44 protein-coding genes (1 of these 44 cut by a window edge) are annotated in these 41,817 nt (G+C 53.0%); 14 read left to right on the top strand and 30 right to left on the bottom strand.

What is annotated here, in order from left to right:
- Positions 1-92: 92 nt before the first annotated feature.
- Complete coding sequence (locus ON072_RS10715) at positions 93-740, bottom strand: MBL fold metallo-hydrolase (RefSeq protein ID WP_261752450.1); 648 nt, start codon at positions 738-740, stop codon at positions 93-95.
- Positions 741-933: 193 nt separating this feature from the next.
- Here ON072_RS10715 and ON072_RS10710 point away from each other — a divergent pair, with 193 nt between their 5' ends.
- On the top strand, positions 934-2,220 hold the full coding sequence (locus ON072_RS10710) for an alpha/beta hydrolase (RefSeq protein WP_261752449.1): 1,287 nt from the start codon (positions 934-936) through the stop codon (positions 2,218-2,220).
- Positions 2,221-2,425: 205 nt separating this feature from the next.
- On the opposite strand, the gene ON072_RS10705 is transcribed toward ON072_RS10710, so the two are convergent.
- The 3 genes from ON072_RS10705 to ON072_RS10695 are packed head-to-tail and all read right to left on the bottom strand — an operon-like array spanning position 2,426 to position 6,077.
- Positions 2,426-2,809: a cytochrome c3 family protein gene (locus ON072_RS10705; RefSeq protein ID WP_025010509.1), complete on the bottom strand. Its 384-nt coding sequence runs from the start codon at positions 2,807-2,809 to the stop codon at positions 2,426-2,428.
- 44 nt (positions 2,810-2,853) lie between these two features.
- On the bottom strand, positions 2,854-4,491 hold the full coding sequence (locus ON072_RS10700) for an HAL/PAL/TAL family ammonia-lyase (RefSeq protein ID WP_025010508.1): 1,638 nt from the start codon (positions 4,489-4,491) through the stop codon (positions 2,854-2,856).
- A 26-nt stretch (positions 4,492-4,517) separates the two neighbouring features.
- Positions 4,518-6,077 carry a flavocytochrome c gene (locus ON072_RS10695; protein ID WP_025010507.1) on the bottom strand — a complete coding sequence of 520 codons (1,560 nt, stop codon included), beginning with the start codon at positions 6,075-6,077 and terminating at the stop codon, positions 4,518-4,520.
- A 167-nt stretch (positions 6,078-6,244) separates the two neighbouring features.
- Here ON072_RS10695 and ON072_RS10690 point away from each other — a divergent pair, with 167 nt between their 5' ends.
- Positions 6,245-7,768, top strand: coding sequence for a sigma-54 interaction domain-containing protein (locus ON072_RS10690; protein WP_045283404.1), 1,524 nt, complete (start codon positions 6,245-6,247; stop codon positions 7,766-7,768).
- Positions 7,769-7,929: 161 nt separating this feature from the next.
- Here the strand turns inward: ON072_RS10690 and ON072_RS10685 are convergent, their stop codons facing one another.
- Together ON072_RS10685 and ON072_RS10680 are read right to left on the bottom strand one after the other, a co-directional pair.
- Positions 7,930-8,697: an outer membrane protein OmpK gene (locus ON072_RS10685; RefSeq protein ID WP_045283403.1), complete on the bottom strand. Its 768-nt coding sequence runs from the start codon at positions 8,695-8,697 to the stop codon at positions 7,930-7,932.
- A 144-nt stretch (positions 8,698-8,841) separates the two neighbouring features.
- Entirely contained in the window at positions 8,842-10,014 is a 1,173-nt protein-coding gene (locus ON072_RS10680) for a porin (RefSeq protein WP_025010504.1), read from the bottom strand.
- Between the two features lie 525 nt (positions 10,015-10,539).
- On the opposite strand from ON072_RS10680, the gene ON072_RS10675 reads away from it, so the two are divergent.
- Entirely contained in the window at positions 10,540-10,731 is a 192-nt protein-coding gene (locus ON072_RS10675) for a DUF4250 domain-containing protein (RefSeq protein ID WP_025010503.1), read from the top strand.
- 10 nt (positions 10,732-10,741) lie between these two features.
- Here ON072_RS10675 and ON072_RS10670 read toward each other — a convergent pair whose 3' ends face one another.
- From ON072_RS10670 to ON072_RS10655, 4 genes are all read right to left on the bottom strand, one after another.
- A complete protein-coding gene (locus tag ON072_RS10670) occupies positions 10,742-12,778 on the bottom strand; it encodes a DNA topoisomerase III (RefSeq protein ID WP_190535613.1) in 2,037 nt (678 codons plus the stop codon).
- Between the two features lie 187 nt (positions 12,779-12,965).
- The gene (locus tag ON072_RS10665) at positions 12,966-13,340 is read right to left on the bottom strand and encodes a hypothetical protein (protein ID WP_025010502.1); all 375 of its coding nucleotides are present in this window, start codon (positions 13,338-13,340) and stop codon (positions 12,966-12,968) included.
- Positions 13,341-13,446: 106 nt separating this feature from the next.
- The gene (locus tag ON072_RS10660) at positions 13,447-13,821 is read right to left on the bottom strand and encodes a VOC family protein (protein WP_025889506.1); all 375 of its coding nucleotides are present in this window, start codon (positions 13,819-13,821) and stop codon (positions 13,447-13,449) included.
- A 67-nt stretch (positions 13,822-13,888) separates the two neighbouring features.
- Positions 13,889-14,233: a hypothetical protein gene (locus ON072_RS10655; RefSeq protein ID WP_045283402.1), complete on the bottom strand. Its 345-nt coding sequence runs from the start codon at positions 14,231-14,233 to the stop codon at positions 13,889-13,891.
- 325 nt (positions 14,234-14,558) lie between these two features.
- Here ON072_RS10655 and ON072_RS10650 point away from each other — a divergent pair, with 325 nt between their 5' ends.
- The 3 genes from ON072_RS10650 (at position 14,559) to ON072_RS10640 (ending at position 17,481) form a co-directional block, all read left to right on the top strand.
- Positions 14,559-14,786 carry a hypothetical protein gene (locus ON072_RS10650; protein ID WP_025889504.1) on the top strand — a complete coding sequence of 76 codons (228 nt, stop codon included), beginning with the start codon at positions 14,559-14,561 and terminating at the stop codon, positions 14,784-14,786.
- Positions 14,787-14,812: 26 nt separating this feature from the next.
- Entirely contained in the window at positions 14,813-17,050 is a 2,238-nt protein-coding gene (locus tag ON072_RS10645; protein ID WP_190535611.1) for a TonB-dependent receptor, read from the top strand.
- A gap of 107 nt (positions 17,051-17,157) precedes the next feature.
- Positions 17,158-17,481 carry a hypothetical protein gene (locus ON072_RS10640; protein ID WP_052657999.1) on the top strand — a complete coding sequence of 108 codons (324 nt, stop codon included), beginning with the start codon at positions 17,158-17,160 and terminating at the stop codon, positions 17,479-17,481.
- Between the two features lie 80 nt (positions 17,482-17,561).
- Here the strand turns inward: ON072_RS10640 and ON072_RS10635 are convergent, their stop codons facing one another.
- The 3 genes from ON072_RS10635 to ON072_RS10625 all read right to left on the bottom strand — a co-directional run bounded on the left by ON072_RS10635 (position 17,562) and on the right by ON072_RS10625 (position 20,565).
- On the bottom strand, positions 17,562-18,113 hold the full coding sequence (locus ON072_RS10635) for an AAA family ATPase (protein ID WP_144132052.1): 552 nt from the start codon (positions 18,111-18,113) through the stop codon (positions 17,562-17,564).
- 134 nt (positions 18,114-18,247) lie between these two features.
- A complete protein-coding gene (locus ON072_RS10630; protein ID WP_261752446.1) occupies positions 18,248-18,673 on the bottom strand; it encodes an HIT family protein in 426 nt (141 codons plus the stop codon).
- Between the two features lie 92 nt (positions 18,674-18,765).
- Complete coding sequence (locus ON072_RS10625; RefSeq protein ID WP_261752445.1) at positions 18,766-20,565, bottom strand: acyl-CoA dehydrogenase C-terminal domain-containing protein; 1,800 nt, start codon at positions 20,563-20,565, stop codon at positions 18,766-18,768.
- Between the two features lie 205 nt (positions 20,566-20,770).
- On the opposite strand from ON072_RS10625, the gene ON072_RS10620 reads away from it, so the two are divergent.
- From ON072_RS10620 to ON072_RS10590, 7 genes are all read left to right on the top strand, one after another.
- Positions 20,771-21,619 (top strand): D-hexose-6-phosphate mutarotase, encoded by an 849-nt coding sequence (locus ON072_RS10620; RefSeq protein WP_107111192.1) that lies wholly within the window; start codon positions 20,771-20,773, stop codon positions 21,617-21,619.
- A gap of 23 nt (positions 21,620-21,642) precedes the next feature.
- On the top strand, positions 21,643-25,275 hold the full coding sequence (locus ON072_RS10615) for a YdbH domain-containing protein (RefSeq protein WP_274626049.1): 3,633 nt from the start codon (positions 21,643-21,645) through the stop codon (positions 25,273-25,275).
- Between the two features lie 20 nt (positions 25,276-25,295).
- The gene (locus ON072_RS10610) at positions 25,296-25,487 is read left to right on the top strand and encodes a YnbE family lipoprotein (protein WP_037475381.1); all 192 of its coding nucleotides are present in this window, start codon (positions 25,296-25,298) and stop codon (positions 25,485-25,487) included.
- Between the two features lie 30 nt (positions 25,488-25,517).
- Positions 25,518-25,838 carry a YdbL family protein gene (locus tag ON072_RS10605; protein WP_039033385.1) on the top strand — a complete coding sequence of 107 codons (321 nt, stop codon included), beginning with the start codon at positions 25,518-25,520 and terminating at the stop codon, positions 25,836-25,838.
- A 277-nt stretch (positions 25,839-26,115) separates the two neighbouring features.
- A complete protein-coding gene (locus tag ON072_RS10600) occupies positions 26,116-27,273 on the top strand; it encodes an MFS transporter (RefSeq protein WP_107004669.1) in 1,158 nt (385 codons plus the stop codon).
- 60 nt (positions 27,274-27,333) lie between these two features.
- Positions 27,334-27,747: a DUF7079 family protein gene (locus ON072_RS10595; RefSeq protein WP_107004668.1), complete on the top strand. Its 414-nt coding sequence runs from the start codon at positions 27,334-27,336 to the stop codon at positions 27,745-27,747.
- Between the two features lie 360 nt (positions 27,748-28,107).
- Positions 28,108-30,159 carry a TonB-dependent receptor gene (locus tag ON072_RS10590; RefSeq protein ID WP_117200615.1) on the top strand — a complete coding sequence of 684 codons (2,052 nt, stop codon included), beginning with the start codon at positions 28,108-28,110 and terminating at the stop codon, positions 30,157-30,159.
- Positions 30,160-30,226: 67 nt separating this feature from the next.
- Here ON072_RS10590 and ON072_RS10585 read toward each other — a convergent pair whose 3' ends face one another.
- The 16 genes from ON072_RS10585 to ON072_RS10510 form a co-directional block, all read right to left on the bottom strand.
- Complete coding sequence (locus ON072_RS10585; RefSeq protein WP_261752443.1) at positions 30,227-31,114, bottom strand: tetratricopeptide repeat-containing protein; 888 nt, start codon at positions 31,112-31,114, stop codon at positions 30,227-30,229.
- Between the two features lie 57 nt (positions 31,115-31,171).
- Positions 31,172-31,579: a PaaI family thioesterase gene (locus ON072_RS10580; protein WP_261752442.1), complete on the bottom strand. Its 408-nt coding sequence runs from the start codon at positions 31,577-31,579 to the stop codon at positions 31,172-31,174.
- A gap of 92 nt (positions 31,580-31,671) precedes the next feature.
- On the bottom strand, positions 31,672-32,013 hold the full coding sequence (locus ON072_RS10575) for a hypothetical protein (protein ID WP_261752441.1): 342 nt from the start codon (positions 32,011-32,013) through the stop codon (positions 31,672-31,674).
- A 134-nt stretch (positions 32,014-32,147) separates the two neighbouring features.
- The gene (locus ON072_RS10570) at positions 32,148-32,573 is read right to left on the bottom strand and encodes a DUF6559 family protein (protein WP_096141227.1); all 426 of its coding nucleotides are present in this window, start codon (positions 32,571-32,573) and stop codon (positions 32,148-32,150) included.
- Between the two features lie 6 nt (positions 32,574-32,579).
- Positions 32,580-33,011 (bottom strand): hypothetical protein, encoded by a 432-nt coding sequence (locus ON072_RS10565; RefSeq protein WP_071238403.1) that lies wholly within the window; start codon positions 33,009-33,011, stop codon positions 32,580-32,582.
- Positions 33,012-33,032: 21 nt separating this feature from the next.
- A complete protein-coding gene (locus ON072_RS10560; RefSeq protein ID WP_025010481.1) occupies positions 33,033-33,614 on the bottom strand; it encodes a GAD-like domain-containing protein in 582 nt (193 codons plus the stop codon).
- Between the two features lie 260 nt (positions 33,615-33,874).
- Entirely contained in the window at positions 33,875-34,264 is a 390-nt protein-coding gene (locus ON072_RS10555) for a hypothetical protein (RefSeq protein WP_109247579.1), read from the bottom strand.
- A 44-nt stretch (positions 34,265-34,308) separates the two neighbouring features.
- The gene (locus ON072_RS10550; RefSeq protein WP_045283390.1) at positions 34,309-34,614 is read right to left on the bottom strand and encodes a hypothetical protein; all 306 of its coding nucleotides are present in this window, start codon (positions 34,612-34,614) and stop codon (positions 34,309-34,311) included.
- Between the two features lie 44 nt (positions 34,615-34,658).
- Positions 34,659-34,952 carry a hypothetical protein gene (locus tag ON072_RS10545; protein ID WP_025889069.1) on the bottom strand — a complete coding sequence of 98 codons (294 nt, stop codon included), beginning with the start codon at positions 34,950-34,952 and terminating at the stop codon, positions 34,659-34,661.
- 129 nt (positions 34,953-35,081) lie between these two features.
- Positions 35,082-35,750: a Type 1 glutamine amidotransferase-like domain-containing protein gene (locus ON072_RS10540; RefSeq protein WP_219013684.1), complete on the bottom strand. Its 669-nt coding sequence runs from the start codon at positions 35,748-35,750 to the stop codon at positions 35,082-35,084.
- Between the two features lie 110 nt (positions 35,751-35,860).
- On the bottom strand, positions 35,861-36,718 hold the full coding sequence (locus ON072_RS10535; RefSeq protein WP_274626048.1) for a hypothetical protein: 858 nt from the start codon (positions 36,716-36,718) through the stop codon (positions 35,861-35,863).
- Positions 36,719-36,787: 69 nt separating this feature from the next.
- Positions 36,788-37,921 carry an alpha/beta hydrolase gene (locus tag ON072_RS10530; protein ID WP_219013686.1) on the bottom strand — a complete coding sequence of 378 codons (1,134 nt, stop codon included), beginning with the start codon at positions 37,919-37,921 and terminating at the stop codon, positions 36,788-36,790.
- A 36-nt stretch (positions 37,922-37,957) separates the two neighbouring features.
- Positions 37,958-38,377 (bottom strand): DUF6228 family protein, encoded by a 420-nt coding sequence (locus tag ON072_RS10525; protein WP_208149347.1) that lies wholly within the window; start codon positions 38,375-38,377, stop codon positions 37,958-37,960.
- Between the two features lie 41 nt (positions 38,378-38,418).
- A complete protein-coding gene (locus ON072_RS10520) occupies positions 38,419-38,700 on the bottom strand; it encodes a DUF6150 family protein (protein ID WP_025010474.1) in 282 nt (93 codons plus the stop codon).
- Positions 38,701-38,771: 71 nt separating this feature from the next.
- Positions 38,772-39,215 carry a hypothetical protein gene (locus ON072_RS10515; protein ID WP_219013687.1) on the bottom strand — a complete coding sequence of 148 codons (444 nt, stop codon included), beginning with the start codon at positions 39,213-39,215 and terminating at the stop codon, positions 38,772-38,774.
- A 91-nt stretch (positions 39,216-39,306) separates the two neighbouring features.
- Complete coding sequence (locus ON072_RS10510; RefSeq protein WP_261752440.1) at positions 39,307-39,918, bottom strand: LysE family translocator; 612 nt, start codon at positions 39,916-39,918, stop codon at positions 39,307-39,309.
- A 537-nt stretch (positions 39,919-40,455) separates the two neighbouring features.
- Here ON072_RS10510 and ON072_RS10505 point away from each other — a divergent pair.
- A complete protein-coding gene (locus ON072_RS10505; protein WP_144437485.1) occupies positions 40,456-40,860 on the top strand; it encodes a GFA family protein in 405 nt (134 codons plus the stop codon).
- A 193-nt stretch (positions 40,861-41,053) separates the two neighbouring features.
- Here ON072_RS10505 and ON072_RS10500 read toward each other — a convergent pair whose 3' ends face one another.
- Positions 41,054-41,817, bottom strand: the 3' portion of a protein-coding gene (locus ON072_RS10500; RefSeq protein ID WP_261752439.1) for a dipeptidase. It continues 868 nt past the right edge of the window; the window shows 764 of its 1,632 coding nt (coding positions 869-1,632); the start codon falls outside the window, past its right edge — the gene reads right to left on this strand; its stop codon occupies positions 41,054-41,056.

Here is a 41,817-nt window from a genome sequence, read left to right as displayed (position 1 = left end):
CCCGACTTGACGATCACCACCTCCATAGGAGGTGGTTTTGGGGTGACAATAAAAACCCGGGCATGCCCGGGTCAGTTGCAACAGGGATAGCCTCAATCGGCCAGTAGCTGATCGGCAACGAAAGGGTTGTTTCGCCGCTCTTCACCAAAGCTCGACATAGGGCCGTGGCCGGGAATGAAGTTGACCTGCTCGCCCAAGGGCCAGAGTTTGTAACGAATGGAGTCAATCAACTGCTGATAGTTGGAGCCGGGAAAGTCAGTACGACCTATAGAGCCACGGAAGAGGACATCTCCCACCCAGGCCAGGTTCTCTTCGCGGTCAAAGAAGATCACATGCCCGGGTGTATGCCCCGGACAGTGAAACACCTGCAATGCCTGCTCTCCCAATGTAACCTCTTCACCATCTTCGAGATAACGGTCTGCCTCGAAAGCTTCACAGGCCGGGAAACCAAAGTTCTGGCTTTGGCGTGGCAGGTTCTCCAGCCAGAATTTATCGTCGATATGCGGGCCAATAATCTGCACGTCACACTCGGTGGCCAAAGCCTGGGCGGCACCGACATGATCTATGTGTCCGTGAGTCAAAAGAATATATTGCAACTGCAGGCCGTGCTGCGCCAGGGCATCCATTATGCGCTCATGGTTACCGCCTGGATCTATCACAGCGGCTTTGCCACTCTTCTCACACCAGATGAGGCTGCAATTCTGCTGGAAAGGGGTCACTGGGATGATCTGGTATTTCATTACACACACTCGCAGGCTGTTATCGTTCCATGATCGATAGATCGTCTCGATGCATGATCCACCAACCCGGCAACAGAAAAATTGATCCCGGGCAGGAAAGCGACAGATAAGCGGCTTTTCTGGCGCCGGTTTGCAGCGCAGGGATTTTTGTATACAATTTTGAGCCATCCAACCTTCAAGCCCAAGGCCCTACATGATAACAGACAGCTGTCTTGCTGGCATCCTGAGCCGCAAACACTTCTTCTCTCTGCCACTGGATTATCAGCACCCCACCGGGGAACAACTGCAAATTTTTGCCCGGGAGCTTATCGGCACCCAGGATAACGCCGCGACCCTGCCACTCCTGGTGTTCTTTCAGGGTGGCCCGGGCTTTGGTGCCGCCCGCCCCCTTGCCAATGGCGGCTGGATTAAAAGAGCGCTCAAGGAGTATAGGGTACTCTTGCTGGATCAGCGTGGTACTGGTCTTTCAAGCCCGGTCAGCTTCAAGACACTGGACGGCATGACGCCTGACGAGCAGGCTGAGCACCTGAGCCATTTCCGCGCCGACAACATCATCCGCGATGCCGAGGCGATTCGGGCGCAACTGAGCCCTGATACTCCCTGGAGCATTCTCGGTCAGAGTTTCGGTGGCTTTTGCGTACTCAGATACCTGAGCGCCGCGCCGCAAGGGCTCAAGGAAGCCTTTATTACCGGCGGTATCCCTTCCCTTGAGCGCCCCGCTACCGAGGTTTACCGGGCAACTTATCAACGCCTGCTGGCCAAAAATCAGGATTTCTTTGCCCGCTTCAAAGATGCCAAAGCCCTATTGGCCGAGCTCAGAGGCTTTATCAATAGCCATGAGGCGCGCCTGGCCACAGGAGAGCGGCTGACCCAGGAAATGCTGCAACTTTTAGGGGTCAACTTAGGCATGGAGCAAGGGCCGGAGGCCGTCTACTATCTGCTGGAGCAAGCCTTGATAGATACCCCAAGTGGCAAGGCGCTCAACCCCTTGTTTGAGGCGCAGTTCTGTCAATTGCTGGATTACAATACCAACCCGCTATTTGCCATAATGCACGAGTCCATCTACTGCCAGCAGCAAGCGGCAAACTGGGCCGCCCACAGGGTGCGGGGCGAATATCCAGCTTTTGCCCCGGACGCCGAAGAGCTGCTTTTCAGCGGCGAGATGATTTACCCCTGGATGTTCGAACAGTTTGCCAACCTCAAGCCACTGAAAGCCTGCGCCGAATTACTGGCCGCCAAAGCCGATTGGCCTTCACTCTATGACCCGAACATTCTCGCCAATAACCGTATACCTGTCGCCGCGGCCATCTACAGCGAAGATATGTATGTCGAGCAGGCCTACAGCCTGGAAACCGCCGCCAGAGTCGGCAACCTCAAGTATTGGTTGACCTCTGAGTATGAGCACAATGGCATACGCATGGATGGTGAGCGGATCCTCGATAAGCTGATTGCGCTCAATCGCGGCCAGGCGCTCAGGTGAATTCAGCTTGGGTTAATTTTAAAAGCGCACACTGAACTTGGTTCCACATCCATTGACGCTTTGCTTAAACGCTTGTTTCGGTGTCGTCCCGGTCTGCCCTTTTTGGCAGACCTTTTTTTATCCAAAAAAAACCGCAGCCAAGGCTGCGGTGGAAATAACGGACTGGGTCCAATCCAAAGAATACAGGGAGACTCGAACCGCCGACTTAGCGCTTCATTGCTGGATAGGTGAACTCATGGCACTGATTGCAATAAACCTTGCTCTCTTTGTGCTCCTGATGGCAGTAAGTACATGGCAAGTCCGTGCCATAGTGCAGGCTGTCATGGGGGTTGGGTTCAACATCATGACCGGCGTTGGCCGGACGTGCTGTCTGCTTGGCAACATCTTCAGGAGTGCCGTGGCAGGCTTCACAGGCTGTCGCATCGGGAATGGTCTTGCGCTTGGCATCACCATGGCAGGCGGCACAATCGACACGACCATTTTCAGCCGTCATGACTTCTTTGTGGTAGTCCTTGATCTTCATGGCGTTGGCCGCTCCAGGCAGCAACAAGGCGCAGGCTACAAGAACAGTGGATATCATCTTCAACATCTTGGGCTTCCTGTTGCGGGGCAGTTGCCTGCCCCGCTCTTCTATCAGTAGTTGGCAATAAAGTCGTGTGACGCCTGAATGTCAGGAGTGAAAGGACGATCTTTGCTTACGAAAGGCACTTTCTGACGATAACCTTCATACATGGCACCTGTGGCTTTACCCTGCTTCAGGCTCTTGTCGTGCATCTTGCGCAGATCGATAGCTTGAGTAGAGTGCAACAGCTCCAGACCATAGATGGTGTTGGTGTTGTCAACAATCTGGATCAGGTTGTCAGAAGCCAGTTTCAGGTTGGTGAAAGTGTCTTCGATGTTACCGGCAATTTGGATACCATCGAATGAAACCGGGCTAGCCAATTGCTTGTTACGCACCTGCATGTCAACGAAGGCTTTCTGAATAGCACCGAAAGCATGACCATTGTTTTCCGGACCGGCCAGGAAGCGGCTCAGACGGGTAAAGTGGGCATCAGACAGGTGGATAGTGCGCATTACACTGTTGTGAGACACGTGAGTCAGGGCAGTGCTCAGGTTCTGTACCGCCAGGGCAACAGGCAGAGGCTCGAAGTTGGTGGTTGGGAACACCCCCCCCTTGCCTTCAACCATGTATTTGGCTACCTGAGGGAACTGGCTGTAGTCCTTGGATGCGCCCAGTACTACGGCTGGGTTATCGTCTGAGTGGTTGATCTGAATGTCGATCACTTCGCCCAGATCCACCAGGGCTTTCTTGGCACTGGCCAGAGTGTAGGCTGTGGTGCGATAGCTCAGAGGATCCTGCAGCGGACGCTCATCATTCAGTTGCCACAGATAGCTGCCATCCAGCTGCGCCAGAATATCCTTGGTGGTTGCCTGAATATAAGGGAAAGGACGGATATCATTGGTTTGTGGCAGGAAAGGTGCCACGTTACCATTCAAACCTTCAAGGCTCAGACCGAATACGGTTGGAGACACTTCCAGCAGGTGCTTGGCATCCTGATAGCCCTTCATCGCATAGGCTACAGCCACTGCGTTGTTGGACAGGATGGACAGAGCATCTTTACCCATAGGCTCCAGCAAAGGAACTCCGGCATCGGCCATGGCTTCACGGCTGCTGACACGCTTGCCCTTGTAGAACACTTCCCATTCACCAATCATTGCCAGACCTACGTGAGAGGCCAGCAGGATGTCGGCTTCACCCACAGTACCCTGTGAAGGGATAACTGGAGTAATACCCTTGTTCAGGTAGGCTTCGTAAAGGTCGGCAACCACAGGCTGAACCCCGGTTTGACCGGCCAGAATGGTGTTCAGACGCACGGCCAGAGCCACACGGGTCAGACGCACTGGCATAGGCTCGCCGACACCGGCACTGTGAGCGCGCAGCGTGCTGTAGTTGAAGCTACGGGAAGCATCCATAACGGCGGCACTCAGCTCACCATTGGCATCAAACAGCTTGTGGTCTTTGTTCAGGCCCACACCTACAGTCAGACCATAGACAGGCTTACCCAGACGCGCAGCTTCCATCAGCAACTCGTGAGACTTAACCAGTTTGGTGCGTGCCTGAGAGGCTACTTTGACTTTGGCGCCATCGGCAATGGCCCAGGCTTGTTCCTGAGTCATGTGCTTGCCATCCAGAACCACTTGTTCCATTGCCAGAGCACTGCCTGACATCAGGCCCAGCGTCAGCGACGCCAGCATTAGAGATTTGTTCATCATCTTACTCCTTGTTATTGAATTTGTTACGCTTGCTTCAGTGCTACCGGCTTGGCAGCGGCACAGTTACGGCCGGCATTACGGCCGGTGACAATACCTTCAGCCACAGCACAGGCACCGAGGCGGCTGGCACCGTGAATACCGCCGGTGGATTCGCCGGCCGCATACAAGCCTGCAATCGGCTGGTTACTGACCAGATGCAGGACTTCAGAATTGGTATTAACCTTGACACCACCCATGCAGTAGTGAACTTTCGGCCACATACGCACCGCGTACCATGGGCCCTTGTCCAGCACTATGGCTTCCTGCATTGGACGACCAAACTCTTTGTCTTCACCGCTCTTGACCGCTTCGTTCCAGCGGGCCACCTGCGCCTTGAGCTTGTCGGCCGGCATACCATAGGCCTTGGCCAGTTCATCCAGAGTGTCGGCCTTGGTGATCACCTTGTACTTGATACCCCAATCCAGTGTCTGGGCATTCTTGGCACCTTCGGCATTGGTAAAGCCAATGGGATACACAGGGTTATTGTGCTCATCTCTGCGGGTCATGATGGCATCGGCACGCGCCTTACGGTCGGCCAGCTCATTGAAGAAACGCTCACCGGTGCGCACATCCACCACTATGCCGTGAGGATAAGTGGCAATGGTGTTGAACTGGGATGCAGTACCAAAACCTTTCTCATCGGGTGATGCCCATGGGCCCAGCTGAATTTGATCCAGATGGATAGGGTTGGCCCCCAGAAGCATCATCTGCTTCAGTGCTTCAGAGGTCGCACCCGGATGGTTGGTTGAGTCCAGGTCATTGTTCAGCTCAGGCAGCTGCATCATGCGATATTCGATATCCCGACCAAAGCCGCCGGTCGCCATGATCACCCCTTTGCGGGCTCCTATGGTGCGTATCTTACCTGTCCGCTCCCGTGGGAAATAATAACCTTCACGAACCTCGACCCCGATCACGCGGCCTTCAGCATCACGGATAAAAGATTCGAGCTTTGTTTGATTTTTCATGATCACGCCTTTGGCGCGGGCAGCCTTGACCAGCGGACGTATGATACCGGCGCCGGAGCTTTCTACTGTCTGCAGTACCCGCTGCACACTGTGACCACCGAAATGCTGTACGAAAGGCTTCCACTTGACGCCGTAGTCAATCAGCCACTGGCAGGATTCTGCCGTGCCGTTACATACCAGCTTGAGCATTTCAACATCATTCATACCACGACCCGCACGCAACATGTCGGCCACCATGGCATCCACTGAATCTTCAATACCGGCCTGCTTTTGCAACGGAGAACCGGCAACCGCCATGGCACCACCATTAATGGTTGAGTTGCCGCCAAAAACCGGCATCTTGTCGATAACCATTACGCTGACACCGGCTTCACGGGCCTGCAGGGCTGCTGCCATACCAGCAAAGCCACTGCCGACTACCAATACGTCTACCAGTTCATCAAAGGATTCCGGCGCCTGTTCGCGGCACTGGGCCATGGCACCACTGCTGACAGCCATCCCCACCCCGGTCACTGCCAGAGCGGCGCCGCCCTTGAGCAACTGACGACGACCACTGTCTATTTTCTGTTTTTCTGTCATGTACTTATTTTCCTTTCATGCAGGGAAAGAACTCAGTCAACCAGTTGCACTGGCCATGCCAACTAACCAAAAAGAGGTGCTCAGGGGGAGATTTATGATTACGGCCACAGAATCACGAAATATAAAGATCTACAATCACGAAACTTCGCGGTTTATTTGAAATATCAATGGAAAAACACTTTTATTACGAGTGTACCAGGCGGCTCTGCAGTAGCCTGCAGTTGGAAACCTCGCTTAAACACTACTTCGACTATGTACGTGACTCAGTGCCACTCGATGGCCTGTTCATTAATATTTATCGAAAAGAATTCAATGATATACAATTTATCGCCCAGGCCAGCGAAACGCAGGCAAGCACGCTTGATGTCCAGGTTTCCCTCCCTGAGGGACTGGCCAAAACACTGGAAGATCCCGATAGGCCGAGGGTGAGGATTGTTAACGACATTGATCATGATCCCGTGACATCCCAGGTTGCCCCCAAGGTGATCCCCGGGATCCGCTCACTGGTCATTTTACGTATGTCGATGGAAGATACCCATTTGGGCATAGTAGGCTTTTACTCCAAGAGTGCCGGCACCTTCCGCCCCCGACACGCAGATATGTTGGCGCCGCAGATGAGCACCTTTGCCCTGATCACTGCCCTCAACCTCAGAGGCCGTAATCTGCTGCTGGAAAATCAGGCGCTGGCCAAACAAAACGTTAGCCTCAAACGCACGCTGGATGTGCAAAACGGTGTGGTCGGTGCCAACTCAGGGCTGAAACAGGTGATGCAACAGGTGCAATCCATTGCTCATCTCAACACCACAGTACTGATGCTGGGGGAAACCGGTTGCGGAAAAGAGGTGATTGCCAACGCCATTCATGAACTCTCGGCCAGGGCCGGCAAACCCTTTGTCAAAGTCAACTGCGGCGCCATTCCCGAGACCCTTATCGACTCAGAGCTGTTCGGTTATGAGAAAGGCGCCTTTACCGGCGCCGAATCGCGCAAGGCCGGGTATTTTGAACAGGCCAACGGCGGCACCATCTTCCTCGATGAGATAGGTGAACTGCCACTCTCGGCTCAAGTGAGACTGCTGCGGGTACTGCAAAACAGCACCATTACCCGAGTCGGTGGCCATGAACAGGTACACCTGAACATCAGAGTGATAGCGGCAACCCACAGGCACCTGCAAGCCATGGTGCATCAGGGGGATTTTCGTGAGGATCTCTGGTATCGGCTGGCGGTATTCCCGATAGACATCCCCTCTTTACGCCAGCGGCGCACAGATATCCCTCTGTTGGTGCAGCATTTTATTGAACAGCTGAGCGCCCGATTCCAGTTGCTCAAACTGCCCTGTATCCGCCCTGAGCAGTTGGCCATTCTCAGTCAGTACAATTGGCCCGGCAATGTCAGGGAGCTGATCAATGTGCTGGAGCGGGCCATCATTCAAAACCCGGCCGGACCACTGGACTTCAGTTTCCTGGCGCCGCAAACCGAAGCCGTGGCCACCGCCAGCGGCCAGACCATAGTGGTCGACCCCAGCCATGCGGGCAATCAACTGGTACCGCTGGAAACCATGACCCGTAAATACATAGAGCACGCCCTTAAAGTGACCGGCGGCAAGCTCTACGGCCCCGGTGGTGCTGCCGAGCTGTTGGATATTAACCCCAATACTCTACGCAGCAAGATGAAAAAACTGGGGATCGTTTAGAAACAGGACATGGCAAACGACTCTGGGCAGGAGCAAGCTCATTCCGACGGGGAAAAATAACATAAAAGGCCGAAAGTCATCACTTTCGGCCTTTTTATTGCACCTTGCTGCCGTTGCATCTTGTCGCATCGACGGACTTGAAAGCGCATATAGCAGTGGCGTTAAAAAGCGTAGCGCAGCGAGAAGCTGTACTCCAGGCCATCGTTGGGTGCAGTGCCCCAACTCTTGTAGTGCGTCAGTTGCAGCTTGAGACTCAAGTCTTGTGCCAATGGGCCGGAAACAGCGGCAAACAATTGATGACCATAATCGTCGTCATAACCAAAGACAGCCGCATGCTCGCGGTCACGGCCAAAAGCCGCAGTATAATCCAGGTTTAATTTCCAGCCCTTGGGGAGCACTGGCAAATCGTAATAACTGTTGCCATTGAGCACCACGCCGGATAACCCTGAGTAATCTTTATCGGTCAGATTGGACTGACTCACAGTATAATGCCCCGCCAATCCCAGGTTGAAACGCAGCGCGCCGCAGTCAAAATGCTGCTTCAAGCCGAGATAAAAATTATCCTCGGTCAGATGCTTATGGGTGCCGAGAAAGTTTTGCAGCCACAGGGCGGTACGCTCTTCGTTGAGCCGATAATGCCAAACCGTCAATGACTTGAAGGCGACCCGTTTATCCGCCACCCATTTACCGGGGTTTTCCACCTTGAGCATCTGATAAAAAGTGTTGCGCTCGTCACGACTGAAATGACTGAGCGCCACAAAGCTTTGGTTGAAAGCCCCGGGATTATCGTCACGGGTAGCACTCGTAAACCCCAGATATCCGGCTTCTATTTGAGTCGATGCGCCGGCATCAGTCATGCCAAAACCGCCAAGCAAGGTAACGGCCAACCCGACTATTTTACTATTGAGTTTCATCTTTTCCTTGTTCAATCAGAGTCTCCTTCAGCACCCTGGACTTATGTCCGTGATGGCATCTAGTTTCCCTTGCCCAATGCAATGGATAAGCTCGTGAATAAAGTGAATAAAAAAAAGGCCACCCTAAGGTGGCCTGTGCAGGGAAATACAGGGAGCCCCTTAGAAGAAGTAACGGATACCTACCGCATAGTTGTTGTCCTGCAGATCTTCCCAGGACTTGTCATCCATGCTGCTGAAGTCAATCTTGGCTTCGGCATACATCACAGTGTCACGGCTGTAACGGTAGTGCAGACCCAGAACCGCAAACTGGCGGGTCCAATCGCCTTGGATGGCGGTGTTGGCATCTGTGTCCAGATCCTGATAGCTCAGCAACAGAGAAGGAACAAAGCCGTTGTCATACTGGTAAGCAAGGATGAATTCGCCGCCGGTGGAGTCGTACAGGCTGCCGCCAACCAGTTCGTTCTGCTTGCTCTTGTGAGCGTTGAAGCCCACGTACAGACCATCGGCGTCACGGCCTGGAGCATACTGGTAGAAGCTGCCGTACTGGGCACCGATACCGACGATCTGGTTGGTATCATCAACGGCAACACCGGCCAGGTTGCCTTCAAAGTCGCCACGGTTGAAACCGGCCAGAACCTTGAACTTATCGGTCACATAGTAAGTCACGCTGGCACCATAGCTGGAGTCAAAGCTCAGCTCAGAGCCATCGTTCAGAGCGGCGCCGTTTTCGTCAAACAGGGCGACATCGTCATTTTGCTTGGAAGCATACTGCAGGGCGATATGCAGCTTGCCGAAGAAGGTATTGCGATACTGGAAGGCTGCATCGGCACGACCGGCACCGGTCAGGCCACCGTCACCAAAGGTGTAGGCACCTACAGACCAACCTGTGAAGGCATTGAGCACGTCGGTAGTGTAAGCCACATCATAGTATGCACCCCACTGCTTACCGAAAGTCAGAGTACCCCACTTATCATGAGCCATACCCACATAACCCAAGCGGTTGAACAAGAAGTCACTGTTCTTCTCGGCACGCATCTGACCGCCGCCCTGGCCTTGGGTGTAGATCAGGCCGTCATCGCTGGTCACCATGTTGATGCCCCACTCTGTGTGGGCAAAGGCACGCCAGCCGTTACGCTCCTGACGGTCAAAACGGAAACCTACGCGAGAGAAGTTATCAATAACAGAGGTTTCATGACCATCATTGAAGGCAGCAAAACCCAACCAACCTATCATGTTCACACTGTTGGTCTGATCGTTATACAGTTCCACAGCCTGAGAAGCGCCACTCGCCAGCATAGCCGGGATCATAAGTGCCAGGATCTTCTTGTTCATATTCATTACCCTTTTATAAGTAAAACGCGTTTAATACGCTGATTTATTAGACATATTTCTATGTGTTACTCGAGGGCTGCAGTTTGCGTGCCAGCTGTTAAAAAGCCAATCCCAACCCCTGGTTTCCTGAGCTGGATCGACAAATCGTGAAATATCGTGGTTGGCGGGCGTTAAATGCCGTGAGAAGAATTAAATATCGTTGTAACAAGCGAGCAGTTTATGCAGCAAAAGAGATGCATGCGTATCGACAAGAGCCGAGTTTACTGCCACACAGGCAAGAATAACGGTTTGATTTTTATACAGTTAAAGCTAACTCGGTTCGAATCATCACGAATGCTTGATGTAACAAGAGTTGATAAAGAAGGGGGGGGATAAAACAAAGGCAAAACCGCCGAGAATAGAAAATGAAATTGCTTTATTAAGATATTGATTTTATGAAACTTTAAATATATTCAGGCAAGATTTGCAACCCAAGCCAACTCTATTGCATTATGAAACAGTCAACCGCTGACACCTGGAGGGAATATGGAAAGCCTGCAACATCTGCCCGCCGAAATACTGCTGGGCATAGTCAATGAGAAACTGAGACTGCAATGCCCGGACAGAGATGCGCTTTATTACGAGCTTGACCTGTCACCTGCCCAGCTCGAGCATAAGCTCAGTGCGCTGGGATACGAGTACCATGCCCTGTCCAACCAATACCGACGCTTGAAATAACCCCAAGTTCTCAGGACGTTGCGGACTGGGCTTTGGTTTTGCTCTTGGTCGCTGAGCGATAGCTACGCTTGCCGGTGCCGGTCTTAACGCCAGTGCTCTTCTTGGTGCTTGTGCCCTTGGGAGCACCGGCCTTGCCGGCATAAGCGCCACTGCGACGTTTACGTCCTTTGAAGCCTGTACTTTTCACGCCACTCAAGGCCGTAGGCAGTTGTGCCTTGGCCTGCTCAATAAGCTCGCCCAGTTTAGCCGTCAAGGGCTGCATAAAGGCCTGATATTTAAGTTCACGGCGACAAATCGCATCCAGGCTACTTTCCCACAGCGCCGTCATATCCGGCGTGGTGGCCACTTCAGGCAGGCTTTGAATAAGCCCGCTACCGGCCTCGGTAGCCAAAATACTCTTGCCCTGACGTTTCAAAAAGCCACGTTTAAACAAGAGTTCAATGATCCCGGCGCGGGTCGCTTCTGTGCCCAACCCATCGGTTTCCTTGAGGATTTTGCGGATCTCTGGGTCTTTCACATAGCGGCTTATTCCTGTCATCGCCGCCAGCAGTGTGGCATCGGTAAAATGCTTGGGGGCCTGGGTCATCTTCTCCACTAATTCACCCTTAAGGCAATCCAGTATCTGCCCCTGAGTCAGCTCAGGTAAGCTGGTTTGAATATCTTCCGCTTCATCGTCGGCTTTTTGTTTGCCAAACAATTGCTTCCAACCCTGTTTCAATGGCTGTTTGGCCTTGGCCATGAAGCAACCTCCAACAATGTCGATCACAGCTCGGGTTTCAAGGTACTCATAATTAGGGTAAAACTGCGCCAAATACTGACGGGCAATCTGCAAATACACCTGACGCTCACGCTGTGACAACACACCGAGGTTAGCCGTCTTTTCCGTAGGCACTATCGCGTGATGGGCGTCCACCTTGGCATCATTCCAGGCCTTGGACTTAAGGGCGGGATTGGGCGCTTCACAGCCTTGCAGCAGTTCTGCCGCCCCTTGGGTAATGGCATTCAAGACTGTCGGGGCCAGCTGTAACTGCGCCTTGGGCAGGTGACGGCTATCGGAGCGCGGATAGGTTATCAATTTATGCCGTTCGTACAGGGACTGCGCCGTATCCAGCACCTCTTTGGCGCTCATACCGAAGCGTTTGGCGCAATCAATCTGCAGCGCAGACAGACTGTAGAGCAAAGGCGGTGCCTGGTGTCTTTGCTTGCGCTCCAGCTCATCTACCCGGCCGGGTTGGCCGGTGATCCTGCCGACCACATTCATCGCCAAACCGCGGGAGAGCACCCGCCCCTCCTCATCCATCCAAGGTTGACAGGCCTCACTGGGCTGCCAGCGGGCGCTGAAACAGCTCCCCTCTTGGGTGCTAAGATGGGCCAGTACTTCATAAAAAGGTTTGGGCACAAAGGCCGCGATTTCCAGGTCGCGCCGGACAACCAAACCAAGCACAGGGGTTTGCACCCGACCGACCGACAGCACGCCCTGATAGCCCACCTTGCGCCCCTGCAGGGTATAGGCACGGGTCATATTCATGCCGTAGAGCCAATCGGCTCGGCTACGCGCCAGTGCCGAAGTCGACAATGGCACAAACTCGCGGTTGCTGCGCATCTGCCCCAGGGCGCGTTTTACCGCCTGCGGGTTGAGATCGCTTATCAACAAGCGTTTAACCGCTGCCAACTTATCGCCCTTGACCCCAAGATGGGCAATCACTTCATCCACCAACAACTGCCCTTCCCGGTCCGGATCGCCGGCATTGACTAACTCCCTGGCCTGCTTGACCAATTTACGCAAGACACTGAGTTGGCCGCGACTGCTGGCTTTGGGTTTAATCTGCCAATCGGACGGGACAATAGGCAGATGTTCCAACTGCCAGGACTTGTAGGCGGGATCGTAAGCATCCGGCTCTGCTTGCTCCAGCAGATGACCTATACACCAGGAAACACAATCTCCGTTGCCAAGCTCGATATAGCCCTCATGTTTGCGATGGGGTTTGGGGAGCACCTCGGCGATGGCGCGCCCAAGGCTGGGCTTTTCGGCGATATAGAGGATCATCCACTGCGTCCTTTGGCTGTCACTGAACAGTATTACTGGATAAAATTACAGTAATTCTAGCCAAGTCATCTGTCGGCTGCAAACCCTCTGTGGGTAATGGCATGATTAACTAAGCTTGATTGGGCAAAGTTGATAGAACAAGGCGATTGAACAAGGCAACTAAACAAAGCAACTAAACACAGCGCAGCTATCTATTTTCCTCCTCAAGCTCCGCCAGGAATTCTTCACTTACCCAGTCAGCCGTTTCGGGAAGGACTTCTTCTGACAACCAGGAAAAAATATCCTTGTACACGGCCCTGGCCGGAAAACCTTGCTGTTCGCGCTTTCCTGTCCAGGTTAAATGGACAGAGACCAGCTCTTTTTGTATTTCGCCGTCAATCACTTTAAACCCAGCCACGCTGTCATTGTCTTGCCGCCTGGCGATGGGATAGAAGTCCTCCCCGGTTTCTTTTTGGTATTCCATTCTCAGCCCGGGTCCGCCGGGTTCATCGATAAACCACCAAGGCATGAGTCCTGCAAATTTATGCGCTTTCAACCAGTAATACTCTATGGGTAACTGCATCTGCTTAATTCCTTATTGGCCCGACGCTCTGCCCCGGGGTAAAAGCAATTCACCTGGATTTACCATAGTTAAATCAATGGGTTATTTAAGTAAAATCATCCACTATTCAATTTGAAGTTAGGAGTATATCCGGATCATGTTGAAGTACATTGAGCAATTTCCCAAATGGATCTCTGATATAAAAGCGGCGCACACCCCAAGGCTCTGAGATTGGCCCGTATTCAATCTCTATGTTTTGCGCTCTCAGCCGATGAAGCACCAAATCAAGATTGTCCACCTCAATAGATAGATCTGGCACCGGCGTCCCTGAGCCGCCTTCGGTCGCCAAACTGATTTGAATTTTCATCTCTTCAGCTGAGCCAAGGGTTTTAATCCAGCCATGGTCCATAACCAGCTCAAGACCAAAAATCGATTCATAAAATACTTGGCCTGCGTCCAGGTCGGCAGCGGCCACATTGGCTACGATTCGTTTCACTTTCATCAAGCAAGTCTCCTGAAATCTGCTCAAGCCGGCAACGCCGCCGATACGAAAGAGCGAGTCTGTTTTTTTAGCCTAACCATTCGCATGGCACCTGACCTTGCCGATAGCTTTGCTTTAAATAATCCAGAAACCTTGACTCCAAGCCCATGGTCCGAGCTTTCTCAATCAGCTCCAGGTCATCTGCGATATAACAGCATATCTCGTGGCAATTGGTCGCTTGGGACAATTTTATAAACAACGCTTTGCTATCAAATTTGTTATCCAAGCTGTTATCCAAGTGAGCATCAACCTCGCCTACTTGCTGATTTAAATGCACCCAAGCATTATCGAATGCCGCGTCATCCCTTTTATCCAGCAAGGCATCCAGCTCATCAGCGCGCTTTGAAAACAGATTTTCCAGTAACTTGTCCATAGTGTTGAATACAACCTTTCTCAGTATTTCCCTTTCTACCTTGCCGTAATCTATGCCCTATCAGCGGCTGAAATCAACCATGAAAGCCCGGCCGAGACTTTCCAGACCAATAGCAAGCCCCTATTTTTTCGACAGTCAAAACCAAGTGTCCCAACTGCGGTCCATCTTCAAAGTACTATTCGAAGATATCTTCACATACCCATGATTTTATTATGGAAATATTCATACCTCCATAAGCTCACTTTTCCATCACTCAGTGTAAATTCAATTGCGAACCATTCTTGTTTGCAATTAAAATGCAACATCTTTCAGGAGGCCAAATAATATGGAAACGTCCCCGCTGTTGTTGCGCTGTAACCAACTGCTTTGGTGTGAGGGATTGGTCTTGCTGGCAATCATGCTGGTATTGGCCAGTTTTGGGCTGGATGCCCGGCTGTTGATCCTGCTGTTGGCACCAGGCTTGGTGCTGTCTTTAGCCTTGGGATACCAACCCGGCAAGAAGACGCTCAGCCTGGTGTTTGCCTGCTGGGTCCCTGTCTGGTGCCTCATTTAACCCCTTGAGTTGTTTAGGAGAATGTTATGCCCAAATCCATGGTTCGGATGAGCCTTGTCGCCGCTGCTGTCAGCAGTCAATTGCTGCTGATGGGGGCCGCCATGGCCGAAGAAGCCCAGATGGAGCGCATGGTGGTCAGCGCCAACCGTACCCCTACCCAGATAAGCGAGCTCTCCAGCACGGTTTGGTTAATCGATGAAAACAGCATCCGCGAGCAGATAGACAGCGGCAAAGGCGTGAAAGAGATGCTGGCCGCCCTGGTTCCCTCCATGGACGTATCCAGCCAGGGCCGAACCAACTTTGGTCAGAACATGCGCGGCCGCGCCATGGTGGTGCTGATAGACGGCGTATCCATGAACACCTCCAGAGGGATCAGCCGTCAGTTGGACAGCATAGATCCCTTTAACATCGCCCGCATTGAAGTGTTGGCCGGCGCCTCAGCCCTCTATGGCGGTGGTGCTTTGGGCGGCGCTATCAATATAGTGACCAAAAAAGCCGCCGACAGCCAGGATACCTTTGAAGCCGAAGCAGGTTTCAAATCGGGTTTTAACGGCAGTGATGACTTGGATTACCGCGCCGCCTTTGCCGTGGCCGGCGGCAGCGATACCCTCAAGGGACGTTTCAGTGCCGCCTGGCAGGAAAATGGCCAATGGTTCGACGGCAGCGGCAATCAGGTGATGCCGGATATCACCCAAACCGGCATGCAGTACACCCAAGGTTATGATCTGATGGCCAATCTGGACTGGAGCCTACCAAACAATGCCACCCTCAGTGCCATGGTGCAGTTTTACAACAATGAGTCCGATGGCGACCACGGCCTCTATATGGGGGAAAACTTCAGCGGTGTCACCTCAGATGCTTCCCTGCTCGAAAGCCGCAAGGGATTGAATGCCGATCGCAGTCCCAAAACCGATCGTACCTTACTTAACCTCAGCTATACCCAGGCTGATTTTCTCGGCCAAACCTTGTACCTGCAAGGCTTTTATCGCAAGGAAGATCTCGACTTTCACCCCTTCCCTTACGTCAGTGAAACCCTCGGGGTTTACAACTTCTCGGCCTCGTCACAAAACACCGGCATTTATGGCCTGAAAGCCGTGTTGGAATCCAAGCCCAGCGACAGCCTCAAACTCACCTGGGGCATCGACTGGGACAAGGAGAGCTTCGACTCGGATCAGATGAGTTTTGATCTCGACGCCGCCAACCAGAGTGGCGGTTTGACCATGAAGGAGCTGTTCACCACAGGCCGATATGTCGACTTCAGTGTCGAGTCCATCGCAGCCTTCCTGCAGGGCAGTTGGGATATCAACGACTATCTGGTGCTCAACGCAGGTTATCGTTATCAGCAGATGGACAACAACGTCGATGACTTTATCGGCTATAACCAACAGGTGGCGATTGCCCAGGGTAAGGCGCCGGGAGCCGATGCTATCAAGGGCGGCAGCACCGACTACCATGTCGGCCTGGTTAACCTGGGATTGGTGGCTAAATTGAGTCGGGATCAGCAACTGTGGCTTGCCTACTCGCAGGGCTTTGAGCTACCGGATCTGTCCAAATACTATGGTCGCGGCAGCTATCAGGCCGATGCCGATGGTTATCTGCAGCTGACCAACAGCATCAATATCAATGATTCCCGCCTCGATGGCATCAAGACCGACTCCTTTGAGCTGGGCTGGCGCTATCTGGCCGACCGTTGGCAGGCCCAGGCCAGTCTGTATTATGCCATCTCGGATAAGGTGATTGAGGTCAATCGCAGCGATCTGACCATAGAAGTCAAGGACAACGATAAACGCACCTATGGCCTGGAAGCCCAGCTGAACTTCGATATCAGCAGCGCTTGGCAGGTGGGCAGCAACCTGCATCTGGTTCGCAGTGAAATCAAAAATGGCACCGACTGGATTGATGAGACAGTCACCTATGCTTCACCTTCCAAAGCCACGGCCTTTATCGCCTGGCGCGGTGACAGCCAACAGTTAAGATTGCAGGCCGAGCACAGCTTCAGCGCCGACTCTGACTATCGCTTCAAGGTAAATGATGGCCAGAGAAGTGAGCTGGACAGCTATACCACTTTGGATCTGCTCGGTTCCATCGAACTGCCGGTCGGTACCCTGAGCTATGGCATAGAAAACCTGCTTGACAAGGACTACAGCACCCTTTGGGGCCAGCGAGCCGCTTACTTCTACAGCCCGACTTACGGCCCGGAGAAGATGTTTGACTATCACGGCCGTGGCCGCACTTTTGCCATCAATTACCACCTGAGCTGGTAAATAACCTCAAAAAGCGTCGCCCCTGCGGCGCTTTTTCTCTTTTGCGCTTGTCAGCTCATCTCGGATCCCGTAGTTTGTGGCGGCCAATTTATTTACAGGGAAGTGTCATGCTACTTTTAATCGCGGCGATTATGATTGTCCTGCTGCGCCGTCTGCTCAAAGCCGATGAGCCCTTTCAGGGCTATGAATGGCTCGCGATTGTCACCTTGGCTATTTATCTGCTCTGTTACTTCTACCTGCCGCCATTTGCACCGGCAAGCAACCAGAGAATGGGGTTACTGTACGAGATGATCCCAAGCTTCAGCCTGGGCGCTATCCTCTTTCCCGAACTGGGTTCACGCTACCCTGAAAAAGTGGTTTGTGTTTTGGGCGGTCTTGGACTGCTGACCTCTGCTGTGATATTGGCAATATTCAAACTGAGCGTTTGGTAGGGTCGGCCCGGGGATTAAACCGGAACCTCTGGTTGAATGGCTGGGAAACAGAAAGTAACGGAGAAAATGTGAGCGACGGCTTAAGGCGTTTGCAGTGCCTCGCCTACCTTGGCTAAAATGAAACCGGCTCTCTTCGCAACCGACCATTTGGGAACTTCAATTAACTCATAACCGAAAGCCTCATAGGCTTTTTGCATCTCATGATAAGTCGCCACCGCTACACTGAAGTCCTGCTTACGTTCCATATCATTGGCGTAAATGGCTTGCCAGGGCGGAAAGATGAATACCCTTGGGTGATAAACAAGCTCACGGCAATGACTCAGCAAACTCTCGGGAATAGTTAAGTTCTCAAGCAGGCTATAACCGTAGGAATCCAGCATACTGCGGTCAAAGAAGATAATGCCGTCATCGCCACTGAAAGCTTGATAACGCGCCAGCTCTTCATCAACCATGGCATCACGAAAAGCGCTCTTGTCATCCCAGGGCAGTGCCCTTCCAGCTTGCGCCAGTTGAGCCTTTATCACCTTACGGCCGACTTCCGGCGCACTCGGATAACCCAAGCTTTGCAAAAAGTCGATGACAGACGTCTTGCCTGAACCCGGCCCACCGGTAAATATAATGCGATTATGCAATCAAACCTCTCTTTGCTTATCAACGGCAAACAGACTTTAAGCTGATTGAGATTTTATGCCGCTAAAACCAATCCCGCTTCAGATGGCACTAATAGCAAACAACCGCCAAGAGGCGGTTGTTTGGGGGGAACAACTCAAGATTCGATACAGGCGCGAATTCTGTCGGCTATGGTGTGCAGCTCATCCATATCCCCCTGATGGGCCGCGTGCTCCATCAGGCCTTTAAGCGGGCCGAGCAGCACATGGAAATGTACATGGGGCACACTCTGACCGGCGGCGCTGCCGTTGTGTTGGAACACAGTGGAGCCCGGGATCCCCATGGCCTTTTCCACTGCCTTGCCCATCAGTTTGACGGTACGCATGCAGGCCGCCGCCGCTTCATCAGACAACTGATACAGGGTCACTGCCGGCTCTTTGGGCAACACCAATAAGTGGCCCTTGGTTTGCGGCATGATATCCATGAAAGACAGAGTATGCTCGTCTTCATAGAGTTTGATACAGGGCAACTCGCCGCGAAGAATGCGAGCGAAAATATTGTTGTTGTCGTAATTCAGATCCATCTTGTCACTCCATACTGACGAACCGATTGGCTTGGAAGCTATTGGTGTACCACAAAAAAGGGCCGGTTGCACCGACCCTTTGGTATTGAAGCTTAGCCGAAGTAACTGTCGTCGAAGGCCATGATGGATTCACTGGCCGCGGCGATTTGACGCCGATAGCCACTGGCGCTGCTGACATAGTAGTCCATAAAGAAAGCCGCTGAGGCCAGTTTGCCGGCATAGAAACCGTCGGCATCATCAGCCAGCCCATCGAGCGCCAGCTCGGCCATCCGCGCCCAGATCCACGCCAGCGCAGCTGTGCCAAACAGCTGCATATAAGGCATGGAGGCCGCGCCCAGGTTGTCGGGATTTTTCATCGCCAACTCCATCAGGCTCTGAGTGCCGCGCTGCAGATCCGTTGCCGCCTGGCCCAAACCTTCGAGCACCTTGGCAAACCTGGGATCTTGAGCGGCCTTGGGTTTGGCGCCTTCGATAAAGGCCTCCACCTCTGCGGCCCAGAGTTTCAGCGCCGCGCCCTTGTCACCCATCAGCTTACGCCCCACCAGATCCAGCGCCTGCACGCCATTGGTACCTTCATAAATCATCGCGATACGGGCATCACGGACAAACTGCTCCATCCCCCACTCATGGATATAACCATGGCCGCCAAACACCTGCTGGGCATCGACACAGGCGCTGAAGCCTCTATCTGTGATAAAGCCCTTGACCACAGGAGTAAACAGCGCCGCCAACGCCTTGGCTCTGGCCTTTTGTTCGGCATCCTGATGGCGCTCGGCTTCATCGAGCCACAGCGCCTGCTGGCCGATAAGGGCGCGGGCGCCCTCATTGAAGACTTTTTGCGACAACAGCATCCGCCGCACATCACCGTGCACCAGAATAGGATCGGCATTTTGCTCCGGCGCCTTGGTACCGGACAGTGCCCTTCCCTGAACCCGCTCTCTGGCGTAGGCCAGCGCGTTCTGATAAGCGATTTCAGAGACGCCCAGCCCCTGAACCCCAACGCCCATGCGCGCCTGATTCATCATGGTGAACATGGCTCTGAGGCCTTGATGGGGTTCGCCCACCAACTCGCCTTTGGCGCCGTCGAACAACATCACACAAGTGGAATTGCCGTGAATGCCCATCTTATGCTCGAGGCCGCTGGCCTTAACATTGTTGGCCTCGCCCAGGCTGCCATCTTCCTTGACCCAATACTTGGGCACGGCGAACAAACTGATCCCCTTCACTCCGGCCGGGGCATCGGGCAACCTGGCCAAGACCAGGTGCACTATATTTTCGGCCAGATCGTGATCGCCACTGGAGATAAAGATTTTCTCACCGCTGACAAGATAGCAGCCGTCAGTGCTGGGCTCGGCCTTGGTGCGCAGCAGCGCCAGATCGGTACCGGCATGGGATTCGGTCAGATTCATGGTGCCGGTCCACTCGCCGCTCACCAGTTTGGGCAGATATTTGGCCTTCAGCGCCTCGGAGCCATGGGCAAAGATGGCGCTGTAAGCACCGTGGGTCAGCCCGGGATACATGGCAAAGGCCATGTTGGAGGAGGTCTGCATTTCGGTGGCAAAGATACCCACCACTTCCGGCAGGCCCTGGCCGCCGAACTCGGGATCACAGGTCAGCGTTGGCCAGCCGTTATCCACATACTGGCGGTAGGCATCGATAAAGCCCTCGGCGGTTTTCACCCCGTCTGCTTCCAGACGACAGCCCTGCAGATCGCCGACACTGTTGAGCGGTAGCATCACCCCAGTGCTGAAATCGGCCATGCCTTCGAGAATGGCATTGACCAACTCAGGGTCGATTTCATCGAACCCCTGCAGCTTTGGCTGCTGATAAATATCCAGTAACTGTTCAAGAATAAAGCGGTAATCCCGCATCGGCGGCTGATAACTTGCCATATGCTTATTTCCTTTTCCCTGTGATTGATGTCTCACCTTAGCCAATTCTGAGTAAAAACTCAGCACCTCTGACCAGTTTTATATCACTTTTTTTGAATACAAGAACAGCGCTCTGCGTAAATTCGCTTGAACAGCCCCTTATCTCGGGCTGTAAAACTTTGTAAGCTAGGGGCATTATCCTGTTCGCCCGCTAAAGGAATCCTGCATGGCCAGCGTCAACACCCGCAAACACCCCAATGGTCTGGACTATATCGAAATCGATACCCCACTCTGCTACGGCCGTATTTTTTTACAGGGTGCCCAGATAGACAGCTTTGTGCCCAAGGGCAAGGCGCCGCTGCTGTGGGTTTCTCCTGCCGATGACTATCTGCCGGGCAGTGGTATTCGCGGCGGTATTCCCGTCTGCTGGCCCTGGTTTGGCATGCATGCCAATGAGGGCTGGCCCCAGCATGGCTTTGCCCGCACCCGGCTGTGGCAACTTGAGCGAACTCATATCAGTAATGAACGGGTAGAGCTGAGCTTTGTCCTTAAACTCAGCGACGAGGACAAAGGTTACTGGCCCCACGATACCGAGGTGCGACTGGACTTTGTCCTCAGCGACAGCCTCAGGGTCAGCCTGATTAACCGTAACTTGGGTGAGCAGAGCGTGACGCTGACCCAGGCACTGCACACTTATTTCCCCATCGGCGATATCCACCAGCTGCGCGCCACAGGCTTTGCCGGCAGCCAATATATCGAGTTTGGTGAAGGCCCATATGCACAAGTCGAGGACGAAGTGCGCTTTGAGCGCGAGACCGACCGGGTTTACACCGGCTTGTCCGAGCTGCAAAAGCTGCATACCCCCAACGGCACGATTCTTGTCAGCCGTGAGCAGAGCCACTCGGCAGTACTTTGGAATCCCTGGATAGACAAGTCCAAGCGGCTGGCCCGTTTCCAAGAGCAGGATTACCTGTCCATGGTCTGCCTGGAAGCCGCCAATGTGCTGGAAGATAAACTGGTGCTAGGCCCCAAACAGAGCCACACTCTGACCACAGAAATCCGCTGGCAGGAGTGAGCGGCCAAGGCCGGGAAACACCAATGAGGTATCGACTCCCAAGCAAGAAACGCCTGACGGTATGGGCTGTTGGCCTGTTGCTTCTGCTGGTGCTGCTTCCGGGTGCCCTGCTGATGGGGCTGGCTTGGTCCCTGTATGAAAGGCCGCATTGGCTGCTGCCGCATCTCAATCAATATCTGGCTGCGCAAGATATTCGTATCGACGAGTTGCGCCTGGCGCCTGAAGGCTGGGACAGACTAAGCTTCGATTATCTTAAGCTTGATTACCAGGGCAGCGAGCTTGAGTTTCATCAACTCAGGCTCCAGCTCAAATCGCCTGTCAGTGCAAAACGGATTTGGCAATTGCTGACAGGCGAGGCATCGACGCCGCCTGGCTCCACCGACTGGTTGATGGCGCAACTTCAAAAAGTCAGCTATCGAGACGCCGGTTTTAGTTTGACGCCTGCGCTACTCTTGCCCGGCGGTGATGCTGGCGGTCAGAGTCTGGCGCTGGACTTGAACTCTGTGCCCGAAATAGCCCTGGGGCCGACCCGAATAAGCCTGCAACCCAAGGCGGGCGTATCCGATACGCCCAATACGTCGCTGACCTTGGATAAGGCAGGTAAAACCCCAAGCTTTACTCTGCTGCTGCAAAAGTTGCAGCTCAGCCCTTCCGGGCAACTGGTCACTGAGCTGGCCACCTGGTTACAAGGAGGGCAACAAGAGGCTCATTCAGGAACTCAAACAAGACAAGAGACGCCCCTGCTGGCATTAACCGCCGACTTGAAAGCCAAACTCGCCAACGGCGCCCCCGCCTGGCGATTGACCAGTCATCTGCATCTCAAAGCGCTGCAACAGGCGCTGGCAAGTGTTGAGCAGGACCCGACCGCAGCGCCCCTCATCAGTGCCTTTAAACTTGATGAAATATTGAATGTCGAGCTGATGCCGAGCCTTGGCGGAGATCTCTTCTCGCAACTGACTCTGGATTTGACCCAAGGCAACATAGACTCGCGCCATTGCTGGTCGGCGCCGACTATTGCCATGCCAGGACTCGAGCAAGTGGCGCTTGAGATAACGCCGCTGCCTCTGGAAGCTAAGGCACACAATTCATTGACCGATAGCCCTCTGTGCCCAAGTTCCAACGCTGCTGCCAGTTTCAGTGCCAAGGCTGAGGCTGAGGCTGAGGTTAAGGATAGTGATGGCGCGGGGTTGCGCTTTCGCTTTTCGGGCTCCACCAGCGAGCAGATTTTTGAGCTGGCGCCGCTGAGACTTACGCTTTCAACCACTCCGGCTCAGCGCCAAGCGCTGCTTGCCTTGCTCGCAGCAACATCCACATCCGCACAAACATCAGCAACCAAGGCCGCGGAACTCGAATCGCAATTGGCGCAGCTGCAGCAAGTCTTGGCGCAAGAGCCAGCTGAAAAAAAACAAGTAAAACCCCTTATCGCCGCAATTGAGCTGGCGCTTGATCAGGGCCTCGACGCCGAGCTCAAACCCGCCAAGGACAATGATACAAAAGGCAATGAGACATCCATGCGAGTGTCGCTGCCGAGTCTGACAGTGCGGCCGCTACTGCCTGCCCTGATGACAGAGAAGCAGCAAGCGTCGTTCGGTACGCCAATTAATCGGCCAAGTGTTGCGAAACTGAGCCCGGCAGCGCTCAGTAGTGGCGAGCGGCCGAGTTTGCTGCTGACCCTTGAAAACCTGCAATTGCAACTGCCAAAGGCCACAGGAGCACAGCGAGACACTTCTGTTTCTTTGCCGCAAAGCGCCAAGCCTCAAGGGTTAAATTCGCCGGGCTCTGGTTTATCAAGCTCTGGCTTCTCAAGCTCTGGTTTATCAAGCTCTGGCTCATCAGGCTCAAGCTCACCAAACTCAAAGCCCTTGTCGGCCGAGCAGCGACTCGAACTGGCGCTGCAACAGGCCATTCAAGGGCTGCAACTCAGCCTTGAGCAGTTGCCACTGGAACAAGCAAGCACAGACTGGCGCCTTGAAGCCTCCCTGCCGAGCGGTTTTCGTTGGCAGTCGGCTGCTGCTGAATTGCAACTCAATGAGGGCGCCTCACTCAATAAGGGCGCATCAATGGCGCTTAGCGGTAAGCTGGCACTGGAGCCGACAAGCGAAGGGCAACAACTGAACTTCAGCCTCGCGGCCAATCCCGGGTTCAGCACTGGCGCCATTCAAGCCGGTATAGAGGATAAAAGTATCCAACTCTCGGGCTTTAAGTTGTCACTGCTGGACCCGCTCAGTGGCAGCTTCAACCAAGGCAAACTTAAGCTGTCTTTGCCCGCGGTCAGCAGCCAGCTGGGTGAATTGCAGGCTAAAAGCGGGCCGCTGGCACTGTCGATTGCCCAAACCTCGCTCCTGAGCCCCGGGCTCAGTCGAACCCTGGATGCCAACCTAAATCAAAAACGGCACTTGCCACTCTTGAGCCAACTCTTGGATGAGCGTTTTGCCAGTCGTCTGAATCTGGCCTTCGATGGGCTCAACTTAAGCCAAACCCGGCATACCAAGCTCGGCCCTCGCACCGAAACCCTGCTCAATCTGGGCTATGGCAGCTTCAGCCAAACCATTGACTGGCAGGATAACCGTCTTATCAGTGAAGAAAACTGGCAACTGGATAATATCCCGCTTCACAGCCGCCACGACTTTATGCCCATCTGGCCCAAGCGGGCCAAAGATCCGCTTGGCTACCGCTTGAACAGTCGCTGGACCCTGGATACGGATCTCGCGGATATCAAGGCGCTGGCGGCCAAGAACCTGCCCTTGCCTCCTGAGTTGGTACTCAGGGGCGAGACCCATATGATTGCCGACCTCAAGCTCGAAGGGCTTGGACGAGCGTTGCAATTGCAACTGGATTTCAACCCGCTGCTGTCGGATCTCTCCGGCAGTATCAGTCAGTTACCATTTGACGGCGCCAACCTGTCAGCATTGTGCCGTTTGACCCTTGACAAGGAAACCAAGGCGCCGGCAGAGGCCGAACTCAACTGTCAGCAGCTCAAGGCTTCGGTACAGGCCTTCAACCCCGGAGTGCTGTTGACCAACCTGGGTTTAGAAGGCCAGCTCAGCCTGACCCCTGAACTCGACAGCAACCAAAGCACTCAAGCCAAGCTGTTGCCCGGGTTTCGGGATGCCGATATTCAGGTGCGCGGCCAAGGCGAGTTACTCAAGGGACAAATGCTGCTGCCCAGCTTCCGCTTGCGGCTCAACGCGCCATCCAATGCCTATTTGGTGTTGCAGGGCCTGAGCCTGGAAGAACTGTTGGCCATCCAACCTCAGGAAGGCATCTACGCCGACGGTATTTTCGATGGTGTCTTGCCGGTATTTATTACCGACGGCCAGGTGTCGGTCAAAGGCGGCCGCCTGGCGGCCCGTGCCCCAGGCGGACTTATCAAGGTCGGCAATAATCCGGCTGTAGCTCAAATGCGTGCTGGGCAACCCTATCTGGACTTTGCCTTTTCCACCCTCGAACACTTGCAATATTCTACCCTGGCCAGCACTTACGATATGGCACCGGATGGTGAGGCCTGGCTCAAGGTTGAAGTAAAAGGTAAGGCCGAGGGGATTGAACGCCCTATCCACTTGAACTACTCTCATGAGGAGAACATGCTGCAGCTCCTCAGGAGTCTGACCATAGGTGACAAGCTTCAAACCCAAATTGAAGCTTCCATGCAGTGAGGACACAAAAGGACATGAATGTGAAACAGATTAAATTTCTGCTGCCGCTGGCTGCAGCCTTGCTGCTGGCGTCGGGTTGTACCCCAACGGTCAAGATTGAGCCACCGGATAAGCCAATCGTTATCAACCTGAATGTGAAAATCGAACATGAAATTCGCATTAAGGTCGATAAAGAGTTGGATCAGCTGCTGACCAATGATGAACTCTTCTAAGGTGCCAGAATTCGCGAAAGGAAAACACAGATGAAAACCAAGTTGATGACCCTGACTGCCGCCCTGTTGATGAGTTTTTGCGTCTTTGCCATAGGTTTGCAGGACGCCAAGAGCCAAGGGTTGGTGGGTGAACAGCAAAACGGCTATTTGGGCGTGGTCAAATCCAGCGCCGAGGTGACGGCACTGGTTAAGGATGTCAATGCCAAACGCCGGGCACATTATGAAAAAATCGCCCGTCAAAACGGGATTTCCGTGGATGATGTTGCCAAACTCGCCGGCGCCAAGGCGATTGCTGCCGCCGACAAAGGCCATATAGTGCAGGATGCTTCCGGCAAGTGGGTTCGTAAATAACCCGTTACCCCCCCTTAATAAGGACTGGCTCAATGCTGGTCCTTTTTTATCGCTTTAACCCTTATCAAAATATTCCCCGGCCCTGACATAAGCGCAGCCCGCTTGTGTCGCTTCAAAGGTGCCCCCCACCCCGCAATTCCCGCATGGCATAGCCCCATAACAAGTTTTCATGAGCGTGGCAGCACAGACGGGTCGTAAAATCGCATTTGCTGAATTATTTCTGAACTATGACTACAGCACTATCTTTCGTCGCTTGCCACTATCCACAGGAGTCAAGATGCCACTGGCTATTCTTGCGTTGACTCTCGCCAGTTTCGCCATCGGAACCAGCGAATTTATCATTATGGGTTTAATGCCCGAAGTCGCCGGGTCACTCAATGTCAGCTTGCCTCAGGCCGGCCTGTTGGTGACCTTCTACGCCCTTGGCGTAGTATTCGGTGGCCCTGTACTGGCGATGGCTACTGCCCGGATCCCCCGCAAGCGCACCCTACTCGGGCTTATGTTACTGTTTATTGGCGGTAACCTTTGCTGCGCCTTGGCCGATGGCTATGAAACCTTGATGCTGGCTCGCGTACTGAGCGCTTTATGTCATGGCACGTTTTTTGGTTTGGCTTCCATAGTGGCTGCCGATTTGTCCCGGCCGGAAAAACGGACCCAAGCCATTGCGTTGGTCTTTATGGGCGTTACCCTGGCCAATATCCTGGGAGTGCCCCTGGGTACAGCCATAGGTCAGGCACTGGGTTGGCGCAGCGCCTTTTGGGGAGTTGCCGCAATAGGATTGTTGGCACTCGTTGCGTTGTGGTTTTACCTGCCGGCCAATCTGGTTCAGCAAAAGGTAAGGTTTAAAGATGAACTCAAGGTACTAAAGAACCGCAAAGTCCTCAGCGGCCTGGCCTTATCCGTGGTGGCCAACGCCAGCCTCTTCAGTGTTTTCACTTATATTGCCCCAACCTTGGGACAAGTTAGCGGCGCCTCTCCCAAGGAGATCACTTTGGTACTGTTTGCCTTGGGGTTGGGATTGTCTCTTGGCAGTTTGCTTGGCGGCTTTCTCGGCGACAGAAAACTTCTGCCCTCGCTCACATTCCTGAGTCTGGCGTTGATTGGCATTCTAACCCTGTTGCATTTTTGCCTCGGCAGCTTGCTGTTAACCGTGCCGCTGCTGATGCTGTGGTCAGTTGTCGGCTTTGCGCTTTGCCCCATGCTGCAGATGTTAGTGGTCAAGAGTGCCGCCAAGGCGCCTTTGTTAGCGTCAACCTTTAACCAAAGTGCCTTTAATCTGGGGAATGCCCTCGGTGCCTGGATTGCCGGGACTCTGCTGGCATTGGGCACAGGACTGAAAGAGCTTCCGTTGGCCGGGGCCTTGCTGGCGCTGATGGCTTTGCTCCTCGCCATGAGTCTGAGTTGGCGCCGCGAACCACAGGCAGCCAACACTTGATGTCGATTGCCGCTTTGGTTAACCTCACGGCACAGACTGCAGCCCCAAAGGAAGGACCCTATGGCTGAATCCCCCGCACAGATCATGCTTGAAGACGCAGAAACGCTCCACACCCGCCAGGCGGTATGGAGCGCACTGTCGGACTTGTTTCTTGATACAGATGTCGCCCTGCACTACCCCGGCATCACCCGAGTATGTGCACTTTCACCCTATTCCCTGCCGGAACTGGAGCATATTCTCTACCGCGAAGTTGCCCCTGTGTGTGGCCCCAATCTATTCGATGTCTGTGGCGAATGGGCCGGTTTCGATGAGCAGTGGCTCAAGGAGAGTATTATGTTGCAGCTCGCTACTCCTCCCGGTCTTTGGCAAAGATTGAAGCAGCGCCTGGCACAAAGAATGTTCGCCCGTTACCTGACGCCTCATTGGCAACTCTTGTCGCTGCAGATCCAAAGCCGGCGCAATAACCAACGCTAACTAGCCCTTTGAAGTCTTTAGCCGCTGAGCATTGGGCGGCAGCGGCTTCCAACGGCCAAAGTCATATTGATTCCAGTCTGACTGAGATATAGAGCGCCCCCTTTGATCCAAGCCATCGAACGTGCCCGAGCAACTTACCTTAAGCGCACTCAGATGCCAGCCCTAAAAACTGCAGTTTCATCACAGACTTATTTCGTGTATCCAATTTGTCCCTTTTACAAAAGATTTCCCTGCATTCGATCACAATTTATTAAATGATAACAATTATCACTTGCACTCATATTTGTAACAATATAAATTTGCCCCCCACTTAAAGCTTATTTTCTCAATCGCTTCATTTGTTAATCAGGACAGATACTCATGCCTAGCTACAAGTTTAAGCTCAACGCCCTGCTGCTCGCTATGCTGGCATCACCGGCCTTTGCCGACGATGCTGTCGAGCGCGGAAATCAATCAATCGAAAAAATTGTCGTTTTGGGGGAAAAGACAGAGAAATCATTGAAAGACGTGAGTTCATCTGTATCTGTCATCACCGAAGAGCAGCTTAAGACGCTGCAATACCTGTCGGTGCATGACGCCATCTCTGAAATCCCCAACCTGGTAGTGCTGTCCGGGCAGATGCCCAATATCCGCGGGGTTTCCGGTAACGGAGCCGCCACCGGCTTTAGTGGGGTTTCCGGCGGCGCCAAGACCCGGGTATCGACCATAACCGATGGAGTGGCAGAACCTTTTATGGCGGATTTGACCGGCGATACCGGCATGTGGGACATAGAGCAGATTGAAGTGTTTCGTGGTCCCCAATCCACCAGCAATGGCCGCAACAGCATAGGCGGCGCCATGTTTATCAAGACCAAGGATCCGACTTTTGACTGGCAGGGTGCCGCTCGTGTGGGTTATCGCAGTGAGAGCCAATATATAGACTCGGCCGCCGCTATCTCCGGCCCTTTGATTGAAGATGAGCTGGCCTTTCGCCTGTCGGCGCAGCATACCGATGGTGAAACTTACGCCAACCCTGTTATCCATGAAGCTAACCCGCCTGGCTTTGATCTGAATAAGCTCAACACAGACAGAATAAGAGCCAAACTCCTGTGGGAGCCCGCTGCCATTGACGGCCTCAAGGCCATGCTCAGCTATTCCAAAAACCATGAGCGCGGCAATACGGGACGGCAGTACTTCAGTGGTGACGATCCCTGGAAGTATCAGCCCATCAATCCCAGAAACATGGACACTGAATCCGATACCGGCAGCATCAAGCTGGACTACAGGATCAGTGACAATTTCTCGGTCGACTTCTTGCTGGCCAGAATGAACTACAACTGGGTGATGGATACCTATGACAAGGATCCTGCTACCGAGCAAGTGGTGAGTATGGAGGAGTCCAACACCACGGCTGAAACCAAGCTGCATTTTGGCCTTAACAGCGAACTCTACAGCGGCTTTATCGGCCTCTACTATTTCAAGCGCGATCAAGACTTCAACAGTATCGGCGGTTCGGTTTATCGCGGCGACGACAATAGTGACTCCAAAGCGGTTTTCGGCGAATTTACCTATAACTTCACCGATGACTTCAGGATCACCGCCGGAGGCCGGGTCGAACGGGAATCGCAGCTACGTAATTTCTGGATGAAGCAGCCGCAAACGCCCATAGAAGATACCCTGGACAACAGCAAGACCATCAAGTTGCCCAAGCTGGTGCTGCAATACGATATCAATGCCGAGACCACAGTCTCCTTAAGCGGTCGCCGTGGTTACAACGCCGCCGGTGCGGCGATAGGCTTTCCGGAGAATGAGTTCTACTTCTACGATGAAGAGTACGTTAACGCCTATGAACTTGGGCTGAGAACCAGCCTGGATGGCGGTAATATCAACCTGAGCGCCAACCTGTTCTACAACGACTACGACGGATATCAGGCCACAGGTTCTGCCAGACGGGTTATCAACATGGACAAGGTGATTACCTATGGTGCTGAGTTTGAAGCCTCAGCCATGGTGACCCGGGATCTGCGCCTGCACGGCGGCCTTGGGCTGTTGAGTTCGGAAATCAAGGAACCTGGAGAAGGATATGCCTCTGCCAAGGGCAATGAACTGGATTCGGCCCCCTCAATGACCGCCAATCTCGGTGCCCAGTATTGGCTGACAGATCAGCTTACCTTCAGTGTCTCCGCCAACTATGTCGGTGAGTACTATGGTGACTTTGAGAACACAGAGGAACGAGTTGCCGGTGACTATGTGCTGGCACGTATGTCGCTCAATTATGAGACAGACAACTGGATCTTCAACGCCTTCGTCAACAACGCCTTTGATGAGAAAGCCGTGTTGAGCCGCTCTCCGGCAGCCCGTAACTACCCTGATGGCTATGCGGCGATAGTCGATCCCCGTAACTTTGGGGTCTCTGTCACCTACCAGTTTTAGTCTTAGATAAGCCAAAAGGCTCCCAAGGGAGCCTTTTTAATTTTATTGAAGCCCCTTTGACCAAGGGTTACGGCTTCCAAGCCGTTTCATGACTGAGTCTCACGCGGCGATCATCCCCTAAGTGCGTTAAACACAAGGCGGAAAACTCGCTTTGCCAACGGGTAAGCTCAAACCCATAGCGTTCTTGAAAGGCCTGAGTCTCAAAGTACATGGAATAGGCATAGTTTTGATACAGCATCAATCCAGGCAGCACTTGGCCAGCCTGCAGATACTCCCTGGATGCCGCCAGCATGATGGGATAGTTGTCGTTATGCTTTTCACCGCCGAATCCCGGCTTAAAGCCATCGAGCCGGCGGATGAAGGGATCATCTTCAAGATAAGTTTGCAACTGCACCTGGCTGAGCATTCTCATTACGCCATCGGAGGGGATGCCGAAGGCCCAATTACTGTGAAACGCCCGTAGAGCAGCATGAGCCGCCAGTTCATTTCGCTCCAAACGCCTTAACTGTGATGCCAGTGCAAACCAATAGTCACCCACTTCCGGCAGTTGCTCGCAGGCCTGCTGCAGTAAAACAATGCCTGCCTCAATATCGTCCTGCTTGGCTGGCCCCTTCTCTGCTCCACGAAAAAACGCCTTGGCGCTCTGAACCAACATTGGCGCAAAGTCTGCGTCTTGCGGCTCTTCATCGCCACGCTCCCAGTCGTTGGCTTCGAGCCAGGCAACAAATTTACCGGCGCCGGAACAGGCCGGTACCAACTTGGCCTCATCGTGCCACATGTCACAGACAATCGGCGCCTCTGTCTCCCGGCCCAAGGGCCAATAGAGCCCAAAGTAATCACCGTTGCCGAGCTCGGCATCGAACAGAGGCAGAAAGCCCAATGAAGGATAGGGTCCCATGGGCTGCTCGTCCGCAGCAAAAGGTGATAATAGATTGATTTCAGGAGGAATATGCATGATGCGACATCTCTATCAGCGCGGAGGAAAACAACTGTTTTTGAATGGGGTTAGAGGCTAGCTCGCCGGCGGAATGGAATAAGTGCCCACGGCATGGGCCACCAGGTCGCTGTGTCCGTTTGAAAACACAGACACCTCGGCAATCGCCAGTGATTTACCCAGTTTCAGCAGCCTACAATCGGCGACAATGTCACACTCGGCACTGGGTTTACGCAGGAAGTTGATATTCAGGTTAGTGGTTACCGCCAGCGGCACTATGCCTATTTCCCCCAGCAAGGCGACATAGATGGCAATATCCGCCAGCTCCATCATGGTCGGCCCTGAGACAGTACCACCGGGGCGCAGGTGCGCCTGAGTTATCGGCTTACGCACTCCGGCCGACTTATCTCCCAGATGTTCAATCACAATGCCGCTATGTGGCAGCTCATAGTTAATAAAAGCTTGCAGCTCGGCGATAGTCACCATCTAAACCTCCTTGATTGTTAGGCCACTCGTTGCGGGTATCAATGGGCATGGGTATTACTTGGACATTGGCAGCCTCTGGTTTAGCTGCCCTTCTACTCCTGTTTGGTCGTGGGCTTTGATACCACTTTTGATTGTTGCCGACGTTTAAGCTCCCGCCCCTGAAGGGTGAATATCGACCAGACCAACAACAAAGGCAGCATTGGGACTATCCCCCAAAGCAAATCCACAGAACTTGCCACCAAGGTGTATTTAAGCTGATATACCGGCACCAACACCCAAAGGGGATAGCTGTAAAACAACCGTCGCACCAGACGCATAGACAAACTGCGACGCAGCTCGGCGCCGGGAAGCGAGGCAAACATCAAGGCAAACCAGCCCAAAACGCCCGTCAGCAGTGCAAAACCCAGCACAAGCTGGATCAATAGTTCCGGCATTGCCCTCTCCCTGAGTATAAGCTTCTAACCCTTTTGCCCGATTTACAGTGCTGACCGGAGCTCTCCTGTCAGCCAGGAGTGGTCATCGCAGAAGCAAAGGCCAAGCGCCCACGACCAGCTCGCTCACTTTCAGCTTAATCACTGCCAGAATCACACCCTAGTTCCACAGCGGCGGTTTCCGCTGCACTATGGTCTGTGCTGGCATCATGCAGGCTCGTGATAGAAAAATCCTGTGGCCGGCCAAAGGTAACCTCCGCAGCTTCCCTTCTCAGTTGCCCATAGTCCGGCTCACTGGAACCTTGGGCGATGGAAGTTTGCATCGAAATGCGGGAAAACTCGGCCGGTGAGCAGTACATGGCATAGGCATAATATTCGTTGGTCGAAATCTTGCCATTGCTGTCACCGTCTCTGGCCGGACGCCTGAGCTTTTGTCTGATTAAGGCCCTTTCCAGCTGATTTCTGGAGTAATATCTCTTCTTGCCATAATGCTTTAGCAAATCCCTGGATAGCTTACGGGCATATTGCCTTATCTTTCGTTTTCGAAACAGATGGGCAAACATAAGAACTCACTCTGCTTGGCTCGCTTCTCCAATATGCCGCTTTGTGCTCAGAGCCTGATTGGAGCCCACTTGCCGAGCGGCACCAAAGAACAGATATGGCGCGGCAAATAAGTTAATGATTAAACTGTAAAACAGCGGCAACAAGGCCACGCCCAAACCGGCCATGATGGTTTCGGCGCCGCCTAAGCTTTGCATCAAAACCCGCAGCAAACCGTAAATAAACATAAGCCCGGCGGCCAACCAGCATACTTTGATGGCACCCCGTAATTTGGCGCGCCTTGTCGCAGCCAAAGGGGTAAACCAACAAGCCAGGGCGGGCGCAATAACGCCAAGCATGGAGGGGAAATCGATAAACATGGCCCAGTGCGCCGACAAAACCAGCTTGCCAAGCGTGTACAAACAGACCAACCAGTAGACTATGACTGCTGCCCGGTTCAATTTCTCCTCCTGTTCTCGCAGTTAGGCTTCAAGTGCCAATTGCAGTAGTAAGTCCAGCTGAACCCTGGCATCGCCTCTTTGAGTCTTATCAATGGCAGGTTCACCACCGAGACGCAGTGCCGGGGTGTAAAAGTAGATCTGGTTCTGCTGCAGCTTACCTTGCAGATCACTGACTTGCTGAAGATCCTTCTTCCTGAAGAAGCTGGCTTGCACTTCATCGTCACAACACCAGTCGTTGAAGAAATCTTCCATGCTCCAGGTGAGCACATCTGTCTGCGAAGTGTGGGGATCGATAAAGGCGATATCTTCATCCCCTTCATCGCTCAGGAGCCGATAATAAAAAATGTCGCCAAAACAGCTGATAGCGAACGGGATGCGACTCATGTCTTCATCCAACATCAGCCAGCCCCAGAGATTGTCCAGGTATTCATCCGGATCAATAAGTTGGATTAAACCATCACCATAGTGGCCAAAGCCATGTTGTTGCCACAGTTCCAATAAGCACTCGGGCAAATGGTCCTGATATTTGGCAAGAGTTGGCGCCGATACTGATTTGATATCTGCGCCGGGTGGCAGATGGTCGATAAAAGATTGCAGAAGCATTGAGGTAAAATTCCTTTTCCTATCAGAATAACTGTCACAAAATCTTGGGTTTTCCGTGACCTTGATTTGAAAGCCTTAGCAGGCACTTAGACATGGGGCGTGAATAAGCCCGTTGCCGATTATGCGGCCTTTGATAGCATGATTGCAATCCCGAGAGACGCACCGGCTATACACAGAGCACAAAAATCGCTGAGACAGTATCGATATTTGTCCGCAATATCTATTCGATCGCAAAACTCTCGGCGACAAGCTTTAAGGCATCAGTCTGAGCTTGGTACAGCCCTGGCATCGAGCCGTAAAATGGTGAAGGCGATGCTTTCGCCGCTAATATTGCTATCGAAAGGTGCCTCCAGCCGACATAGGCCGACATCTATGACAGCACCTTGGGTAATATCGGTTATGGTGCCAAATGCGCGGTAGCTCCATCCCTGAATATGCTGCAGCTGCCTTAACCCCTCCGGGTTGCCGGCCAACATGGTGTTTTGATCCTCCTGTTCACAGGCGATACCGATGCTCAGCTCAATATCAATGATCTCACCATAAGTCAGGCTGTCACCACCGAATTCATCCATCACAGTAAGCGACTGCCCCGCCACTTCAATAACGGCTTCGAGGTAATCGCCCTCGGTTTGCTTAAATACTGCTTGCACGGTTTTCCTTATAAAATTCTTTTTTGAGGCTGTTTCTCAGCTGGTCACTGCTCAGCTTCTTTGGCCGCCAGCCACTCACATTCGGCTGTGGTGGCCAATTCCCCCAATTGACGACGCTGATCCCGCCCCTGGAAACTGGAACGAGCCCCCTTGAGGATAGGTACCGCATATTGAATATCACGGGCCAGTCGCTCGAGAAATAGATTACCGGAACGGCGATATTCCGCCATTTCTTGCCCATTGAGCTGGATCATAAAGCGGTTGTTATGTCGGCAAAGCACATCCAGATATAGTTGTCCTTCATGCTCCAACAGGTACCATTGCGCTTGAGACATTGCCAATACTTTCATACCCAGCTCCCGACTATGCAGCTTTTACCGAAAGAGGCATAAAATTACAGCAGCGTAAGCCACTCTGAGGTATCTGCCAGAATAAACTCATAGCGTTTGCCATCATTGAGAATGACCCGCAGCGCATCTGCCGATATAGGGAAAATACCGCCGCCAGTAGCCAGACACTTTTCTACCGCGCAGATATCATCACGCTTGAGTGTGTAGGGCCCCAGCCCCAGTTGCTGATTGAAAGGCACAAACTTAAGTTCATTGCCGGTCAAGGAGATTTTGCCATCGGCTTTGGCCACTCCGTTCTGCACTGTAGTCATTGACGATTTGATCAGTTCTGCTGCCATCCTTGCTTCCTCTTGGGTGATGCCTTGCTTCCTTAAGGCCTTGTCGGCATAAGCCATCAGTAATGTTCAAACTACCTCAATAGATGAGGTTTGTCATCACGATGAACGGGCACTGCTGCACTGCGGGGCTCAGGCGATAGCCTCTGGCATGATGATCTCCGGCGCGCCAAAACAGTGAAGTCGGCCATCAATAATGGCCAGCGCGTCTTCATCCGAGCAGAGATAAACGGGCAAACCATGCCGCTTAGCCAATTGCTTTGCACGCTGTTTTTGGCTGAGGCCATGGGATTGGTCTCGGCTCTGCGAATGAACCACATGGGGCACAAATAAAAGGTCGGCCAAGCACAGCGCCTTCAGGTTTTCAAGGCCCACTGTATTGCTGTCACCACAAAGCGCCGCGGTTTCTATGTTGGCGGTCAGCAGCATGGCGCCGGCACTGACACCAACCAAGAGATGTCCGGATGCAGCATAGCTCTTGAGTTTCTGCTGTTGATTGCGACTATGCAAGCCGCGCAAAAAACGGTAAGTATCCCCGCCCGAGAGATGCACTAAAGGCTTATCCAGTAACGTCTGCATCACAGTGTCGTTAAAACCCCGTTCAAAATCCAGGTAGGTGTTGAGGTTTATGCCAAGGCCTTGATAAAACGCCTGTGTTGCCCGGTAGAAATCCCCCTCGGGATCAGGCTCTGAACCTATGTAACCACCGACTTGTCCTTTAAGCCCCAAAGCCTCAATAACAAACGCTAGCGCCTTATGGCCGGTTGCGCTTTGGTGATTACTGAGCAGCAGTAGATTCATACTTTTTCGCTCCTTGAAAGTCGGCAGTTTCTTGCAACACCCAGAGTTTCCCGCTCACAGCCTCAACGGCCATTCGCGCCGTGATTGATAGAGTTCTTCAGCCTAAGACATCAGCGCAGGGAGTCAAAAGCAGCCAGCAGTGCTTCATCTTCTCTTTCTAACAGGCACTCGCCAATCTCATCTATGGGTAACGCAGCGCTGCGGGACAACAGCTTAAGGGCTTCAATATGCTCAAGAGTCAGTTCATGCTCGGTAAGCAAGAACGACCAATCGAAACTGTCGACAAGCGCCTGCTCGACACCATCGGCATACCGCTGGTTAAACCTTTTTGGGTTGTGACCGAAGATCAATGCCGCCAAGCAAGCATATTCGCCGAATTCACTGTCATCATCAAAGCAGTAATCCAACGCTATGCCCCGACTTAGCAAGGCAGCCAAAGCCTGTTCACCGGCTCCATTCAAATGGTATTCATTGTAAAACAAACAGGCCGCCGCCGTAGCCAGTGCCTTATGGGAGAAGGCGTATCTGGGCAGTAGAAAATTAAAAATGGCGTAAGCGTCAGACTCTCCTGCAAAGACCAATTCCAACAACCGGTTATGGTCCAAGCGGCCACCCACTGAAATAAACGCGCTAATAAAACCGAGATAAACATCGTGACACAGCTGGTAAAGATGTTCAGGGTCGTCTTCGACCAAGCTGCCATCCGGGCCGTTGACTTTGATGATGTCAAATAGCGGCGTAAACTGCTTCGGCTCGGAATAATACGCCACACGGCAATACATAAGGTAATAGATTTGATAGTCCTTGATAACGGCGTTCGCTCTGAGATAAGAGATGATCTCAAGCCAGGCCGGGTCTTTCTCTATCTTGAACATATATTGGGACCAGGCTTTCGGCATGTGCTGGCGCAAATAGTCCAGATTGCCTTCTTCAATATGTTGTTTTATCTCATTTAATCCACGAAACACGGCATTCCTCTCATAACAGGTGTAAATTTTCTCCGGGAAATCCCGGGCTTGGTAGGTAAAAGACCTGAGTTAGGGCTGACTCAGTTTTTGCTCAAGCGCCCGGTTCTGAGCCATAATCTCTTCGAGAAAAACCGAACCATGCAGCCTGGCCAATTGCAGCGCCTTGATAGAAGCCGCCATTGCCTTATCGAGCTGTTGGTTAAGCGTATAGGCCGTTGCCAGGCTGTCCCAAAGGATTTCCGAGCGAGCGAATTTCTCTACTCCTTGCTCCAATATGGCAACGCCCCAGGCAGCTTGGCCCTCATAGGCGGCCTTTAGGCCGTATACATTGAATTGATGTGCCGACAACGGAAAGGTATAGCCATACTCGGCAGTTTTTCCCCTGTAGAACGCCTGCAGTTGTTGCAGCGACATCGCATCGACTTGTGGTACCGCGTTCCAGCCACTGAAGATGGCTTTAAGCCCCTCGACATTGCCAATCAAGGGAGTGCTGTCGTGGGTTTCTCGGGCAAAACGGGCATTGAAAACCTGTAGCTTTGACGGCTTCTTGGTTTCCAGTTTTTGCAGCATGGCGTCAAAAGCCTGCGCCATCTCGCCTGGCTCACTCGCCATACTGAGAAACCAGCGCATAGGCGCTTTGCGCTCGCGAGTCTGGTATTTGTCGTAATCTGTAATCAAGGCACCATCGTCCCACCAGAGGCTGGGACTAATGGCTATCGCGGCATTGAAGGAAGATGCCGGACCGAGCGCCTGATAACTGCTGTAAAGCCCGGCCAAAGAGTGGCCAAATATCATCCGGTAAGGCGCCAGACGGTAACGTTCACTCAATGTAGTCAGCAGTTCCTCTGCGATAAAACGGTTATAAACATCAGCCTTTCCCGCCCTTGCGGCGAAATCTTTCGGCTCTGTGGGAGTAAAGTACTTGAGTCTGTCGCGGGTGCTTATGCCCACCACTATCATTTCCGGTACTATGGCGTATGTGCTCAGAAAGCCGACGCTGGATGCCACATGATGAAACTGAGTCGAACCATCAAGTACCAACAGCAAGGGGTAGTGAAAACTGTCTGAATGTCGATAACTCTCGGGCAAAGCAATCTGAACTGTCACGGCTTCATCGATAAGCCCGGCCGCAAGTGTAAAACGCTGCTCTTCGGCCAATACAGTCAGCGACAGCAAGGCACAAAGCAAAAATACGAATCTCATGGAAATCCTTGTCAGTAAAACGTCTTTAAAGGGCATTCAAAGGCCGGCCGGCGCGGGATAAAAGAAATCTTTGCCGTTCATAGCCAATGCCTGCAACTGCCCGGCTTCTATCGCCAGGCTCACCTCGGCGCTCCAGGCAGGAAAACCACCTTTGGCTAAAAGGCTGACGGTCAATAGCAGATGGCCACAGGCATCTGTCGTTGCCACAAGACTGTATTCACCTTCTATGGCAGCCCAGCTTTGCTCGCCTTGCCAACCCTGCCACTGCCGGGCAAGCTCCTCAAAGAAATCCGCCGGGTTCCGTCCGTAGGGAGGATTTTCCACCCTCACACTTGCCTGCATGCCTTCTCCCGAGATAGTCACGCAATAGTGTTCAAGCCAACCGCTGGTGTCCAACTCGGGTTTATGAAAACGCACAGAGCAGCCAAAGCTGTTTTTCAATATCCATTCTTTCACCTTTCCGGCATCCTCTTTACCTGGATTTAAAAGCAGCCGGGTTACAAACGGCCTTTGAGCGGGTGCTGAGTTTGCCAACCACTGGCTCCGCGGCTGCTGACAAAATACACCAGCAGATCGGCCGCGCCACGATGGCTGACCCAATGAATGAGTGACGTAGCCATTGAGCGGCTCGCCACCTGACACCAGAGACTATCCTGATTGTGTGTAGCGCCGCGGCTGTCGACTCGATAAACCAATAGATCGGCGGCCGCTCGGGAGCTGACTTCATGTACCAGCACCTTGGCCGCTCCCCGAACCTGAACCTCATAAATAAGCGCCATAAAACCTCCCTGTTGTAGCTTGGCTCTTGGTGGTTTTGCCTCTAAATGCCACGCCTGTGATGCCTGAACACTCAGGGCTGTAGCATGCCTAAATCTTCAGCCACTTTCAGCGGGTTAAAAGGCCCGTCGATAGCCTTTGCCAGCGCCTCAACCTGACTCTGATCCAGGTGTTGTATCGCCTCTTTGTCCGGCGCCTCAAAATAGATAAAACCTTTGAGCAAGTCGTTGAGTGTGGTGATATCGGCATCGGCGAGTACCGCTTTGAGTCTCAGTGCTTCATCCTCAGTACACTGATAGTCTTTTAACTCATTCAGGTAAATCAACACTGCTATCTTGTCTTCACGTGCCAGAGCGGTGAACCAAGGGCTGGCGGGGAATGTGAGTGTCGATGTCTTGCCCTGACGATCACATGCTTGCCAGCTGTCATTCCATTGCTTCAGATAGGAAAACTTATCGACTTGAGTTACGCAGCCTGACAGCAACAGCGCAATTGATACCACTATGATTTTCTTCATAAATCCCTTTTATTCTGCAAGCTTGTTGAAGATACCAACAACCCGCTTGAGATCATCCTATTTAAAAGCTCATGCCATAAACCCTGTGACACTAGCGGCTTGATGCGGCGAGGCCAATGCCGAAGCAGACAAAGACGCCGCCGCTTAGCTTATTCAGCACTGAGCTTCCCTTGCCGGAAGCCAGCTTGGTCTTGGCAATGGAAGCAAACAGGGCATACAGAGTGTGAATAAGGATCACCAAGCCACTAAAGGTTGCGGCGAGTAAGGCAAACTGAGGAGCGTATTCCCGCTGCAGGTCGATAAACTGCGGGAATATCGACATAAAAAACACGATCGCCTTGGGGTTGGAGATGGAGACTAAAAATCCTTCGGCGAAACACTTGCGAGCGCTGCCTTGCTGTAAATAAGCGCTGCTGGTGCCACCACCCTTGGCTCGGAACATTTTCAGGCCAAGATAGATAAGATAAGCGGCGCCAATAAACTTAATTACAGTAAAGGCCAGTATTGAACTGGCCAACACAACCCCCAAACTGGTGGCCGAGATCAAGGCAACAAACAAAATAGCCAGTGCGACCCCAAAGATACCGGCAAAGGTCTTGAGCAAGCCGCGTTGAATCGAGTTGTTGACGGTCAGCATCACCGCTGGCCCAGGCAAGAGAATGGTGGCCATGGCAACACCGAAATACACAAAATAATTATCCATTTTTATTCCTGAACTGATAAAACTGTCAAAAACCCTTAATCCATTCAAATCTGCCAATCATTGTCATAGATATAGGGCCTGCAAACCCGCAAACATGGATAAGCGATAAGCTCAAATCATCACCATAACCCAGGCGCACGAGTTTGATGTGCTGGAGAATCAACATCCGGTAATGAGTAAACAAGAGAGCGCGCCGAACCTTGAGTTCAATCGGCGATAGCTACCGCGAAACCGACAATCCTTTTCGTCACTGAAACATCCTTGAATACCCCGGGAGCTTGTACTGTATCTCATTGATAGTTATGGCGACCATACCCAAGCAAGTCACAGATTACAAGAAGATTTCCCGAAGGCCAAAGCCGCTTCTTTGGGTGCAAAATCGCGCTGGTTATGGTGCCAACAGGATTTACTGTTTCCCGGTCCATCCCATTAGAATAAACTCGTTTGCTTATTCCTTGAGCCAGGGAGCCTGGAGCGGCTGCCAAGATTTTGGGACGGGCTCGAAAGGGAATAACCTATCAACACCAAGGAGGGAGCATGAAGCTCTATCGAGGCAGTTGCCTTTGCGGCAAGGTTCGTTTTGAAATCAGCGCTGAGCTGCAGCAATTCTTTTTGTGCCATTGCAGTCGCTGTCGCAAGGATTCAGGTTCGGCTCACAGTGCCAATCTGTTTTCAGACAGCGCCGAGTTAACCTGGCTCAGTGGCCAGGACGCCATTACTGCGTTTACCCTGCCCGGTACCCGCCACAGCCGCCATTTTTGCGCCGTTTGCGGCTCGGCGCTGCCCAAAGCGGTCAAAGGTAGCCACCTGCTGCAAATACCCGCAGGCAGCCTGGACGATGAGCCGGGCCTGACTCCCCAGGCGCACATTTTTTGTCAGACGCGCGCCGCTTGGGATCAGGCTTTGGAACAAGTGCCCTGCCTGGAGCAGGGCCCGGTTTAAGAGTATAAAGCACCGCCCTGTGATGATGGCGCCACTCCCAGTCCGCATGACTTTACTTTTACTCAAGAGCGATTATCTCGGCAGCTTAGGGAAGTATTGCAAAGGACTAGGGCCATTTGCTGCGCCCCCCTTTCATTCAGGCCTGTAAGCCGACGCAGAGCACACATGGGACTTATTCGCACCTTCCCTAGACTTATGACCCCGGGTTTACCGCCAACTCCACCATGGCAGCGGTGTACATCTTAAGGTTCAGCTGCAACTGCTCGCGGGTGATAAACTCATGTTCACTGTGGCCTGTATACTCGACACCCGGCATGGCCGGACCAAAACTGAGGGCATTGGGAAACAGTTTACTGTTGGTGGAGCCGCCAATAGCAACAGGTTTAGGGTCGGCAATACCGGTAAACTCGGCAAACACATTGAGCAGGGTTTGCAGATGCGGCGCCTTATCCATCACCTTGGGCTCGCCCCAATAGCTGCTGACATCGACCAGAGTCACGCCGTGGGATTGCTGCCAACCGGCCAGCGCCGCGGACAGCTGTTTATCCAAGGTTTCCGGGCTCTTGCCTATGGGGCGCCTTAGGTTAAGCGTAATGCTGGTACCCCCCTGTCCCCACTCCACGACAGTCGGCGCCAGCGACATAGGCCCCATAAAATCATCGCTATAGCCCAGCTCGCCAAAGCGCTCGGCATAGAGGTCCAAGCCTATCATTTCATTGATAAATACCAGGGTTAATGCCGACTGGCTCGGCGCGAATGTCTCAGACTCCAACAGCGCAGCCAGATGAGTCACGGCATTGACACCATCTTCAGGGGTTGAGGAATGGGCCGATTTACCGTTGGCGGCGATCTCCAGGCTGTCGAAATCCAGGGTAAAATCATAGCGCATCCCCTGCTGGGACTCTGCGGCGCGTTGCAAACGGCTGACCATGGCGCTGTCGGCTCCGCGGATCAGGG

Origin of the sequence: Shewanella sp. K8, from assembly GCF_028823715.1 — a bacterium.
GTDB classification, from domain to species: domain Bacteria; phylum Pseudomonadota; class Gammaproteobacteria; order Enterobacterales; family Shewanellaceae; genus Shewanella; species Shewanella algae.
Note: the sequence above shows the minus strand (reverse complement) of the source record. Positions and strands in the feature narration are given on the sequence as shown.

Excerpts from the sequence above, each read along its gene's own strand:
- ON072_RS10715 (WP_261752450.1), bottom strand. The coding sequence starts at position 740 with ATGAAATACCAGATCATCCCAGTGACCCCTTTCCAGCAGAATTGCAGC.
- ON072_RS10710 (WP_261752449.1), top strand. The coding sequence starts at position 934 with ATGATAACAGACAGCTGTCTTGCTGGCATCCTGAGCCGCAAACACTTC.
- ON072_RS10705 (WP_025010509.1), bottom strand. The coding sequence starts at position 2,809 with ATGTTGAAGATGATATCCACTGTTCTTGTAGCCTGCGCCTTGTTGCTG.
- ON072_RS10700 (WP_025010508.1), bottom strand. The coding sequence starts at position 4,491 with ATGAACAAATCTCTAATGCTGGCGTCGCTGACGCTGGGCCTGATGTCA.
- ON072_RS10695 (WP_025010507.1), bottom strand. The coding sequence starts at position 6,077 with ATGACAGAAAAACAGAAAATAGACAGTGGTCGTCGTCAGTTGCTCAAG.
- ON072_RS10690 (WP_045283404.1), top strand. The coding sequence starts at position 6,245 with ATGGAAAAACACTTTTATTACGAGTGTACCAGGCGGCTCTGCAGTAGC.
- ON072_RS10680 (WP_025010504.1), bottom strand. The coding sequence starts at position 10,014 with ATGAACAAGAAGATCCTGGCACTTATGATCCCGGCTATGCTGGCGAGT.
- ON072_RS10675 (WP_025010503.1), top strand. The coding sequence starts at position 10,540 with ATGGAAAGCCTGCAACATCTGCCCGCCGAAATACTGCTGGGCATAGTC.
- ON072_RS10670 (WP_190535613.1), bottom strand. The coding sequence starts at position 12,778 with ATGATCCTCTATATCGCCGAAAAGCCCAGCCTTGGGCGCGCCATCGCC.
- ON072_RS10665 (WP_025010502.1), bottom strand. The coding sequence starts at position 13,340 with ATGCAGTTACCCATAGAGTATTACTGGTTGAAAGCGCATAAATTTGCA.
- ON072_RS10660 (WP_025889506.1), bottom strand. The coding sequence starts at position 13,821 with ATGAAAGTGAAACGAATCGTAGCCAATGTGGCCGCTGCCGACCTGGAC.
- ON072_RS10655 (WP_045283402.1), bottom strand. The coding sequence starts at position 14,233 with ATGGACAAGTTACTGGAAAATCTGTTTTCAAAGCGCGCTGATGAGCTG.
- ON072_RS10650 (WP_025889504.1), top strand. The coding sequence starts at position 14,559 with ATGGAAACGTCCCCGCTGTTGTTGCGCTGTAACCAACTGCTTTGGTGT.
- ON072_RS10645 (WP_190535611.1), top strand. The coding sequence starts at position 14,813 with ATGCCCAAATCCATGGTTCGGATGAGCCTTGTCGCCGCTGCTGTCAGC.
- ON072_RS10640 (WP_052657999.1), top strand. The coding sequence starts at position 17,158 with ATGCTACTTTTAATCGCGGCGATTATGATTGTCCTGCTGCGCCGTCTG.
- ON072_RS10630 (WP_261752446.1), bottom strand. The coding sequence starts at position 18,673 with ATGGATCTGAATTACGACAACAACAATATTTTCGCTCGCATTCTTCGC.
- ON072_RS10625 (WP_261752445.1), bottom strand. The coding sequence starts at position 20,565 with ATGGCAAGTTATCAGCCGCCGATGCGGGATTACCGCTTTATTCTTGAA.
- ON072_RS10620 (WP_107111192.1), top strand. The coding sequence starts at position 20,771 with ATGGCCAGCGTCAACACCCGCAAACACCCCAATGGTCTGGACTATATC.
- ON072_RS10615 (WP_274626049.1), top strand. The coding sequence starts at position 21,643 with ATGAGGTATCGACTCCCAAGCAAGAAACGCCTGACGGTATGGGCTGTT.
- ON072_RS10605 (WP_039033385.1), top strand. The coding sequence starts at position 25,518 with ATGAAAACCAAGTTGATGACCCTGACTGCCGCCCTGTTGATGAGTTTT.
- ON072_RS10600 (WP_107004669.1), top strand. The coding sequence starts at position 26,116 with ATGCCACTGGCTATTCTTGCGTTGACTCTCGCCAGTTTCGCCATCGGA.
- ON072_RS10595 (WP_107004668.1), top strand. The coding sequence starts at position 27,334 with ATGGCTGAATCCCCCGCACAGATCATGCTTGAAGACGCAGAAACGCTC.
- ON072_RS10590 (WP_117200615.1), top strand. The coding sequence starts at position 28,108 with ATGCCTAGCTACAAGTTTAAGCTCAACGCCCTGCTGCTCGCTATGCTG.
- ON072_RS10585 (WP_261752443.1), bottom strand. The coding sequence starts at position 31,114 with ATGCATATTCCTCCTGAAATCAATCTATTATCACCTTTTGCTGCGGAC.
- ON072_RS10580 (WP_261752442.1), bottom strand. The coding sequence starts at position 31,579 with ATGGTGACTATCGCCGAGCTGCAAGCTTTTATTAACTATGAGCTGCCA.
- ON072_RS10575 (WP_261752441.1), bottom strand. The coding sequence starts at position 32,013 with ATGCCGGAACTATTGATCCAGCTTGTGCTGGGTTTTGCACTGCTGACG.
- ON072_RS10570 (WP_096141227.1), bottom strand. The coding sequence starts at position 32,573 with ATGTTTGCCCATCTGTTTCGAAAACGAAAGATAAGGCAATATGCCCGT.
- ON072_RS10560 (WP_025010481.1), bottom strand. The coding sequence starts at position 33,614 with ATGCTTCTGCAATCTTTTATCGACCATCTGCCACCCGGCGCAGATATC.
- ON072_RS10550 (WP_045283390.1), bottom strand. The coding sequence starts at position 34,614 with ATGAAAGTATTGGCAATGTCTCAAGCGCAATGGTACCTGTTGGAGCAT.
- ON072_RS10545 (WP_025889069.1), bottom strand. The coding sequence starts at position 34,952 with ATGGCAGCAGAACTGATCAAATCGTCAATGACTACAGTGCAGAACGGA.
- ON072_RS10540 (WP_219013684.1), bottom strand. The coding sequence starts at position 35,750 with ATGAATCTACTGCTGCTCAGTAATCACCAAAGCGCAACCGGCCATAAG.
- ON072_RS10530 (WP_219013686.1), bottom strand. The coding sequence starts at position 37,921 with ATGAGATTCGTATTTTTGCTTTGTGCCTTGCTGTCGCTGACTGTATTG.
- ON072_RS10520 (WP_025010474.1), bottom strand. The coding sequence starts at position 38,700 with ATGGCGCTTATTTATGAGGTTCAGGTTCGGGGAGCGGCCAAGGTGCTG.
- ON072_RS10515 (WP_219013687.1), bottom strand. The coding sequence starts at position 39,215 with ATGAAGAAAATCATAGTGGTATCAATTGCGCTGTTGCTGTCAGGCTGC.
- ON072_RS10510 (WP_261752440.1), bottom strand. The coding sequence starts at position 39,918 with ATGGATAATTATTTTGTGTATTTCGGTGTTGCCATGGCCACCATTCTC.
- ON072_RS10505 (WP_144437485.1), top strand. The coding sequence starts at position 40,456 with ATGAAGCTCTATCGAGGCAGTTGCCTTTGCGGCAAGGTTCGTTTTGAA.